General features: G+C 63.5%; 54 protein-coding genes and 1 riboswitch (2 of these 55 running past the window's edge). Of the genes, 38 read left to right on the top strand and 16 right to left on the bottom strand.

From position 1 onward, the window contains the following. Positions 1-551, bottom strand: partial view of a thiamine phosphate synthase gene (locus tag EN851_RS15570; RefSeq protein WP_127872139.1) — the 5' portion only. 97 nt of this gene lie to the left of the window's left edge; only the first 551 of its 648 coding nucleotides appear in the window; its start codon is at positions 549-551; the stop codon falls past the left edge of the window. A 132-nt stretch (positions 552-683) separates the two neighbouring features. After that, positions 684-1589 carry a DMT family transporter gene (locus EN851_RS15565; RefSeq protein ID WP_135917130.1) on the bottom strand — a complete coding sequence of 302 codons (906 nt, stop codon included), beginning with the start codon at positions 1587-1589 and terminating at the stop codon, positions 684-686. A gap of 130 nt (positions 1590-1719) precedes the next feature. Between EN851_RS15565 and EN851_RS15560 the strand changes: the two genes are divergently transcribed. The 3 genes from EN851_RS15560 (at position 1720) to EN851_RS15550 (ending at position 3880) form a co-directional block, all read left to right on the top strand. After that, entirely contained in the window at positions 1720-2172 is a 453-nt protein-coding gene (locus EN851_RS15560) for an Lrp/AsnC family transcriptional regulator (RefSeq protein WP_127872137.1), read from the top strand. Between the two features lie 91 nt (positions 2173-2263). Continuing rightward, on the top strand, positions 2264-2992 hold the full coding sequence (locus EN851_RS15555; protein ID WP_135917131.1) for a class I SAM-dependent methyltransferase: 729 nt from the start codon (positions 2264-2266) through the stop codon (positions 2990-2992). Positions 2993-3109: 117 nt separating this feature from the next. Further along, a complete protein-coding gene (locus EN851_RS15550; protein ID WP_127872136.1) occupies positions 3110-3880 on the top strand; it encodes a sulfite exporter TauE/SafE family protein in 771 nt (256 codons plus the stop codon). A gap of 14 nt (positions 3881-3894) precedes the next feature. On the opposite strand, the gene EN851_RS15545 is transcribed toward EN851_RS15550, so the two are convergent. After that, entirely contained in the window at positions 3895-4446 is a 552-nt protein-coding gene (locus tag EN851_RS15545; protein WP_135929547.1) for a DUF2269 family protein, read from the bottom strand. Between the two features lie 327 nt (positions 4447-4773). Here EN851_RS15545 and EN851_RS15540 point away from each other — a divergent pair, with 327 nt between their 5' ends. From EN851_RS15540 to EN851_RS15505, 8 genes are all read left to right on the top strand, one after another. Continuing rightward, positions 4774-5154, top strand: coding sequence for a hypothetical protein (locus tag EN851_RS15540; protein ID WP_023771684.1), 381 nt, complete (start codon positions 4774-4776; stop codon positions 5152-5154). Positions 5155-5538: 384 nt separating this feature from the next. Then, positions 5539-6072 (top strand): DUF1465 family protein, encoded by a 534-nt coding sequence (locus EN851_RS15535; protein ID WP_127872134.1) that lies wholly within the window; start codon positions 5539-5541, stop codon positions 6070-6072. A 94-nt stretch (positions 6073-6166) separates the two neighbouring features. After that, positions 6167-6676, top strand: a complete 510-nt coding sequence (gene ruvC, locus EN851_RS15530; RefSeq protein ID WP_127872133.1) for a crossover junction endodeoxyribonuclease RuvC — start codon at positions 6167-6169, stop codon at positions 6674-6676. A 56-nt stretch (positions 6677-6732) separates the two neighbouring features. Beyond that, positions 6733-7002 (top strand): AbrB/MazE/SpoVT family DNA-binding domain-containing protein, encoded by a 270-nt coding sequence (locus EN851_RS15525; RefSeq protein ID WP_127280066.1) that lies wholly within the window; start codon positions 6733-6735, stop codon positions 7000-7002. Beyond that, the gene (locus tag EN851_RS15520; protein WP_127280067.1) at positions 6980-7399 is read left to right on the top strand and encodes a type II toxin-antitoxin system VapC family toxin; all 420 of its coding nucleotides are present in this window, start codon (positions 6980-6982) and stop codon (positions 7397-7399) included. The genes EN851_RS15525 and EN851_RS15520 overlap by 23 nt, the downstream gene beginning before the upstream one ends. A 27-nt stretch (positions 7400-7426) precedes the next feature. Further along, positions 7427-8047, top strand: a complete 621-nt coding sequence (gene ruvA / locus EN851_RS15515) for a Holliday junction branch migration protein RuvA (RefSeq protein ID WP_127280068.1) — start codon at positions 7427-7429, stop codon at positions 8045-8047. Between the two features lie 43 nt (positions 8048-8090). Then, positions 8091-9128, top strand: a complete 1038-nt coding sequence (gene ruvB / locus EN851_RS15510; RefSeq protein WP_135882188.1) for a Holliday junction branch migration DNA helicase RuvB — start codon at positions 8091-8093, stop codon at positions 9126-9128. 200 nt (positions 9129-9328) lie between these two features. Next, a complete protein-coding gene (locus EN851_RS15505; RefSeq protein ID WP_127872131.1) occupies positions 9329-10225 on the top strand; it encodes a metallophosphoesterase in 897 nt (298 codons plus the stop codon). 8 nt (positions 10226-10233) lie between these two features. Here the strand turns inward: EN851_RS15505 and EN851_RS15500 are convergent, their stop codons facing one another. Further along, positions 10234-11484 carry a cellulase family glycosylhydrolase gene (locus EN851_RS15500; RefSeq protein ID WP_127872172.1) on the bottom strand — a complete coding sequence of 417 codons (1251 nt, stop codon included), beginning with the start codon at positions 11482-11484 and terminating at the stop codon, positions 10234-10236. A 53-nt stretch (positions 11485-11537) separates the two neighbouring features. Here EN851_RS15500 and ybgC point away from each other — a divergent pair, with 53 nt between their 5' ends. The 10 genes from ybgC to ftsH all read left to right on the top strand — a co-directional run bounded on the left by ybgC (position 11538) and on the right by ftsH (position 21864). Further along, complete coding sequence (gene ybgC, locus EN851_RS15495; protein ID WP_127280352.1) at positions 11538-12008, top strand: tol-pal system-associated acyl-CoA thioesterase; 471 nt, start codon at positions 11538-11540, stop codon at positions 12006-12008. A 259-nt stretch (positions 12009-12267) separates the two neighbouring features. Then, entirely contained in the window at positions 12268-12978 is a 711-nt protein-coding gene (tolQ, locus tag EN851_RS15490; RefSeq protein ID WP_015315267.1) for a protein TolQ, read from the top strand. Positions 12979-12989: 11 nt separating this feature from the next. Beyond that, positions 12990-13442: a protein TolR gene (gene tolR / locus EN851_RS15485; RefSeq protein ID WP_027141797.1), complete on the top strand. Its 453-nt coding sequence runs from the start codon at positions 12990-12992 to the stop codon at positions 13440-13442. A 7-nt stretch (positions 13443-13449) separates the two neighbouring features. After that, positions 13450-14607, top strand: a complete 1158-nt coding sequence (locus EN851_RS15480; protein ID WP_135929546.1) for a TonB family protein — start codon at positions 13450-13452, stop codon at positions 14605-14607. Between the two features lie 40 nt (positions 14608-14647). Then, entirely contained in the window at positions 14648-15958 is a 1311-nt protein-coding gene (tolB, locus tag EN851_RS15475; protein ID WP_127872129.1) for a Tol-Pal system beta propeller repeat protein TolB, read from the top strand. A 32-nt stretch (positions 15959-15990) separates the two neighbouring features. Further along, the gene (locus EN851_RS15470) at positions 15991-16368 is read left to right on the top strand and encodes a four helix bundle protein (RefSeq protein ID WP_127872128.1); all 378 of its coding nucleotides are present in this window, start codon (positions 15991-15993) and stop codon (positions 16366-16368) included. A 242-nt stretch (positions 16369-16610) separates the two neighbouring features. After that, positions 16611-17117 (top strand): peptidoglycan-associated lipoprotein Pal, encoded by a 507-nt coding sequence (gene pal / locus EN851_RS15465; protein ID WP_127279987.1) that lies wholly within the window; start codon positions 16611-16613, stop codon positions 17115-17117. A gap of 179 nt (positions 17118-17296) precedes the next feature. Beyond that, the gene (ybgF, locus tag EN851_RS15460; RefSeq protein WP_127872127.1) at positions 17297-18391 is read left to right on the top strand and encodes a tol-pal system protein YbgF; all 1095 of its coding nucleotides are present in this window, start codon (positions 17297-17299) and stop codon (positions 18389-18391) included. Positions 18392-18445: 54 nt separating this feature from the next. Beyond that, positions 18446-19813, top strand: a complete 1368-nt coding sequence (gene tilS / locus EN851_RS15455; protein ID WP_135929545.1) for a tRNA lysidine(34) synthetase TilS — start codon at positions 18446-18448, stop codon at positions 19811-19813. Between the two features lie 122 nt (positions 19814-19935). Then, positions 19936-21864, top strand: a complete 1929-nt coding sequence (ftsH, locus tag EN851_RS15450) for an ATP-dependent zinc metalloprotease FtsH (protein ID WP_127279662.1) — start codon at positions 19936-19938, stop codon at positions 21862-21864. 302 nt (positions 21865-22166) lie between these two features. On the opposite strand, the gene EN851_RS15445 is transcribed toward ftsH, so the two are convergent. After that, complete coding sequence (locus EN851_RS15445) at positions 22167-22625, bottom strand: hypothetical protein (protein WP_135929544.1); 459 nt, start codon at positions 22623-22625, stop codon at positions 22167-22169. A gap of 237 nt (positions 22626-22862) precedes the next feature. Continuing rightward, on the bottom strand, positions 22863-23702 hold the full coding sequence (locus EN851_RS15440) for a hypothetical protein (protein WP_135919929.1): 840 nt from the start codon (positions 23700-23702) through the stop codon (positions 22863-22865). 369 nt (positions 23703-24071) lie between these two features. Here EN851_RS15440 and glmM point away from each other — a divergent pair, with 369 nt between their 5' ends. The 8 genes from glmM (at position 24072) to EN851_RS15400 (ending at position 34723) form a co-directional block, all read left to right on the top strand. Beyond that, positions 24072-25424, top strand: coding sequence for a phosphoglucosamine mutase (gene glmM, locus EN851_RS15435; protein ID WP_127279665.1), 1353 nt, complete (start codon positions 24072-24074; stop codon positions 25422-25424). Positions 25425-25667: 243 nt separating this feature from the next. Continuing rightward, positions 25668-26519 carry an outer membrane protein gene (locus EN851_RS15430; protein WP_135929543.1) on the top strand — a complete coding sequence of 284 codons (852 nt, stop codon included), beginning with the start codon at positions 25668-25670 and terminating at the stop codon, positions 26517-26519. A 207-nt stretch (positions 26520-26726) separates the two neighbouring features. Next, positions 26727-27509 carry an outer membrane protein gene (locus tag EN851_RS15425; protein WP_135929542.1) on the top strand — a complete coding sequence of 261 codons (783 nt, stop codon included), beginning with the start codon at positions 26727-26729 and terminating at the stop codon, positions 27507-27509. A 259-nt stretch (positions 27510-27768) separates the two neighbouring features. Continuing rightward, positions 27769-28944 carry a phosphoserine transaminase gene (locus EN851_RS15420; RefSeq protein ID WP_127279678.1) on the top strand — a complete coding sequence of 392 codons (1176 nt, stop codon included), beginning with the start codon at positions 27769-27771 and terminating at the stop codon, positions 28942-28944. Between the two features lie 64 nt (positions 28945-29008). Further along, positions 29009-30610: a phosphoglycerate dehydrogenase gene (gene serA / locus EN851_RS15415; RefSeq protein ID WP_127279677.1), complete on the top strand. Its 1602-nt coding sequence runs from the start codon at positions 29009-29011 to the stop codon at positions 30608-30610. A gap of 527 nt (positions 30611-31137) precedes the next feature. Then, positions 31138-31746, top strand: a complete 609-nt coding sequence (locus EN851_RS15410; RefSeq protein WP_245464451.1) for a gluconate 2-dehydrogenase subunit 3 family protein — start codon at positions 31138-31140, stop codon at positions 31744-31746. Between the two features lie 2 nt (positions 31747-31748). Beyond that, complete coding sequence (locus EN851_RS15405) at positions 31749-33515, top strand: GMC family oxidoreductase (protein WP_135929541.1); 1767 nt, start codon at positions 31749-31751, stop codon at positions 33513-33515. After that, a complete protein-coding gene (locus tag EN851_RS15400; protein WP_135929540.1) occupies positions 33512-34723 on the top strand; it encodes a cytochrome c in 1212 nt (403 codons plus the stop codon). Before EN851_RS15405 ends, EN851_RS15400 begins: the two co-directional genes overlap by 4 nt. 62 nt (positions 34724-34785) lie before the next feature. Here EN851_RS15400 and EN851_RS15395 read toward each other — a convergent pair whose 3' ends face one another. Then, a complete protein-coding gene (locus tag EN851_RS15395) occupies positions 34786-35685 on the bottom strand; it encodes a DMT family transporter (RefSeq protein WP_135929539.1) in 900 nt (299 codons plus the stop codon). Positions 35686-35896: 211 nt separating this feature from the next. On the opposite strand from EN851_RS15395, the gene EN851_RS15390 reads away from it, so the two are divergent. Together EN851_RS15390 and EN851_RS15385 are read left to right on the top strand one after the other, a co-directional pair. Continuing rightward, positions 35897-37195, top strand: coding sequence for an adenylosuccinate synthase (locus EN851_RS15390; RefSeq protein ID WP_127279499.1), 1299 nt, complete (start codon positions 35897-35899; stop codon positions 37193-37195). Positions 37196-37270: 75 nt separating this feature from the next. Beyond that, entirely contained in the window at positions 37271-38992 is a 1722-nt protein-coding gene (locus EN851_RS15385) for a hypothetical protein (RefSeq protein WP_135929538.1), read from the top strand. 26 nt (positions 38993-39018) lie between these two features. Here EN851_RS15385 and EN851_RS15380 read toward each other — a convergent pair whose 3' ends face one another. The 4 genes from EN851_RS15380 to EN851_RS15365 all read right to left on the bottom strand — a co-directional run bounded on the left by EN851_RS15380 (position 39019) and on the right by EN851_RS15365 (position 42110). Continuing rightward, positions 39019-39318, bottom strand: a complete 300-nt coding sequence (locus tag EN851_RS15380; RefSeq protein ID WP_135929537.1) for a CcdB family protein — start codon at positions 39316-39318, stop codon at positions 39019-39021. After that, the gene (locus EN851_RS15375) at positions 39318-39560 is read right to left on the bottom strand and encodes a type II toxin-antitoxin system CcdA family antitoxin (RefSeq protein ID WP_127279502.1); all 243 of its coding nucleotides are present in this window, start codon (positions 39558-39560) and stop codon (positions 39318-39320) included. The genes EN851_RS15380 and EN851_RS15375 overlap by 1 nt, the downstream gene beginning before the upstream one ends. Positions 39561-39646: 86 nt before the next feature. Then, positions 39647-41464, bottom strand: a complete 1818-nt coding sequence (locus EN851_RS15370; protein ID WP_127872117.1) for an ABC-F family ATP-binding cassette domain-containing protein — start codon at positions 41462-41464, stop codon at positions 39647-39649. A gap of 1 nt (position 41465) precedes the next feature. Next, complete coding sequence (locus EN851_RS15365) at positions 41466-42110, bottom strand: thiamine diphosphokinase (RefSeq protein ID WP_135929536.1); 645 nt, start codon at positions 42108-42110, stop codon at positions 41466-41468. 86 nt (positions 42111-42196) lie between these two features. Continuing rightward, positions 42197-42311, top strand: a riboswitch (TPP riboswitch). Between the two features lie 43 nt (positions 42312-42354). On the opposite strand from EN851_RS15365, the gene thiB reads away from it, so the two are divergent. The 4 genes from thiB (at position 42355) to EN851_RS15340 (ending at position 47667) form a co-directional block, all read left to right on the top strand. Further along, the gene (gene thiB / locus EN851_RS15360; RefSeq protein ID WP_135929535.1) at positions 42355-43353 is read left to right on the top strand and encodes a thiamine ABC transporter substrate binding subunit; all 999 of its coding nucleotides are present in this window, start codon (positions 42355-42357) and stop codon (positions 43351-43353) included. Positions 43354-43577: 224 nt separating this feature from the next. Then, positions 43578-45197 carry a thiamine/thiamine pyrophosphate ABC transporter permease gene (thiP, locus tag EN851_RS15350; protein ID WP_135929534.1) on the top strand — a complete coding sequence of 540 codons (1620 nt, stop codon included), beginning with the start codon at positions 43578-43580 and terminating at the stop codon, positions 45195-45197. Beyond that, entirely contained in the window at positions 45190-45966 is a 777-nt protein-coding gene (thiQ, locus tag EN851_RS15345; protein ID WP_135929533.1) for a thiamine ABC transporter ATP-binding protein, read from the top strand. Before thiP ends, thiQ begins: the two co-directional genes overlap by 8 nt. A 231-nt stretch (positions 45967-46197) precedes the next feature. Continuing rightward, positions 46198-47667 carry a M48 family metalloprotease gene (locus tag EN851_RS15340; protein ID WP_023784820.1) on the top strand — a complete coding sequence of 490 codons (1470 nt, stop codon included), beginning with the start codon at positions 46198-46200 and terminating at the stop codon, positions 47665-47667. Positions 47668-47682: 15 nt separating this feature from the next. Here the strand turns inward: EN851_RS15340 and EN851_RS15335 are convergent, their stop codons facing one another. Then, positions 47683-48546 (bottom strand): RNA polymerase factor sigma-32, encoded by an 864-nt coding sequence (locus EN851_RS15335; RefSeq protein ID WP_135863176.1) that lies wholly within the window; start codon positions 48544-48546, stop codon positions 47683-47685. Between the two features lie 311 nt (positions 48547-48857). Here EN851_RS15335 and EN851_RS15330 point away from each other — a divergent pair, with 311 nt between their 5' ends. The 3 genes from EN851_RS15330 to EN851_RS15320 all read left to right on the top strand — a co-directional run bounded on the left by EN851_RS15330 (position 48858) and on the right by EN851_RS15320 (position 51216). Next, a complete protein-coding gene (locus EN851_RS15330; RefSeq protein WP_135863173.1) occupies positions 48858-49631 on the top strand; it encodes an amino acid ABC transporter substrate-binding protein in 774 nt (257 codons plus the stop codon). 137 nt (positions 49632-49768) lie between these two features. Continuing rightward, a complete protein-coding gene (locus tag EN851_RS15325; protein WP_127279397.1) occupies positions 49769-50449 on the top strand; it encodes an amino acid ABC transporter permease in 681 nt (226 codons plus the stop codon). Further along, the gene (locus EN851_RS15320) at positions 50446-51216 is read left to right on the top strand and encodes an amino acid ABC transporter ATP-binding protein (protein ID WP_135882174.1); all 771 of its coding nucleotides are present in this window, start codon (positions 50446-50448) and stop codon (positions 51214-51216) included. The genes EN851_RS15325 and EN851_RS15320 overlap by 4 nt, the downstream gene beginning before the upstream one ends. A gap of 79 nt (positions 51217-51295) precedes the next feature. Here the strand turns inward: EN851_RS15320 and EN851_RS15315 are convergent, their stop codons facing one another. The 4 genes from EN851_RS15315 to EN851_RS15300 form a co-directional block, all read right to left on the bottom strand. Beyond that, positions 51296-51877, bottom strand: coding sequence for a CarD family transcriptional regulator (locus EN851_RS15315; RefSeq protein WP_006327799.1), 582 nt, complete (start codon positions 51875-51877; stop codon positions 51296-51298). A gap of 370 nt (positions 51878-52247) precedes the next feature. Continuing rightward, positions 52248-52586, bottom strand: a complete 339-nt coding sequence (gene fdxA, locus EN851_RS15310; RefSeq protein ID WP_095089463.1) for a ferredoxin FdxA — start codon at positions 52584-52586, stop codon at positions 52248-52250. Between the two features lie 235 nt (positions 52587-52821). Further along, positions 52822-53208: an RNA-binding S4 domain-containing protein gene (locus EN851_RS15305; RefSeq protein WP_127279399.1), complete on the bottom strand. Its 387-nt coding sequence runs from the start codon at positions 53206-53208 to the stop codon at positions 52822-52824. 13 nt (positions 53209-53221) lie between these two features. Further along, positions 53222-55592, bottom strand: the 3' portion of a protein-coding gene (locus tag EN851_RS15300; protein WP_135929532.1) for a helicase-related protein. It continues 1016 nt past the right edge of the window; the window shows 2371 of its 3387 coding nt (coding positions 1017-3387); the start codon falls outside the window, past its right edge; the stop codon is at positions 53222-53224.

The following is a 55592-nucleotide window of genomic DNA, read 5'->3' as shown; positions in this document are numbered from 1 at the left end:
AGCGCGACGAATTCGGCGCCGGTGGCGGCCACCGTTTCGACGGAGGCAAGATCGGAACCGGCCTCGACGATGCAAGGAATCTGGATCATCTGCGCCCACCATTGCCCCAATGACAGGTTGCGCGGATGCGGCTCAGGCTTGTTGTCGTAGCCGAAGCGGCCGAAGAAAATGTAATCGGGCCTGGCTTCGCCGAGCTCCAGCGCGTCGTCGCGGGTCTTGGCACCGCCGGTGCCGACCATCATTTTCGCCTGGAAATGCTCGATCGTCTCGGCGAGTTCGGCCTTGGAGACCTCGACATGGATGCCGTCGGCCTGGACCCGGCCGGCGATGCGGGTGTCGCCAGCAATGATGACCGCCACGCCCGCGGCCTGCGCGGCCGGCACGACCTGTTCGGCAAAGGCCTGGAAGGAGGCCTCGTCCATGCCGTTCTCGGGCAGGATCAGCGAGGCGATGTCGCCGCCGTCGAACGCTGCCGCGATGCGGGCGGCCGGCACGCCGGGTGGCGCGATCAGTACGATGCGGCAGCGGTTGGGAGGCGTGGCGTCATTCATGGTTCTTCGATCCCGGGTTTCGCCTATGCCGGGCGAAGATGGTTGGATTGCGGCATAGAGCAAACTGCCCGCTTTGAACAGGCGGACAGCCAGGATCGGATTTTTTGACCGCCGGGTAGCCGGCGTGCCGCCTTACTTGGTCGGCTGCGGGCTCGCGGCGGACGGTCTCGATTTCCACAATGTCCAGCCGAGGTTCATGCCGGCGGCTGCGATCAGGATGGCGGCGGCGCCGACGACCTGGCTAAGATGCAGCCGATGGCCGAAAGCGATGACATCGACCAGGATGGCAACGACCGGATAGATGAAGGACAGCGACCCCTGCAGATGCGTCGGCAGCTTCTGGATGGCGCCGTACATCAGGATGTACATCACGCCGGTGTGGACGATGCCGAGCGTTGCCAGCATGGCCCAGCTCCATGGGTCGGCGGGAAGATGCGAGAGATTGGCGAAGGGCGCCAGCATGACGACGCCGACGCAGACCTGGATGAGCGCGATCAGATGCGGCGGCGTGCCCTTGAGTTTCTTGGTGACGATGGCCGCGACAGCCCAGAAAAAGGCGGCGGCCAGGGCCATCAGGATGCCGGCGAAATAGTTCGTGCCGACATCGCCGGCGTCTGGGGCGGCTCCGACGATCAGCACCATGCCGGCGAAGGCGATTGCCAGCCAGGTCAGCTTGGTCAATGTCAGCCGCTCGGCGAACAACAGCGCGCCGAAGCCGACCAGCATGAAGGGTTGCGTGTTGTAGACCGCGGTGGCGATCGAGATGGAGGCGCGTGAGAATGCGCTAAACAGGAGCAGCCAGTTGATGACGATCGCCGCGCCCCCAAGTGCTGCGAGGCCGACGATGCGCAACGACAGCCTGTTGCGCAACAATCCAAGCGAAGCGCAGATGATGAGCAGCGTCAGCGCGCCGAACGCGCAGCGCCAGAACACTACATCCATGATCGGCTGGCCGGACATGATGACGAACCATCCGATCGTTCCCAGGATCGCCATTGCGGCCGACATTTCGACCGTGCCACGTACCGTATCGTTCATGATAAGCCTCTGAACCCGTTGAGCCAGCATAATCTCATGTGATGTCGAGGCTTTCCATCTCCTCAGGAAGGCTATATGAGGAGGTGGCCTAATTATATTAGGCAGCCGCTCGAATCTGCGAGAAAAAGAAATGCTGGACGATCTCGACCGAAATCTCCTCGAAATCCTGGTCAGGGATGCGCGGACCTCGCTGAAGGATCTGGCGGCCCAGGTCGGGCTGTCGTCGCCGAGCGTTTCGGAGCGCTTGCGGCGGCTCGAGGAGCGCGGCGTCATCCGGGCGTTCACCGTCGAGATCGATCCGCTGGCGCTCGGCTATACGCTGCAGGCGATCGTGCGGATCAAACCTTTGCCGGGCAAGCTGCACATCGTCCAGAAACTGATCGAGGAGATTGAAGAGTTTGGCGAATGCGACAAGGTGACGGGAGATGACTGTTTCGTCGCCCGGCTGTTCGTGCGCTCGATCGGCGACCTCGACGGCATTCTCGACCGGATCGCCGACAAGGCCGAGACCAGCACCGCCATCATCAAGGCACAGCCGATCCGGCGGCGGCCGCCGCCACTGGGGTTGCCGTCGGGCTCATAGGCTTGACACCCCGAGGCCATGGTGGAAAGGCGCGGCCAGTCCACCAAATGTCAGCCTTCCGCCAGATGGCTGTCTGAAGAGCGAGAAAAACATGGCGCAGAACATTTACGATCAACCGGAATTCTTCGCGGGTTACAGCCAGCTTGGCCGCTCGGTCGAAGGCCTGGACGGTGCCGCCGAGTGGCCGGCGCTGCGCGCGATGCTGCCTGATGTCACAGGCCTGAGGATCGTCGACCTCGGCTGCGGCTTTGGCTGGTTTTGCCGCTGGGCGCACGGGCAAGGGGCGCGCGATGTCCTTGGGCTGGACCTGTCGGAGAAGATGCTTGCCCGGGCCAGAGCTGCCGGCCCGGACACGGGCATCACCTATGAAAGAGCCGACCTCGACCAGCTCAGCCTGCCGCGGGCCAGCTTCGACCTCGCCTACAGTTCGCTCGCCTTGCACTATGTCGCGGATGTCGAGCGCCTGTTCGGAACCGTGCATCAGGCCCTGTCGCCAGGCGGCCATTTTGTCTTCTCGACGGAGCATCCGATCTACATGGCGCCGACCAATCCCGGCTGGTCGATCGATGGCGAGGGGAAAAAGACCTGGCCTGTCGACCGGTATCTGGTGGAAGGGCCGCGCAAGACCGACTGGTTGGCCAAGGGCGTGGTAAAACATCACCGCACCATCGGCACCACGCTCAACACGCTGATCGGGACGGGTTTCACGATCGAGCATGTCGAGGAATTCCGTCCGACGGACGCGCAGATCGCGGCCATGCCGGGTCTTGCGGAAGAGCTCGAGCGGCCGATGTTCCTGCTGGTTTCGGCGCGCCGATAGCTATTCGAAGCCCGTCGGCCAGGCGCGTCGCGGCCAGCCCATATTTGCGGTCGCCGGGCACGCGATTCTGGGCTATTCAGGCGTTGATCCGCTTTCCCTCCAGACCAGTCCCTCCCCATGTCAGGCCTGCTTCTCGATCCGTGGTTCTACGCGGCCGCCGTCCCGGCGGTCATTCTGGTCGGCCTGTCGAAGGGCGGCTTTGGCGGCGCCGTCGGCTTCGTCGGCGTGCCGCTGATGGCGCTGACCATGCCGCCGGTGCAGGCGGCCGCCATCCTGCTGCCGATCCTGTGCCTGATGGACATCGTCTCGGTGTGGACGTGGTGGGGCGTATACGATCGCAAGATGCTGGTCGACATGATGCCGGGCGCCGTCATCGGCATCGGGCTTGGCTGGCTGACGGCGGCACTCGTCACCGAGGAAGCGGTGCGGCTGATCGTCGGCGCCGTCGCCATCATCTTCGTGCTGCGCTGGCTTTACCTGCAGTTTCGTCACGGCTCCGACCATGCCGCCGCGCCCAATCGCGTGGCGGCGGCCATATGGGGCACGGTCGCCGGGTTCACCAGCTTCGTCGCCCATGTCGGCGGCCCGCCCTTCCAGGTCTATGCCTTGCCGATCCGGCTCGACCCCAAGGTGCTGTCGGGCACGGCGGCGATCTTCTTTGCCGCCACCAACGCGCTGAAGCTCATTCCCTATTTCGCGCTCGGCCAGTTCGATACCGCCAACCTGACGGCATCGGCGGTGCTGATGCCGCTGGCGCCGCTGTCGACCATCGCCGGCGCATGGCTGGTGCGGCGCATGCGGCCGGAGATTTTTTATCCCTTCACCTATGCGACCGTGGCGGTCGTGGCCGTGAAGCTTCTGTGGGACGGGATCGCCGGCATCATGTAGCACTCCAGCCCGCGTCAGGCGGCGCTGGGCACCATGCGTCTTGGCCGGCTGAGCGCCATGGCGGCACCGGCGGCAAGAACCACCACCATGCCCGCGAGAATGACGACGTCGTGCAGGGTCGGCTTCAGCACCATGTCGGTGATGATGACGAGCATGACCGCATAGTCGAAGCGCGCCGCCCGCAGGATGCGCTGGCCATAGGCCAGGGCCGCGGGCGTCACGCCGTCCCTGGCGATCATCGCGCCCATGCGGTCGGCAGTCGGCTTGAAAACGAACATTCCGATGCAGAAGGTCGTGGCGTAGCCGGCAAGGCCGATCAGGACCCAGAGCTCGGAGAAGCCGACCCAGAACGAGCACATGATCAATCCGAAGGCCAATGTCAGCATCGACATCGGCGCGAAGAAGCGGTTGCCCAGCTCGCCGGTGGCGCGCATCGCCTGCAGCGTTCCCTGGATGTTGCCGGCTCGATCCGCCAGCGTCGCCAGCACCATCAGCGTGAAGCCGCCGCCGACCCAAAGCGTTGCCGAAAGGATGTGCAGCAATTTGACGATGGAATACCAATCCATGGCTTTCTCCCCGATGCCCAATGGTTGCTGGCGAGGGCGGGCCATTGCCCGTCCGCTTCGCCGCCGCCGCGTTTAGCGCCGCGGTTGTTTCGGGACGATGTCGTGGAAAAACCGGCTGTGTTTCAGGCCGCCGGCTAACGAAAGGCGTCGCTAATATGATGAAGGCGCCGCCCGGCTTTCTGCTATTGTCGGCATTGTCGGGGGGCGTGACATCGTCCGGAAACAATGCCGATGCTAGTGCCGACGGCGGAGGTCCGGCGGCGGCAGCGCTTGCCTGACGATCAACTCATTCCCAACTTGGGAAAAGGCAATTCGGGGGACTAATATATGCAAGGGGTAGCACGGAATTTCTTCACGCTGGCGATCATCTACGCGCTGTGCGGCATGGCACTCGGCATTCACATGGCGATCAGCGAAGACCATGGTCAGATGCCGACCCACGCCCACACGATGGTGGCTGGCTGGCTTATGTCGGCGGTCTTCGCGTTCTTTTACCACCTGTTTCCGGCTGCCGGGCAAAAGACGCTGGCCCTCGTCCATTTCTGGCTGACGGCGATCAGCGGCATCGGGCTCATGATCGGCCTTTATATACTGCTTGCCGGAAATCCGGGGATCGAGCCGTTGCTGGGGATATCTTCGATCGGCTTCTACGCAGGCATGCTGCTGTTCGCCTTCATCGCCTTGCCGGTGGTGTGGAAAAAGGCCTGAGTGAGGTCGAAACCTTGCCTGCGCGGCTGTGCTGTTACGGCACAGGAGTAGTGTGTAGGGTCAAAAAATATCAGGGATGTTAAGGGTCCATTAAGCTTTACAGGCGTTTACTATGTGCATCCAGTGATCTGGATTCTTACCGAGTGGTTGGAGCCACTTTGTTTGACGCCTCCCTGTTAAACTCCTGAGAGCCGCCTTATCCGCGGCTCTTTTTTTGTCCGCATTCCGGTGGCTTCCCGCGACGCCGGTCGCTGTTAACCTTCTGTTAAACATGTGCTTGCCTTCACCCCGGACGAAGCGCATTTTCAAGCTTCAGTTTTATAGGGTCACGGGTGTATCGGCAGAGAGCCGAATCGGCCGGTTGCAAGTGCAGGGGCGTTATCAATGAACGAGCCGTCGAAAGGCGTTGTGAAAACCGTCAAGCTGGCGGAACGCCGGGTGTTTTCGCACTCCTTCAAACCGCTTTACCAGGAAGGCATGGGCCTGGTCGAACAGGCGGCGGAGTATCTCGACGGCAAGGGCCGGGCCGAGGCCAAGAAACTGTCGCGGCTGGCAGCCACGCTCTACGCGGCCGAGTCGATGCGGCTGACCACCAGGCTGATGCAGGTTGCCTCGTGGCTGCTTTTGCAGCGCGCGGCGAATTCCGGCGAGATGACCCGCGACCAGGTCGCTTCGGAAAAGTCCAAGGTGCGCCTCGACACCGCTTCCGCCCATGACGAGGCGGCCGGCTGGGCCGAACTGCCGAGCGATTTCCTCGACCTCGTCAACCGGTCGCTGCGCCTTCAGGCATTGGTGCGCCGCATGGACGAAGAGATCTACGGCGCCGGCGCGATGGTCGACACGCAGCCCGTGGCTCGCCGGCCCAATCCGGTCTCCGACCAGATCAGCCTGCTCAACACCGCCTTCGCCCGCAACTGAGAAACTTCGAAGCCTTCCCCAGTTGGCGGGGTGGGCGTTTCCGGTTTGTTCACTTTTCGCTGGCATCGCTGTCCGCCGGAGGTACACTCACGGCATGGGGGACGCGATTCGCATCATCGGTATCGATCCGGGGCTCAGGCGCACCGGCTGGGGCATCATCGAGAGCCTCGGCAATTCGTTGCGCTTCGTCGCTTCGGGCACCGTACGCTCCGAGGACAAGGCGGCGCTGGCGACGCGGCTCTGCCAACTGCATGACGGGCTCGCCGAAATCCTGCATCAGGCCATGCCGCATGAGGCCGCGGTCGAACAGACCTTCGTCAACAAGGACGCCGTTGCGACGCTGAAGCTCGGGCAGGCACGCGGCATCGCCATGCTGGTGCCGGCGCGCGCCGGCCTCGTTGTCGCCGAATATGCGCCAAACGCGGTGAAGAAGGCGGTGATCGGCGTCGGCCACGGCGACAAGAAGCAGATCCACATGATGGTGAAGGTGTTATTGCCGAAGGCGGTCTTCGACACCGAACACGCCGCTGACGCGCTGGCCATTGCGATTTGCCACGCGCATCACCGGCAAAGTGCCGCCTATAGGCTGGCGCTCGCCGGTTAGTGATGTTCTTGACTTGTTCACGGCTATGGGGTAGGTAATACCTTTGAGGTATTACCATGCGCGTCACCGTCAAGGGGCAGGTCACGATCCCCAAACCTATAAGGGACCATCTGGGCATAGGCCCAGGCTCCGAGGTGGAGTTCGTGGCCACCAATGGGGACGTTCGGCTGGTTGCCGTCGACGGGGACCTCTCCGAGGAGGAGAAATTGCGCAGGTTCAGCGATGTTCTCGACCAAATGGAGGGGACATTGGATCTGGGAGGCATGACCAGCGACCAGTACATGGAGTGGTTGAGAGGCCCACGTGAAGATCTCGACGTTGATTGACACGAATGTCCTGATCGATGTTTGGGGGCCAACTGGGCCTCTGAAAAAATGGTCAGCGTCTAAAATCACCTTGTGCCGAGGCGACGGCGCATTGGTCGTCAATGCCATCGTCTGGTCCGAGTTGGCGCCGCTGATCGCGACGGAGACGGCGCTTCGAAAAGCAGTCGACATGCTCGAGATGGATCGCGAACTTGTACCTTGGGACGCGGCATTCCTTGCGGGCGTCACGCATTCCCGCTATCGCCGGGCCGGCGGTGTTCGGGAGCGCACTCTGCCTGATTTCTTTATTGGCGCTCATGCGACCGTTGCCGGACATCGTCTTTTGACCCGAGACGCAGCACGGTATCGCAGTTACTTCCCCGATCTCGACATCATCTCTCCGGAAACGCACCCATGAGGGCCTATCTTCCATGAAAGATCTGGCATGATCGGCAAGCTCAAGGGCACTCTCGATGAGATCGACGAAGACCATTGTCTCGTCGATATCCATGGCGTCGGCTATGTCGCTTACTGCTCGACCCGCACGCTTGCCGCGCTGCCTTCGCCCGGCGAAGCGGTGGTGCTGTTCATCGAGACCTATGTGCGCGAGGACATGATCCGGCTCTATGGTTTCCAGTCGCAGCTCGAGCGCGAATGGTTTCGGCTGCTGATGAACAATGTGCCGGGTGTCGGCGCCAAGGTGGCGCTGGCCATACTGTCGACGCTGGCGCCGGCCGACCTCGCCAATGCGATCGCGCTGCGCGACATCGCCATGGTTTCCCGCGCGCCCGGCGTCGGCAAGAAGGTGGCCGAGCGCATCGTCACCGAATTGAAGGCCAAGGCACCGGCCTATGCCGGCGCTGCCTCCGGTACGATCGGGCTGAAGCAGGAACTCGGCGAAGGCGTGGCGCCTGCGCCGATCACCGACGCCGTCTCGGCGCTGGTCAATCTCGGCTATTCCCGCGACACCGCCGCCAATGCGGTATCGGCGGCGCTGAAGACGGCAGGAGAGGGAGCCGATGCCTCCAAGCTGATCCGTTTCGGGCTGAAGGAACTGGCGCGGTGAGCCTTCGCTTGTCCGGGGCGCTACCCTGTGCGAGGAAGGCCCCATGAGCCTTTCCCCCCGTCTCATTGCTCCGGAAAAACGCGGCGAGGATGCCGAGCAGACCTTGCGGCCGCAGACGCTCGACGATTTCGTCGGCCAGGCGGCGGTTCGGGCAAACCTCAAAGTCTTCATCGAGGCCGCCAAGGGCCGCAAGGAGGCGCTCGACCACGTGCTGTTCGTCGGACCGCCGGGGCTGGGCAAGACGACGCTGGCGCAGATCATGGCGCGCGAACTCGGCGTCAATTTCCGCTCGACCTCCGGGCCGGTCATCGCCAAGGCCGGCGATCTCGCGGCACTGCTGACCAATCTCGAAGAAGGCGATGTGCTGTTCATCGACGAGATCCACAGGCTCAACCCGGCGGTGGAGGAAATCCTCTATCCGGCGATGGAGGATTTCCAGCTCGACCTGATCATCGGCGAGGGACCGGCGGCGCGTTCGGTCAAGATCGACCTTGCCCGTTTCACGCTGGTGGCAGCCACCACGCGGCTCGGCCTGCTCACCAATCCGCTGCGCGACCGGTTCGGCATCCCGGTGCGGCTCAATTTCTACACGGTCGAGGAGTTGGAGCAGATCGTGCGGCGCGGCGCCCGCATCCTGCAGATGCCGCTCGGCGACGACGGTGCACTCGAGATCGCCCGGCGCGCGCGCGGCACGCCGCGCATTGCCGGGCGGCTGTTGCGGCGCGTGCGCGATTTCGCCTCGGTCGCCGGCGACGGCCATGTCGACCGCCTGATCGCCGACGAGGCCTTGACCCGGCTCGAAGTCGATGCGCTCGGCCTCGACGCGCTCGACCGCCGCTATCTCAGCATGATCGCCCGCAATTTCGGCGGCGGGCCGGTGGGAATCGAGACGATCGCGGCGGGCTTGTCCGAGCCGCGCGACGCCATCGAGGACATTATCGAGCCCTATCTGATCCAGCAGGGCTTCATCCAGCGCACGCCGCGTGGCCGCGTGCTGACCGCCAATGCCTGGCGCCATCTCGGCCTTGATGCGCCGAAGGACCTGGCGCAGCAGCAGATCAGCCTGTTCCAGGAAGAATAGCGGGGCAATCGATCAGTCACGGGTTCCCGGACCAGCGATCAAGCATCAGTGAACGGGCCTGCGCAAATTCTCCTCATCTTTGCCGGCTTACCGGCGTATTCCTGGATTGTATCGGGTTCGCTGCCTCCATGCATGTCGTCCGCCCAAATCAGGATCGACACGCACCAGCGCATGCCGAAATGAGGTGCCGGAGCCACTCAATGATAACCAGACGCGGGTTCATGCGCTTTATCGGCGGGTCGCTGCTGTCGGTCGCCTCGTTCAGCGCCTACGCCGTCGGCATCGAGCCGATGCTGCTGACGCATGTGAAGCGCTATGCGCTGACGCCACCGCATTGGCCTGATGGATTGAAGCTGCGCGTCGTCGCCCTTGCCGACATCCACGCCTGCCGGCCTTGGATGACGCCGGAGCGGATTGCCTCGCTTGCCGAAGAGGCGAATGCGTTGCAGCCGGACCTGATCGTTCTGCTCGGTGACTACATCGCCGGCATGCGCCTGGCGTCACGTAGGGTCACGCCGCCGGAATGGGCTGGCGCCCTGTCGGGCCTCAAGGCACCGCTCGGCGTGCTGTCGATCCTCGGCAATCACGACTGGTGGGCCGATGGCTTCGCGCAGCGTGCCGGAGTTGGTCCGACGATCGCGCGCAAGGCATTGGAGAAGGTCGGCATCCCGGTTCTGGAGAACGACGCCGTGCGTCTGGAAAAGGACGGACATGGCGTATGGATCGCCGGCCTCGCCGATCAGTTGGCGCTATTGCGGAAAAAGAACACCGAGCGTCCCAGGGGATTGGACGATCTCGACGGCACGCTGGCCAAAATCAGCGACGCCGCGCCTGTCATCCTGCTGGCGCACGAACCGGACATTTTTCCAAAAGTGCCGTCGCGTGTGTCGCTGACGCTAGCGGGACACACCCATGGCGGCCAGGTGCGGCTGTTCGGCTATTCGCCTATCGTGCCGTCGCAGTTCGGCAATCGCTACGCCTATGGCCATGTCATCGAGAACGACCGCAACCTGATCGTCTCGGGCGGGCTCGGCTTCAGCAATTTGCCCATCCGTTTCGGCATGCGTCCGGAAATCCTGCAGATCGACCTCGGCTGACCGGGACTTCAGGGGAGGCTTCGGATTGCGTCCATCACGTCTGGCTCGGCCTTGTCGCCATTGAACGCATCGACGACGCCGAAAGCGCCGCCATAGCTCCACAGCGACCATGAGAAGCCGTGCGCTTCGGCTCGCGCGATCATATCCTTGACATAGGCGGCCCGATACTCCGCCGGCATCACATAGGCATTGCCATATTCCTGGCGGATCATGCCGAACTCGCCCAGGGTGATGTCTTGCGGCTTGATGCCGTTGGCCTTCGCCCACGTCTCGACGGTCTTGAACGGCGCATCCATCAGGCCAAGCAGCTTGTCGGGGCTGTCCATGCTGGCGACCTGCTCGTCGAGATAGGCAAGCAGGCCGCTCTGCCGTGTCCACGGCGCCTCGGCCTTAATCCGGGCGCGGATGGTGTCGAGCGTGACGTCGAGCTGCGCCTTGGGAACCGCGGTCAACGGATAGGGCAGGCCGGTCACGTAGGGGATAAAGTCGCCGGCCCAGGTCGCGCCCTGATGGGTGAGCAGGAATGGATCGTAGGAGTGGAAGGTCCAGATGATGTTGTCGTCGGGGATGGTCCTCGGGTCGATCCTCCCCAGCGACGAGGCGGCGGAATAGCAGGCTCCGGTCAGGACCAGCGTCAGCTTCGTCGCCGAGGCGCGCGCCGCGGCGAACAGTTCGCGCTGGCGGCCGGGCCACAGGCTGGTGCCGTCGCTGTCGCAATCGACGATCGGCTCGTTCATCGGTTCGAAAGCGACCTTTTCGGGCTCTTCGTCCGCCAGCGTGCGCGCCATGCCGCGAACCATCTCGACGTAGCGGTCGAAGGTCGCGGGATCGTCCATCACCTCACCCATGCCGATCTTGCGGCTGCCGCCGGCCGGGATCAGGTGCATGTCGACGATGACCTTCAGCCCGGCTCGGTTGATCATGCGCGCCGAGTCCAGCACGCTGGCATAGAGTTGGTCACGCAGGTCCGTTGTATTGTCCGAGAGGAAAGGCGACGGATCGACCGGCATGCGCAGGAAATCGAAGCCGGCATCCTTCAACGCCTTGAGGTCGTCTTCCCCAAGGAATTTTCGCCATTCCGGGTAGGGCAGGATGGCCTTGGCATCACCCCACCGATCCTCGCCGGGCCAGGTGACCCACTGGTCGAGATTGAGACCGCGCTTCATCGAGAAGGTGGCCGCTTCAGCCGAAAGTGTAGAAGCCGCCAGCGCTAGCACGACTGCCATCAAGGTCTTGATCATCGTCGTCAACAGTGCCATCGGGTTCATGCGCCAAAAATACCTGCCGCGTCGGCATCCAAAAGGGAAGCGCAATGGGCGATCATGGTGAATCCGCGGCATTGCTGGCTGGGCTTTCCGGCGCGCTGACCGAGTTCGGCCACCGGTTGATGGCGCGGGTCTATTACGCCGACACCGATTTTTCGGGCGTCGTCTACCACGCGCGCTATCTCGAATTCCTCGAGCGCGGCCGCTCCGACTATCTCCGGCTCACCGGCGTGCACCACACCGAACTCGCCGAAGGCAAGCATGGCGAGAAGATCGCATGGGTGGTACGCCGCATGGAGATCGACTTCCGCATTCCCGCTCGCATCGACGACATCCTGACCGTAGACACCCGCACCGATGCCATTTCCGGTGCGCGAATCTTCATGGCACAGCAGCTCAAGCGGGGCGACGAGGTGCTGGTCGAGGCCAAGGTCGAGGCGGCGATCATCGGCGAGAACGGCCGGCCGAGGCGCTTTCCCAGGGAATGGGTGGCGGCGTTCATGCCACGGGTCGGCTGATATTCAGGTGATGCCGGCCTGCGATACCCAGGCGCGGCAATGCGCCGCGCCTTATACACTAACCCATCCTTAACCATAACGGTTCATGAAGAGACTGGTGAAGATTGGCGTTATCCAGCGCCTTCCTTTCACCAATATTTGCCCCGAAAAGGCCGCTAACGGCACGGTTTGGGGTGTCCGGTAGCTTCGTGCGAACCGACCACAAGGGATGCCATGGGCCAGCCGCCAGCTTCGCCCGGAAAATCTTAAGGACGTAACGATGGAAAATATCGCACTCGCCGAACCGGGCGCGCAATTGTCGATTTGGGCCTTGTTCATGCAGGCCAGCTGGGTGGTCAAGCTGGTCATGATCGGGCTGCTCTGCGCTTCGGTGTGGACCTGGGCGATCATCGTCGACAAGCTGGTCGCCTATGGCCGCATGCGGCTGGCGCTGAACCGCTTCGAGCAGGTTTTCTGGTCCGGGCAGTCGCTGGAGGAGCTCTACCGCACGCTCGCCGACCGCAAGACGACAGGCATGGGCGCCATTTTCGTCGCCGCCATGCGCGAATGGAAGAAGAGTTTCGAAAAAGGCGCCAAGTCGCCGCTCGGCCTGCAGACCCGCATCGACAAGGCCATGGACCTGGCGCTGACCCGCGAGATGGAGAAGCTGGAGGGGCGCCTCGGCTTCCTCGCCACCACCGGATCCGCGGCACCTTTCATCGGCCTGTTCGGCACCGTCATCGGCATCATGACCTCGTTCCAGGCCATCGCCGGCTCCAAGAACACCAGCCTCGCGGTGGTCGCGCCCGGCATCGCCGAGGCGCTGCTGGCGACAGCCATCGGCCTGCTCGCCGCGATTCCGGCGGTCATCGCCTATAACAAGCTGTCATCGGATGCGAGCAAGATCGCCGTGCGCATGGAGGGGTTCTCGGATGAGTTCTCCGCCATACTCTCGCGCCAAATCGATGAAAAAGTCGCGCCTAAGGCCTGAGGAGTAACGAGATGGGTATGTCCGTAGGCATGGGAGGGCGCGGCGGGCGCGGCCACCGGCGGCGCGGCCGTCACCATGCGCTGATGTCGGAGATCAACGTCACGCCGATGGTCGACGTGATGCTGGTGCTCTTGATCATCTTCATGGTCGCGGCACCGATGCTGACGGTCGGCGTGCCGATCGACCTGCCGGACACCCAGGCCAAGGCGATGAATGCCGACACCCAGCCGATCACCGTCTCGATCGATGCGACCGGCAAGATTTTCCTGCAGGAAACCGAGATTCCGATCGAGGAGCTGGTGGCCAAACTGCAGGCTATCTCGAAGACCGGTTATGAAGAGCGCATCTTCATCCGTGGCGACAAGTCGACCGACTATGGCACGGCCATGAAGGTCATGGCTCGCATCTCGGCCGCTGGCTACAAGAACATCGGCCTGGTTTCACTGCAGGAACAGGATCAATAGACTCACGATGAGGACCGGCCTCACCACATCGGTGATCTTGCATACGGCGGTGCTGGCCTTCGGCCTGTTCACCCTGTCGGCGCCGGCCGCGCTTCCGTCCGCCGACGTGGAGTCGGTCGCGGTCGACATCGTGCCGATGGAAGCCATCGCGCAGACGCTGCAGGGCGACAAGAAGGCCGTGATGCATGAAAAGCCGGCGCCGCTGCCGACGCAGCGTCCCGATATCGTACCCAACGCGCAGAAGGTCGGCGAAAACAGCGTCGACACCGACAAGCCGATAACGCCGGAAGCCAAACCAAAACCCGTCGACACGACCTCGGCGCCGCCACCCGCGCCGACCCCGAAGGAAATCCCGAAGACCGAGGACGTTCCGAAGCCGCAGGAAAAGCCCAAGCCCACTCCGGCGACGGAAGTGGCGCCAGCGCCGACGCCCAAGGAAGAGGTGAAGCCCGAGCCGGTCAAGCAGACCGAGCCCAAGCCGACGCCGGCCAAGCCGGCGCCGACCCCGCCGCCGCAGGACAAGACAGCCGCTATCGATCCGACGCCCGAGGTCAAGCCCGACGCCGTCGCCGAGGCCATAGCGAAGGACCCGCCAACCGAAGAGACGAAATTGCCGAATTCGGCGCCCGCGCCGGAAGCGCGGCCAAAGCCGCAGCCGGCACAGGCCGAAAGCGCCAAGGCGCCGGAACGCAAGGATGCCGACAAGCCGGTCAAGGAAGCCTCGTCCAAGCCGAAGTCCGACGACAAGCAGTTCAACGCCAATGAGATTTCGGCCTTGCTCGACAAGCAGAAGCCGTCCGGCGGTGGCGCCAAGCGCTCGACCCAGCAGGCGTCGCTCGGTGGTGACAAGGATCAGGGCCAGAAGCTGTCGAAGTCGGAGCAGGGCGCCCTGGAAAGCCAGTTGGGCGGTTGCTGGACATTGCCGGCCGGGCTTGAAGGTTCGGAGAATTTCGTCGTCGTGGTCCGCTTCAACCTGGACAATTCGGGCAAGCTCGACGGCCGCCCGTCCGTCGAAAAGTCGAGCGGCAACCGGCAATTTGACGAAAGCGCGGTGCGCGCGGTTCAGAAATGCGACGTGGCCGGCCTGCAGGTTCCCGCCGGCAAACAGGACATCTGGAACGACATCCGGGTCACCTTCGATCCAAGGGAAATGCTTGGCCTCTAGGCCGGGCGTCCACCCAATCAAAGAAGAGAAGCGAGAAGATATGCGATCTTTCCTCAAGCCGCTCCTGACGATTGCAGCGATGGCGCTGGGCATGACGGCCGTCGTTCCGATGCCTGCGTGGGCGCTGGTCGAACTCAACGTCAACAAGGGCAATGTCGAGCCGCTGCCGATCGCCATCACGGATTTCCAGGGTGGCGATGCGCTTGGCGCTCAGATCTCACAGATCGTCACCGCCGATTTGAAGCGCTCCGGCCTGTTCGCGCCGATCGACAAGAGCGCCTTCATCGAGAAGATCGCCAATCCGGACGCAACCCCCCGCTTCGACGACTGGAAGGTGATCAACGCGCAAGCGCTGGTCACCGGAAGCGTCAGCAAGGAAGCAGACGGCCGCATCCGCGCCCAGTACCGGCTGTGGGATACATTCGCGGGCCAGCAGATGGCCGGCGAGCAGTTCTTCGCCAACGACGCCAATCAGCGCCGCGTCGCTCATATCATCGCCGATGCCATCTATGAGCGGCTGACCGGCGAGAAGGGCTATTTCGACACGCGCGTCGTCTTCATTGACGAGTCCGGCGCCAAGAACGCGCGCAAGAAGCGTCTCGCCATCATGGACCAGGACGGCGCCAACATCCGCTACCTCTCGGATGGGCGGTCGATCGTGCTGACGCCGCGCTTCTCGCCGAACCGGCAGGAAATCACCTACATGTCCTATGAGAGCGGCCAGCCGCGGGTCTATCTCTTGCAGATCGAGACCGGGCAGCGCGAACTGGTCGGCAATTTTCCCGGCATGACGTTCGCGCCGCGCTTCTCGCCCGACGGCCAGAAGGTGATCATGAGCCTGCTGCGCGACGACGGCAATTCCAACATCTTCGCGATGGACCTGCGCAGCCGTTCGACCACGCGTCTGACCAACTCGACCGCCATCGACACCTCGCCCTCCTATTCGCCCGACGGCAGCAAGGTGGTGTTCACTTCCGACCGTGGCGGCCGCGCGCAGATCTACGTCATGGGCGCCGACGGCTCGGGCCAGACCCGCATCTCCTTCGGCGACGGCGTCTATTCGACGCCGGTGTGGTCGCCGCGCGGCGACCTCATCGCCTTCACCAAGCAGAGCGGCGGCGAATTTCAGATCGGCGTCATGAAGACCGACGGCTCTGGCGAGCGCATCCTGTCGTCCGGCTTCCAGCAGGAAGGCCCGACCTGGGCGCCGAACGGCCGCGTGCTGATGTTCTTCCGCGACTCCAATGGCGGCCCGAAGCTGGTTTCCGTCGATCTCACCGGCCGCAACGAGCAGCCGATCCCGACCGCGAATTTTGCTTCTGATCCGGCCTGGTCACCGCTGCTGGAATAATACGGGAATTGGCGAATTGAAGAATTGAAGAGATGGAGAAAGCAGAAGGCTACGTAAAGCGAGCAAAGGATCTGGAGGTCTACAAGCGCGCTTACATGGTCTCTCTTACGGTTCACAAGGCCACGCTCGCTTTCCCCAAAATAGAGCAATACGCGCTGGCCGATCAGCTGCGGCGTTCCAGCAAAGGGATTTGCGCCAATCTGGCCGAGGGGTTTGCCAAACAGACCCACTCCAAAGCCGAATTCGCCCGGTTCGTTTCGATGGCCATGGGATCGTGCAGTGAAGTCGAGACGTGGATTTCATACGCATTCGACCTCGAATACATCTCACAGGCGCAACGGGACGAGTGGCTACAATCGTATGCCCATGTGTACGGAATGCTGGTGAACCTCAGAGAGAAGTTAAGGTGAACATCCTTCTTCAATTCTCCAGTTCTCCAACTCTTCAATTCCCCTTACATTCCCCCTTTTCCACGCCTTCGTCGCGTTTTGGCCGCATTTCCGCCTAGGGTCCGCGCCAACTGTGGCTTACGACAAACGGCTGCGGACGGGCGGCCTAAACCAAATTTTAACCGTGTTTCTTGAATGCCGGTTAACCCAAACGTGGTTACTGGGTGATCAACGAAATCACTCGAATACGAAGGAGAGGCGGCATGGGCCGTATCGCAGCACTTACCAGAAACCCGGTCATGATCGCGCTGGTGGCGATGCTCGCCGTCGCCGGTTGCGCCTCGAAGAAGACGCCGAACAACGCGGCCGATCTTGGTCTCAACGGCGCAGGTGCCGCAACGCCCGGCTCGGCGCAGGACTTCACCGTCAACATCGGCGACCGCATCTTCTTCGATACGGACTCGACCTCGATCCGGGCCGACGCGCAGACGACGCTTTCGCGCCAGGCGCAGTGGCTGAACCAGTACAAGCAGTATGCCATCGTCGTCGAAGGCCATGCCGACGAACGCGGAACGCGCGAATACAATCTGGCGCTCGGTGCCCGTCGTGCCGCCGCCACCCGCGACTTCCTGGTTTCCAAGGGCGTTTCGGCCAGCCGCCTCAAGACGATTTCCTACGGCAAGGAACGTCCGGTCGCCGTGTGCGATGACATCTCCTGCTGGTCGCAGAATCGCCGGGCCGTCACCACGCTCAGCGGCGCCGGTTCCTGATCGGCAAAAATACAACACACCTCTGCGAAAGGCGGCCTCCCGGCCGCCTTTTTCATATCCTGGGGCCCGAAACAAAATTTGGCCGAAGTCTCGCGCCCTGCTATGAGCCGAGGGCGCTTGGCTGGTCTCACATCGATTGGAAGGCGCGAACAAGCTAACGATTGGACGGCGAGAGGCACATGCATTTGAGATCGGTTCTGAGCGGCACGCTTGCGCTGCTGCTCCTATCAGGCGTAACCGCTTTGGCGAGCGGTTCGGGGCAATCAACCGAGAGCGGGTTTTCGTTCCATCTGCCGACACTTGAGTTGCCCAGCCTTTTCGGTGAGAAGAAAAAGCAGGATCAAGTCCAGCTCGCGCAGTCGAGCGGCGTCGGCGTGACCGGGCTCGAGGACCAACTGCGGCAGCTGACCGGCAAGGTCGAGGAACTCAATTTCCAGATCTTGCAGATGCAGGAGCAGATCCGCAAACAGCAGGAAGACAACGAGTTCCGTTTCCAGCAGCTGGAAGGGGGCTCGCAAGGCGGACAACCGCCGGCGCAGAAGAAATCAGATGCCACCACCGGAACCAACACCGACGTGGCCTCGGCCCCGGCAACCCAGGCGCCGGCTGATGCCGGCGCCGCGCCCGGCGGCGATCAATCCACAGGCGGCAAGACGGTCGAGGACGTCATCGTCGAATCGCCCGACGGTGACCCCGGCAAGCTGATCCCCGGCAAGGGAGCGCCCGAAAAGACTTTTGGGTCCATCACCGTCGACAAGAACGGCAATGTGATCGATGCCGGCGGCAGCACGCAGGCAACCGCGCCGGCACAGGACACCGCACCTGCCGCCAGCGCACCTGCCAAGGCTGGCAAGTCCGGCGGCACGCAGGTCGCGGCGCTGCCCGCCACCAACAATCCCGAAGAGCTCTACCGCAACTCCTACCAGTTCATCCTGTCGGGCGACTACGGCACCGCCGAACAGGGTTTCCGCGACCATATCTCCCGCTTCCCCAAAGACGCCAAGACGGCGGACGCGCATTACTGGCTGGGGGAATCGCTGCTTGGCCAGCAGAAATACCGCGATGCGGCGGAAGTCTTCCTCGCTGCCAGCAAGGACTATCCCAAGGCCAAGAAGGCACCCGACATGCTGTTGAAGCTCGGTGTGTCGCTGGTCGGCCTCAAGCAGCATGATGTCGCCTGCGCCACCTTCAGCGAGGTCGGCAAGCGCTATCCCGATATTTCCAGCACACTCAAGGAACGCGTCAAGCAGGAGAAGGCCCTGGCTGCGTGCTGATCTTTCCCGGGGATGTCGCAGTCCCAAACCGGGGACTTTTGGACGAATGCATTGATGCTCGACACCGGGCCTGAGTTTTCGACGAGACTTTTTTCGCATATCGATTTTACCAACGGCGCCGTTGCGGCCGTATCAGGCGGCAGCGACTCGATCGCGCTCCTTCTTCTTCTCAAACAGCATCTCGACAATACCGCGCCGTCCACGAGGCTGCTCGCGATCACGGTCGATCACGGCTTGCGGCAGGGTTCGGCTGGTGAGGCGCAGGCCGTGGCGCAGCTTTGCGCGGAGCGCGGCATCGCCCACCGCATCCTCGCCTGGTCGGGAGAAAAACCATCGACCGGCCTGCCTGCGGCAGCGCGCGAGGCGCGCTACCGGCTGCTCGCCAGCGCCGCCCGGGCGGAGGGCATCGGCCTGATCGTGACCGGACATACATCGGACGACCAGGCCGAGACGGTGCTGATGCGGCGCGATCGCAACGATGCGGGCCGCGATGAAGGACGGGGCCTTGCCGGCATGGCGCCCGCCACCTTGCATGACTGGCGCGACTGGATCGTGCGACCGCTTCTTGGCGTCCGGCGCTCTGTGCTGCGCGATTTCCTGCACCGCCAACAGGTCGGCTGGGCCGAGGACCCGACCAATGCCGATGAAGCCTTCGAGCGGCCGCGCATGCGCGCGGCCCTTGCCGGGGAGGCCGGCGCACAGCGCATGAACGACGCGCTGGCGTTGGCGGCACAGGCGGCCGGCGCCCGCATGCGGCTTGGCGCCAAGGCCGCCTCTCTGGTCGAGCGCTTTGCCAGCCGGCCGGCGACGGGTCTCGTCCGGCTCGACCCGGCCCTGCTCAGCGCCGGCGACGACCAGGCGGCCGTCTACGCGCTGCGCATTCTCCTGGCGACGACAGGCGGGATTGCCTTCCTGCCGGACCAGGCTCGCAGCGAGGCGTTGTTCGCCCGGCTGAAGGCGGGGTTTCTTTGCGCCACATTGTCGCGGACGGTGATCGACTTCCGGCGCGCCGGCATCTTCCTGCGCCGGGAAATGCGGGGCTTGCCGGCGGCAGCGGCAACGGTCGACGCCACCATCTGGGATGGCCGCCGCCAAATCACATTGCACGACGCCAGCGGCGCATTGTTGATCGCCCCATTCGGGGCGTTGGCGGCGAAGCGGCTGGCTGTAGGCCGGGGCGAAACCCCGCCAAGCCTGATGCGCGCGGCATTGGCGGCTGAACCAGGCCTGCTGCAAGCCGTCGAAAAGGCCGGTTCGGCGCCTGATTGGCCGACATCGCAAGGGTTTGCGGCCTCGCCAGTCGTTGCTCCCTTCGCCCGCTTCCTGCCGTCCTTCGATCTGGCCCCGGCGCGCGCCGTCGCCGGGTTGATCGGCGCGGCGCCGTTTCCCGCCTTGCCATTCGCCGGCCACAGTGCCGGTTGATGCTGCGCGAAAGCTTAACCCAGACATGCTGTTCTGCTTGGCAAGGGGGGACGCTCTCCCTATGTTAGGCCCAAGTTTCCTCTCATGATGCTGTCCGCTCGCGGACACCAACGGGACAATTGATGAATCCGAACTATCGCAACCTCGCGCTCTGGGCGATCATAGCGGTCCTGCTCATCGCCCTCTTCAATCTGTTCCAGACGCCGCAGACGCGCGGGGCTTCGAGCGATGTGCCTTATTCGCAGTTCCTGCAGGATGTCGCGGCCGGCCGGGTCAAGACGGTGACCATCGCGGGTGCCCGCATCACCGGCACCTACACCGACAATTCCAGCGGCTTCCAGACCTATTCGCCCGGCGATCCCCAACTGGTCTCGCGGCTGCAGGACAAGAACGTCACCATCAATGCGCGGCCCGAGACCGACGGTTCCAATTCGCTGTTCGGCTACCTGATCTCGTGGCTGCCGATGATCCTCATCCTCGGCGTGTGGATATTCTTCATGCGCCAGATGCAGTCCGGCTCCGGGCGCGCCATGGGCTTCGGCAAGTCGAAGGCCAAGCTCCTGACCGAGGCGCATGGCCGCGTCACCTTCCAGGACGTCGCCGGCGTCGACGAAGCCAAGGAAGATCTTGAAGAGATCGTCGAGTTCCTGCGCGATCCGCAGAAGTTCCAGCGCCTCGGCGGCAAGATTCCGCGCGGCGTGCTGCTGGTCGGTCCTCCCGGCACCGGCAAGACGCTGCTTGCCCGCTCGGTCGCCGGCGAAGCCAACGTGCCGTTCTTCACCATTTCAGGTTCGGATTTCGTCGAGATGTTCGTCGGCGTCGGCGCCAGCCGCGTCCGTGACATGTTCGACCAGGCCAAGAAGAATGCGCCCTGCATCATCTTCATCGACGAAATCGACGCCGTCGGCCGCCATCGCGGTGCCGGTCTCGGCGGCGGCAATGACGAGCGCGAGCAGACGCTGAACCAGTTGCTGGTCGAGATGGACGGCTTCGAATCCAACGAAAGCATCATCCTGATCGCCGCCACCAACCGGCCCGACGTGCTCGATCCGGCGTTGCTGCGTCCCGGCCGTTTCGACCGCCAGGTGGTGGTGCCCAACCCCGACATCGTCGGCCGCGAGAAGATCCTCAAGGTGCATGTGCGCAACGTGCCGCTGGCGCCCAATGTCGACCTCAAGGTCGTCGCTCGTGGTACGCCCGGCTTCTCCGGCGCCGACCTGATGAACCTTGTCAACGAATCCGCGCTGATGGCCGCGCGGCGCAACAAGCGCCTCGTCACCATGGCCGAGTTCGAGGACGCCAAGGACAAGATCATGATGGGCGCCGAGCGCCGCTCGTCGGCCATGACCCAGGCCGAGAAGGAGCTGACCGCCTATCACGAGGCCGGCCACGCCATCCTGGCGCTCAACGTGCCGTCGGCCGATCCGCTGCACAAGGCAACCATCATCCCGCGCGGCCGCGCGCTCGGCATGGTCATGCAGTTGCCGGAAGGCGACCGCTACTCCATGAGCTACAAATACATGGTCTCGCGCCTCGCCATCATGATGGGCGGCCGCGTCGCCGAGGAGTTCAAGTTCGGCAAGGAGAACATCACGTCGGGTGCCTCCTCCGACATCGAGCAGGCGACCAAGCTGGCGCGCGCCATGGTCACGCGCTGGGGCTTCTCCGACAAGCTCGGCCATGTCGCCTATGGCGATAACCAGGAAGAGGTCTTCCTTGGCCATTCGGTGGCGCGCACGCAAAACATCTCGGAAGAGACGGCGCAGATCATCGATGCGGAAGTGCGCCGGCTGATCGACGACGCCTATTCGACGGCGAAGTCGGTGCTGACCAAGAAGAAGAAGGAATGGATCGCGCTGGCGCAAGGCCTGCTCGAATACGAGACACTGTCCGGCGAGGAGATCAAGCAGTTGATCGCAGGGCAGAAGCCCTCGCGCGACCTTGGCGACGACACACCGCCGAGCCGTGGCTCGGCCGTTCCGAAGTCCGGAGGCCGCCGCAAGAAGGGTCCCGAGCCCGAAGGCGGCATGGAGCCGCAACCGCAGGGCTAGAGCGGTTCAGCGTTTGATAATCGCTAACCCGCTCTAACTCTTTGTTTTCACGCAATTCCGGACGGAAAACCGCTACGCACTTTTCCTGGAAATTGCTCCAGAACTCAAGGGGCGCGCCGGACGTACGTTGGAGCGTCACCCCTCGGGCTTGTTCCGATGACCTGCAAACGCAGTTGGCGGTTTCCAACTCATACCCGGCGCCCAGATGTCGCCCGACAGCAGATCCTCGGGACAAGCCCGAGGATCACGGCTCAACGTCTGCGTGAAAAACTGTGAACCGCTTTATCCGCCGTATTCGACTTTTATGATTCAGCTTTCAGCCGCGCATTGCAAAGGCTGTAATAACCGCCGCCCTTCTGGACCCAGCGAAGGCCGTTCAACGTACCCGCCTCCTTGTTGCCGTGGTAACCCTGCAGGCAGGTCTTCATCCGCGCCTTCGCGGGCTTTTCGGTCTTGAACTCGGCGGCGAGGCTGGTCGGGAATGTCACGCCCACCGGCGCTACAGTTGGGGCGACCGCCGCGCTGGTTTCCTTTTTCGGCTGCGGCGTGGTTTCGACCGTATCCGCGCTGACACTCTCGGCGGCGGACGTCGCGCATTTCTCTTTGCGGAAAGCGGCCCAGTCCATGCCGTTCAGAGCGCCGCCTTCCTTGGCTGTCCGATAATTCTCGCCGCATTCCTTCATCGTCAGTGCGCTTGCAGGGGCGACGCTCCAAGCAACAAATGCGGTCGCAGCCAATACCGCCAATTTCAAACTGTGCATAAGACCCTCCTGGTTGATAATAAGCTTGACGTCCTTTTGTATACGTTTTGTTCTTTGTATGTTCAACCGGAATCTTTGCGGATTATCGATGAGCCTGGCGGGGGCAGTGTAGGCGAATTGATGATGCCGGCAGCCCCCGTGACATGCGTGCAAAGCCGCAGGCGTCTTCGCGCGCAACAAAAAGGCCCGCGCATCTTGCGATGCGCGGGCCTTTGTTTGGAGACTATGGCTACGCGATCAGCCCTTCAGCTTGGCATTGCAGAGGCTGTAGAAGCCGCCGCCCTTCTGGATCCACTTCAGGCCGCCGAGCGCGTTGGCGTCCTTGAGGACATAGTACTGGTCGAGGCAGGTATGCATGCGACCCTTTCCGGGAGTTTCGCTGGCATACTTCGCCGAGATCGCGGACGGGAAGGTGACGCCCTTGGGCGCAACCGTCGTCGGCTTTGCCGGCTCCTTGGTGTAACTGGCCTCGCTCGGGGCGGGCACGGTGTCGTCGTCGGACGCGCTGGCGCCGCATTCAGCCTTGCGGAAGTCGTTCCACTTCATGCCCTTCAGGGTGTTCGCCGTCTTGGCGGCCTGGTACTTGGTGCTGCATTCTGCCATGCTCAGACCCTTGCCAGAAGCAGCGGCCGGAGCTGCCGCCGCCTTGGTGGTCGCCGGTTTGGTGTCGGCGGCAGCGGATGCACCAGCGGCACATTCAGCCTTGCGGAAGTCGTTCCACTTCATGCCGTTCAGCGTGCCGGCGGCCTTGGCCGCCTGGTACTTGGTGCTGCATTCCTTGGCGGTCAGGCCCTTGGCCGGGCTGTCGGCAGCCGCGGCCGCAGCCTTGGTGGTCTTGGCCGGCTTGGTTTCAGTCGCCTTGGTGGTGGCAGCCTTGGTTTCGGTGGTGGCCGCGGCGTCGGTACCGCATTGCGCCTTGCGGAACTGGTTCCAGGTCGCCCCCGCAAGCGTCCCCGCGTCCTTGGCGGCGTTATACTTCGTGCTGCACTCGGCCATCGTCAGCGCGTTGGCTGGCGCGGCCAGCAGCAACGTCGCGACCGCGAGGCCGGTGAGAGTGGCAATTCGGTGGATGAGCATAGCGTTTCTCCGTGGCTGAAGCCCATTATACGTCCCAGCGAATCAATAACGCTCAACGGTCGGTTGCGCCAGATGCCAGGTGGCTTATATATCGCCGGAAATCGCCTTCTAACGACAAGGTGATGAAATCATTTGACCTTACGGCCGCCGAGCTAAGAATTCTCGGGGTGCATCCGCGCTCGATGGCTCGCAAAACTGGTATATTGTGGCGCAACGGTGGCTCGGTAACAGGACGCCACCAGGTTGTGTGCAGTGCACAACAATGATTTTCTAAGGATTGGTAACATATAATCACACAATGTGATCGGGGCACGACGGCCAATTGTGGCATGAGGTGCCGGCTAAGGACAATCAGGGATACTGGCTAGCATGGCAGGGAATTACTTCGGCACGGACGGCATTCGCGGGCGCGCCAACAAGTTTCCGATGACCGCGGAAATCGCCATGCGGGTCGGCATGGCCGCCGGCCTTTCGTTCCAGCGCGGCAGCCATCGCCATCGTGTCGTGCTCGGCAAGGACACCAGGCTTTCCGGCTACATGATCGAGAACGCGATGGTGGCCGGCCTTTGCGCCGCCGGCATGGACGTGTTCCTGCTCGGCCCGATCCCGACGCCGGCGGTGGCCATGCTGGTGCGTTCGCTGCGCGCCGATATCGGCGTCATGATCTCGGCTTCGCACAATCCCTATTACGACAACGGCATCAAGCTGTTCGGCCCGGACGGCTACAAGCTCTCCGACGAGATCGAAGAACGCATTGAGAGCATGCTCGACAAGGACATCGAACTGGCGCTCGCCGATTCCGACGGGCTTGGCCGCGCCAAGCGCGTCGATGGCGTGCACGACCGCTACATCGAATTCGCCAAGCGCACCTTGCCGCGCTCGATGTCGCTTTCGGGTCTCAGGATCGTCGTCGACTGCGCCAATGGCGCGGCCTACAAGGTGGCGCCAGAGGCGCTGTGGGAGCTTGGCGCCGAGGTCGTGGCCATCAATGTCGAGCCCAACGGCTTCAACATCAACAGGGAATGCGGTTCGACCCATCCGGCCGGGCTGCAGAAGAAGGTGCATGAAGTGCGCGCCGACATCGGCATCGCGCTCGACGGCGATGCCGACCGCGTCGTCATCGTCGACGAGAACGGGGCCATCGTCGACGGCGACCAGATCATGGCGCTGATTGCCGAATCCTGGCACCAGAGCGGGCGGCTGGCCGGCGGTGGCGTCGTTTCGACCGTCATGTCCAATCTCGGCCTTGAACGCTTTCTCGGCGACATGAAGCTGCAATTGCACCGCACCAAGGTCGGCGACCGCTATGTCGTGGAGCATATGCGCGCGCATGGGCTCAATGTCGGCGGCGAGCAGTCGGGTCACATCGTGCTGTCCGACTTTTCGACCACCGGCGACGGTCTGGTCTCGGCGCTGCAGGTGCTGGCCTGCATCAAGCGGCAGGGCCGCCCGGTCAGCGAACTGTCGAAGAAGTTCGAGCCGGTGCCGCAACTGTTGAAGAACGTTCGCATCGCCGGCGGCAAGCCGCTGGAGGAGGCCCTGGTCAAGGCCGCGATCGAAGACGCCCGTCACCGTCTCGGCAAGGCCGGGCGGCTGGTCATCCGCCCATCCGGCACCGAGCCGCTGATCCGTGTCATGGCCGAGGGCGACGATCCGCAACTGGTCGAGGCCGTCGTCAACGACATCGTCGGGGTCATCTCGGAAACCCGCAGCGCCGCCTGACATTCGCCCGCCGGAAGGCGCCGCCGCCTTGCTTGCATCGAAGCCCGCCGCCGGCGGGCTTTTTGTTGGTCGGAGAACCGGTTCATTCTGTCGAAATCATCGCCAGATCTCCTGGATTTTAGAGATTCGTGGTTAATCGACAAGGTTAAACGCCTTTTAACTTTTGCAATTCATTATCCACGCCTGAAAGCCAATTTCATTCGGACACGATCGCCGTTCCGAGGGTTTCTAGGGGTGACAAGCATGTTCAATACAGCAAGAAAGGCCCTGTTCGCGCTGCTGTTCGCGGGCTTGGCCTGGCCGGTACTCGCAGCTGATCTGCCCGAACCGCAGGTCGAGGAAGCGCCACCGCCGGTCTATGAGCAGCCTGTCGATGTCGGCGGATGGTATATCCGCGGCGACCTCGACTATCACAAGTCGAAGGTGGGTGACATCGACTACGTCACCTATGGGGCCGCGCCCTGCCCGTGCGGACCTCCCGTCGGGGTCGCCGGCAGCAAGAGCTTCGACTACGGCAAGCTCAAGGGCGGCTTCTCGCTCGGCGGCGGCGTCGGCTACAAGATCAATGAACACTTCCGCACCGACCTGACCGCCGATTATTGGTTCAAGTCGAACTTCAACGGCGCCACCTCGGATCTCACCACGACCTCCACCGAAGTGTCGAAGATGAGCGCCTTGCTGCTGCTGGCCAATGCGTATGTCGATATTGGCACCTGGCATGGCATCACGCCCTATGTCGGCGCCGGCATCGGCGGTGCGCGCGTCAAGTGGGATACTGTCTACGATCCGAACACGACCGAGTCCAACCCCGGAACATCCAGCTGGCGCTTCGCCTACGCGGTCATGGCCGGCGCCTCCTACTGTCTGACCGACAAAGTCATCCTCGATGCTGGATACCGTTTCTCCCATATTCAGGGCGGTCGCATGTTCGAGTATGGTCCAAGCGGCGCCACGCCGGGCGCCGGGCCGGGCTTCGATCACGGCTTCAACACCAACGAAGTGCGCGGTGGCTTGCGCTATCAGTTTGGCGGTAACAACGGGTGCAGCGTACCGGTTGCCTATCAGCCCGAACCCGAGCCGATCTACACCAAGTAATCGTCTAGAAGTTCCAAGAATTCGTCGACCGCCCGGCATCAGCCGGGCGGTTTTCGTTTGAGATGATCCGGGGTGAGTCCGTTCGAAATCAATTAGCTAACGCTCTGTTAGCCTTAACCGGCACTTAACCACTATGGTTAACAATGCTCCTTGAAACGATGGCTGCCTGCGTGATCGCAGGTGTCGCCAAATCGGGAGTCGGGGACCATGACACTCATATCGCGTATTGCGTTGGCGCTTGCCGAATTTGGCCTCTTGCCACTGACATCGGCGCTCGCCGCCGATTACGATCCTCCGGTCTATGTCGACCAGGCGCCGGACTATGTGCCGGTCGAGGTCGGCTCCGGATGGTATCTGCGCGGCGACGTCTCCTATCTGGTGCAAAAGAGCTTCAAAAACGGGGATTTCACCTTCCCGTCGGCGATCAACAACGAAAACTTTAGCGAGAGCAACAAAGCGGCCTTCGCGAGCATCGGTTTCGGCTATCATTTCACCGACTATCTGCGCGCCGATCTCAACCTCGGCTATTTGCCCGGTAACGACGTCAGCTTCAGCTATGACGATTCAGCGGTCGTCACGCTGCCGACATTGTCGACCCAGGGATCGGGATCGCTGAAGAACTATGCCTTCTCGGGGATACTCAATGGCTATGTCGATCTCGGCACATATGTCGGAATCACGCCCTATCTCGGCGCCGGCATCGGTGTTGTCCGCAGCAGGCACACGCTTTCGGCGACTTACACGGATAACAATGTCCCCGCCAACAGTTTCAACCTGCAGGACAACAAGACACAGTATTCCTTCGCCTATACGTTGAATGCCGGCCTTGCCTATCAGGTTTCCAAGAACGTTTCCGTCGATCTCGGTTATCAGTATTTCTCGGCCCCCGACGCCGAATATGTGACGGCCGAAAGCCTGACCTCCTTCCCGGTCCACAAGGGAATCAGCAATCACCAGGTCAAGCTGGGGCTGCGCTACGATCTCTGGTAGGTCCCGCACAGATCAGCATTTCGGCGGCGGATCCCTGCGGTCCGCCGTCTGCATTTGAAATCACGCGATCCTGATCACGGACATTCTTGTTTGATGCATGTCGTCGACCCAAAACCGCCGGGCACTTTTGGGCGACATGCATTTGGTATCCCGGCAGCGACAAAAACTTTCCTCTTGACGCCCGAGGCCTGAACGCATATCGCCGTCCGTGGGCCACCCCTCCCCAACGAGGGGCCACTATCTGGAAGGATAGACCACGATGACGACGCATACGAAGCCCGGATTCCGTCCGGTAAATCCCAATTTTTCCTCAGGTCCCTGCGCAAAACGTCCCGGCTGGTCGGTCGAGGCGCTGAAATCCGCTGCGCTCGGCCGCTCCCACCGCGCCAAGATCGGCAAGACCAAGCTCGAACAGGCGATCGAGCTGACGCGCGAAATCCTGCAAGTTCCGGCGGACTATCGCATCGGCATCGTGCCGGCATCGGACACTGGTGCCGTCGAGATGGCGCTGTGGTCGCTGCTCGGCGAACGCGGCGTCGACATGGTCGCCTGGGAAAGCTTTGGCTCCGGCTGGGTGACCGACGTGGTCAAGCAGTTGAAGCTCGCCGATGTGCGCAAGATCGAGGCCGGCTACGGCGAATTGCCGGATCTGGCCAAGATCGATTTCGACCGCGACGTTGTCTTCACCTGGAACGGCACCACGTCGGGCGTGCGCGTGCCGAACGGTGATTTCATCCCAGCCGATCGCAAGGGCCTGACCATCTGCGACGCGACGTCGGCCGCCTTCGCGCAAAGGCTGGACTTCGAGAAGCTCGATGTCGTGACCTTCTCCTGGCAGAAGGTGCTGGGCGGCGAGGGCGCGCATGGCATGCTGATCCTGTCGCCACGTGCCGTCGCGCGGCTGGAGAGCTACAAGCCTTCATGGCCGTTGCCGAAAATCTTCCGCCTGACCTCGGGCGGCAAGCTGATCGAAGGCATCTTCAAGGGCGAAACCATCAACACGCCATCGATGCTTTGCGTCGAGGACTATCTCGATGCGTTGAACTGGGCGAAGTCGATCGGTGGCCTCGATGCGCTGATTGCCAGGGCGGATGCCAATGCCGCCGTGCTCGACCGGTTCGTGGAAAGCTCATCCTGGCTCGGTCATCTCGCCGTCGCGCCGGCGACACGCTCGAACACGTCGGTCTGTCTGTCCTTCAGCGATCCGGATATCGCGGCGCTCGACGCTGACGGGCAGGCGGCGTTCGCCAAGGGGCTTGTCTCGACGCTCGACAAGGAAGGCGTCGCCTACGACATCGGTTCCTACCGCGATGCCCCGCCGGGATTGCGCATCTGGTGCGGCGCAACCGTCGAGACCTCCGATCTCGAAGCGCTGCTGCCCTGGCTCGACTGGGCCTTTGCCAGCCAGAAGGCGTCGCTGAAAGCGGCTGCCTGAGGTACTCCGCGGCGGCCCGAGGGCCGCCCGTTCCCGGATCAATCCCATTTTCAAGGAGGCCGCCATGGCGCCCCGCGTTCTCGTTTCCGACAAACTCTCTCCCACCGCCGTGCAGATCTTCAAGGATCGCGGCGTCGAGGTCGACTATCTGCCCGACCTCGGCAAGGACAAGGAAAAGCTGCTTGAAGTGATCGGCCAGTACGACGGCCTCGCCATCCGCTCGGCGACCAAGGTCACCGAGAAGCTGATCAACGCCGCCACCAATCTCAAGGTCATCGGCCGCGCCGGCATCGGCGTCGACAATGTCGATATCCCGGCGGCAAGCCGCAAAGGTATCATCGTGATGAATACGCCCTTCGGCAATTCGATCACGACGGCCGAACACGCCGTGGCGATGATCTTCGCGCTCGCCCGCCAGATACCGGAAGCCAACGCTTCGACCCATGCCGGTAGATGGGAGAAGAACCGCTTCATGGGCGTCGAGATCACCGGCAAGACGCTCGGCGTCATCGGCTGCGGCAACATCGGTTCGATCGTCGCCACACGCGGCGTCGGGCTGAAGATGCATGTCGTCGCCTTCGACCCGTTCCTGTCGGACAAGCGGGCCGAGGAACTCGGCGTCGACAAGGTGGAACTGGACGAACTCTTCGCCCGTGCGGACTTCATCACGCTGCACACGCCGCTGACCGACAAGACTCGCAACATCATCGATGCGGCCGCCATCGCCAAGATGAAGAACGGCGTGCGCATCATAAACTGCGCCCGTGGCGGGCTGGTGGTCGAAGCCGACCTCGTCGCGGCGCTGAAGAGCGGCAAAGTGGCGGGCGCCGGTATCGACGTGTTCGAGGTCGAACCGGCGGAGCAGAATACGCTGTTCGGCATGGAGAACGTGGTGGCGACGCCGCATCTCGGCGCCTCGACGGCGGAAGCGCAGGAGAATGTCGCGCTGCAGGTCGCCGAGCAGATGGCCGACTACCTGATCAAGGGTGCAGTCTCCAACGCCATAAACATGCCGTCGATCACGGCGGAAGAGGCGCCACGGCTGAAGCCGTTCGTCAAGCTCGCCGAAGTGCTCGGCGCCTTCGTCGGCCAGGTGACCGAGGATCCGATCACCGAGGTCGAGATCCTGTTCGACGGCTCGACCGCGACGATGAACACGCGCGCGCTGATCAGCGCTGCCCTGGCCGGGCTGATCAGGCCGCAGGTCGCCGACGTCAACATGGTCTCGGCGCCGATCATGGTGAAAGAGCGCGGCATCATCGTCGCCGAGGTCAAGCGCGACAAATCGGGCGTCTTCGACGGCTATATCAAGCTGACGGTCAAGACCGAGCACAGGACCCGCTCGATCGCCGGCACCTGCTTCTCCGACGGCAAGCCGCGCTTCATCCAGATCAAGGGCATCAACCTCGACGCCGAGGTCGGCCAGCACATGCTCTACACGACCAATGCCGACGCGCCCGGCATCATCGGCCTGCTCGGTACTGTCTGTGGCGAGAATGGCGTCAACATCGCCAACTTCCAGCTTGGCCGCAATCGGCCGGGTGGCGACGCCATCGCCCTGCTCTATCTCGACGCGCCGTTCCCGGAAAAGGTGCTGGAGCAGGTGCGGGGCCACAAGTCGATCGACTCGGCAAAGCGCCTCCAGTTCGACGTGGGCGGGTTCTAGTCGATCCCTCCGCACCCTCAGGGTGATAAGCAAAACCATTACGACGCCCCGTTTGCCGGCATGCATGCGGGGCGTTGCCGTGACCGCTGGAGTGGCCTGGCGGATTGGGCCGTTGCCGGCGGTAGCACGCTTTGGAAACCCGCCTGATGATACGCCCGTTGCTTCAAGCTGCTACAAGGATATCCTCTTTAGCCATCAGTACATTAGCGCATGACGATAAGAAGATGACTGGCCTAATCTAACGATTTTGTGATCTGCTTGACGATACCGGTTTCTTTCCGCAGGCTGACACCAAGTGATTGGCATGACTTAAACTTAACTGATTTTGTCATGATTTTGCGCGCCCCTTTCGGCGCGCCTCTATTGTTGTCGGGGTGCCTTCGATGGATCGTCACAATACTGTCCGACTGAGCCGCCGTCTTTTTCTGTCTTCGGTTGCGATGTTTACGGTAACGGCAACATCGGCAAGCTTTGCCCGATCCTTGTCGGGCTCGCTGCCTTGGGCGCCGCTGTCGTCCGATCCGCCGATGCAGGTCGTGTCCGGCGGCTGGCAGTTCTTCACGCCGCAGGAAGCCGCGCTCGTCGAGGCCATCGTCGACCGCCTTGTCCCCGCCGACGATCTCTCGATGGGCGGCAAGGAGGCCGGCTGCGCTGTCTATATAGACCGTCAGTTGACGGGCGCGTTCGGAACGTCGAGCCGGCTCTACACAAAAGGACCGTTCCTGCCGGGGTTGCCCACGCAAGGTTACCAGGGCGAAGCCAATCCCGCCCAGCGTTACCGCATCGGCCTTGCCGCCATCGACGCTTTCCTGAAACAGCGCGACGGCAAGACATTCGCCGAGCTCCAGCCGGCGGACCAGGATGCATTCCTGACCGCCATGGAAGCTGGAAAGGTTGACTTGCCAAACGGCGTCAAGGGTCCTGGTTTCTTCGGGCTTCTGCTGCAGAACACGATGGAAGGGTTCTTTGCCGATCCGGTCTATGGCGGCAACAAGGACATGGTCTCGTGGCGCATGCTTGGTTTCCCCGGCGCGCGCTATGACTACCGGGACCACGTCAGCAAGCACAATCAGCCCTATCCGCGGCCGCCCGTCTCCATCGAGGGCAGCCCGGAATGGCTCGTGAAAAGGAGCTGACCATGACGACGATACTGCCTCGCAAGGATGTCGTGATCGTCGGCCTCGGCTGGACAGGGTCCATCCTTGCGCATGAACTCACCGATCAGGGCCTGGACGTTCTGGCCATCGAGCGTGGTCCCTGGCGCGATACGGCAACCGATTTCAACATCGGCTACGCACAGGACGAGTTGCGCTACAGCGTGCGGCGCGACCTGTTCCTGCAGCCTGCCGTGGAAACGCTGACCATGCGCAACGACCCGTCGCAGACGGCGCTGCCGATGCGCGATTTCGGCTCGTTCCTGCCAGGCAACGGTGTCGGTGGCGCCGGGGTGCACTGGAACGGCCACACCTGGCGGTTCTGGGATTCGGATTTTCAGATCAAGACCAACCTGACCAAGAGGTATGGCGCGGCACGGATCGCCGATCTCCAGGTCGAGGACTGGGGCGTGACCGGCGCCGAGATGGAGCCTTATTACGACCAGTTCGAATATTTGGCGGGCATCTCGGGCAAGGCCGGCAACATCAAGGGGCAGCTACAGGAAGGCGGCAATCCGTTCGAGGATCCGAGGTCGCGGGACTATCCGAACCCGCCGATGGAGATGACCTACGCGCCGACCCTGTTCGCCAATGCCGGCCGGTCCATGGGATTGCACCCGTTCCCGACACCGTCCGCCAACATGTCACGGACCTATGTCAATCCGCTCGGCATCACCATGGGGCAGTGCACCTATTGCGGATTCTGCGAGCGGTTCGGCTGCGCCAACTATTCCAAATCCAGCGCCCAGACCACCATCCTTCCCATCCTGATGAAGAAGGCCAATTTCGAGGTCCGGACCGACAGCGAGGTGCTGCATGTCGATCTTGCCGCCGGCGGCAAGTCGGCGCGCGGCGTAACCTATGTCGATACGTCGGGACAGGAATTCTTCCAGCCGGCCGATCTCGTGCTTCTGTGCGCCTACGGCCTGCACAATGCCCGGCTGATGATGCTGTCGGGCATCGGCAGGATCTATGATCCCGCTACCGGCGAGGGCACGGTCGGCCGCAACTACTGCTACCAGACCAACGCCGGCGTGCAGGTGTTCTTCGATGACAAGAACTTCAATCCGTTCATTGCCGCGGGCGCGCTCGGTCAGACGATCGACGACTATAACGGCGACGCCTTCGACCACGGCGGGCTCGATTTCGTCGGCGGCGCGGGCATAAACTGCATCCCCACCAATGGACGTCCCATTGGGACCCGGCCGACGCTGCCGGGCACGCCGAAGTGGGGCAGCGCCTGGAAGAAGGCGACCGTCGCGGGCTACAAAAGCACGCTCGGCTTCTCCTCGCAGGGCAGCAGCTACGCGACACGCACCAACTACCTCGACCTCGACCCGACCTACAAGGATCGCTTCGGCCGGCCGCTTATGCGCATGACCTTCGATTTTCCCGACAACGATATCAGGATGTCGAATTACCTCTGCGACCGGATGGAGGAAATTGCCAAGACGCTTGGCGGCAAGCAATACAATGTCGGCCGTCGCAAAAAGGGCTGGGACAGCGTCCCTTATCAAAGCACCCACAATACTGGCGGCGCCATCATGGGAACCGACCCGAAGAGGAGCGCGGTCAACACCTTCCTGCAAAGCTGGGATGTGCCCAACGTCTTCGTCATCGGCGCGTCGGCCTTTCCGCAGAATGCCGGCAAGAATCCGACCGGAACGGTCGGCGCGCTCGCCTACCGCGCCGCTGACGGCATCCGCAATCATTATCTTCGCAATCCCGGCGCCCCGTTGGTGCAGGCATGAGGACGCTCGCTGCCGGCGCCGGCGCGGCCCTGCTGGCGATCACGCCTGCACTTGCCGCCGATCAGGCCGACCAGATCATCCGCGGCCAATACCAGGCGGTGCTCGGCGATTGCGCGGGCTGTCATACGAGGCCGGGGGGCAAGCCGCTGGCCGGCGGCCTGCCGCTCGAAACGCCCTTCGGCGCACTGGTGCCGCCCAACATCACGCCCGACCACGAGACGGGCATCGGCAATTGGTCGGAGATCGATTTCCGCAACATGATGAAGACGGGCGTCGGCCACGATGGCGTGCGGCTCTATCCCGCCATGCCGTATCCCGCCTATACCAGAATGACCGAGCAGGACATCTCCGACCTGTGGGCCTACATGACCACGGTCGAGCCGGTCGCGAACAAGGTCGAGGCCAACCAGTTGCCGTTCCCGTTGAACATCCGGCTGGCGATGTGGGGCTGGAATCTCCTGAACTTCAGCGAGGCGAGCTTCCAGGCCGATCCCTCCAAGTCGGCGGAGTGGAATCGCGGCGCCTATATCGTCCAGGGGGCCGGGCACTGCGGGACCTGCCATACGCCCAAATCCTTCCTGGGCGCCGATCAGGACTCCAGCTTCCTGCAAGGGGCGTCGCTGCAGGGCTGGTTCGCCCCCGACATCACCAACAATGCTCAATCCGGCCTTGGCAAATGGTCGCAAGAGGATGTGGTCGCTTACCTCAAGACCGGCGTCAACGCGCATTCGATCGCGTCCGGTCCGATGGCCGAGGCGATCGAGAACTCGACCTCCAAAATGACGGATCCCGACCTAAAGGCCGTGGCCGTCTATCTCAAGAACCTGGGGTCGGACACCGGCAGTGCGCAGGCGCCCAAGCCCGACGAAGCGCGGATGGTGGCGGGCGAGGCGATCTACCGTGACAATTGTTCGGCCTGCCATGGCGGCGACGGCGCCGGGGCCGGCGCGTTGTTCCCCACCCTCATCGGCAATTCCATCGTCGCGCAGGGCAATCCCGAGACGCTTGCGCGCGTCGTTCTTGCCGGAAGCCAGGCGGTGCACACGACTGGTGCTCCGACCACGCCTTCGATGCCCTCGCTGGCATGGCGGCTGAAGGACCAGGAAATCGCCGACGTGCTGACCTATGTGCGCGGCAGCTGGGGCAATTCTGCGCCGGCGGTCTCGTCCGACGATATCGCGGCGGTGCGCAAGGAATTGGTGCCGTAGCCTGCATTCCGGGCTGGATTTCGATATCGTTGCGGAAGCCGAACGATTGACTGACGGCGGCTCTATCGGCGGTTCAGCATCGTCTTTTGTCCGCTGTATTCGGCGAGCCAGATGCCGCCCAGAACGAGGACCAGCGCCAGCGCCTGATAGAGCTGGAAAGTCTCGCCGACGATCAGCACCGAAAGCAGCGTGCCGAAGATCGGCACCAGATTGATGAACAGGCCGGCGCGGTTGGCGCCGATCAGCTCGTTGCCCCTGATATAGGTAATCTGCGAGATCACCGAAGCGCCAATCGCCGTATAGACGATGACCGTCCAGCCGCGCGCATCGGGCACGATCACCTTGCCGGCGGCGGCCTCCCACAGGAAAAAGGGCAACGAGGTGATGAGTGCCGCGAACGACATGGCCAGCATCAGGCTTTGCCAGCGCATCGCCGGCTTCAGCCGCAACCCGACCGAATAGCCGCTGTAGAGAACGACCGCGACCAGCATGATGGCGTCGCCGAAATTGAGTTCCAGCGTCAGCAGCCGGCGTGGATCGCCATGGCAGGCCGTCAGGATGACGCCGAAGATGGTCAGCACCACGCCGGCGATCTGCGCCCAGTTCACGCGCAGGCGGAAGAAAACGAAATTGGCTGTCATGATCAGGATCGGCATCGCCGCCTGCTCGATAGAGACATTGATTGCCGTGGTGTAATTGAGCGCGGTGTAGAAAATGGTGTTGAACAGGGTGAAGCCGCTGGCGCCCAGCGCCGCCAGCACGAACCAGTGCCTGCGCACGACAGGCCAATCCTCCTGGATCGTGCGCCAGCCGATCGGCAGCAGGATTGCCACGGCCAGCATCCAGCGCAGGAAGACCAGCGTCATCGGCGAGACGTGGTCGACCGCCAGCTTGCCGGCCACCGAATTGCCGCCCCACAGCAAGGTGGTGAGCAGCAGGAACATGTAGGCGCTTCGATGCATCGCGGGCTTCCGGCCGCGGGATGGGCCGCGGTGTTTGCCGGCCTATTGCCCCCGTCAGCCCAAGTAAATGATGTCAAAGCCGAAAATTGTTGTGCCTCAGGGCGTTTTCGGCGGCAAAGAAAGGTCGCACTCGCGAGGTCTTGACGCTATAGAGGCCTGTCGTTTCGAACCATATTCAAGCCGCGCTGCGGCGTCTCAAGGGAAAAGAAACATGGCCAATGTGGTGGTCGTCGGCTCGCAGTGGGGTGACGAAGGCAAGGGCAAGATCGTCGACTGGCTGTCGGAGCGCGCCGATGTCGTCGTGCGTTTCCAGGGCGGCCACAATGCCGGCCACACGCTGGTCGTCGACGGCAAGGTTTACAAGCTGTCGCTGCTGCCTTCCGGCGTCGTGCGTGAAGGCAAGCTGTCCATCATCGGCAATGGCGTGGTCTTCGATCCGCATGCTTTCGTCGCCGAAGTGGAGAAACTGAAGGGCCAAGGCGTGGACGTGACGCCGGATCGCCTGAAAATAGCCGAAAACACGGCGCTTATCCTGTCCGTACACCGGGAGCTGGACGGATTCCGCGAGGATGCCGCTTCGAATTCCGGAACGAAGATTGGCACGACCCGACGTGGGATCGGCCCCGCCTACGAGGACAAGGTGGGCCGCCGCGCGGTTCGGGTGATGGATCTGGCGGATTTGGAAACTTTGCCCCTGAAGGTCGACAGGCTGCTGACGCACCACAATGCGCTGCGTCGGGGGCTCGGCCATGGCGAAGTCACGCATGACGCGATCATGCAGGAACTGACCTCGGTCGCGAACGACATCCTCCCCTACATGGACCGCGTCTGGAAGGTGCTCGACGACAAGCGCCGCGCCGGCGAGCGCATCCTGTTCGAGGGCGCGCAAGGCACGCTGCTCGACATCGACCACGGCACCTATCCGTTCGTCACCTCGTCCAACACGGTCGCCGGACAGGCGGCCGCCGGCTCCGGCGTCGGTCCGGGCGCCATCGGCTACGTGCTCGGCATCACCAAGGCCTACACCACGCGGGTCGGCGAAGGTCCGTTCCCGACCGAGCAGAAGAACGAGATCGGCGAGTTCCTCGGCACGCGCGGCCATGAATTCGGTGTCGTCACCGGGCGCAAGCGCCGCTGCGGCTGGTTCGACGCGGTGCTGGTGCGCCAGGCGGTTGCCGTCAACGGCATCAAGGGCATTGCGCTGACCAAGCTCGACGTGCTCGACGGGCTGGACGAGATCAAGGTCTGTACCGGCTACAGGCTCGACGGCGAGACGATCGACTATCTGCCGGCAAGCCAGGGCGCGCAGGCCCGCGTGGAACCCATCTACGAAACGCTGGAAGGCTGGAAAGGCACCACCGCCGGCGCGCGCAGCTGGAACGATCTACCGGCCCAGGCGGTCAAATATGTCCGGTACATAGAGGAGTTGATCGGCGCGCCGGTCGCACTCCTCTCCACCAGCCCGGAACGGGACGACACGATACTTGTGACCGATCCGTTTCAAGACTAGTTTCTGAAGCCTTTCCGGGCATCGCGGCTGATTTGCGGGGGCCGGCGCGGAGGCAAACTACAGGTCGACTGAAGCATGGCAGATTTCGTTGCTGTTCTGAAAAACGCGTTCGAGAAGCACGGCGACGAGACGCCCGAGAAGCGTGCGCGCATCTATAACAGCGTTCGCGCCATGCTGGCGAAGAAGCTTGCGGAATATTCGCCGCCGCTGGCTCCCGAGGCCATAGACAAGCAGAAACGCTCGCTGGACGACGCCATTGCCGGCGTCGAGCGGGACTACGTCAAGAGTGTGCCGGAGACGGACCCGCTCGCGGAACTGGAGCACATCTTTTCCTCCATCGACCGCAACAAGAACCAGTCGAGCCACGTCAAGCAGCCGGCCAAGGCCGAATCGATTCCCGCTCCGTCCCCGTATCGGCAGGCGCCTGTCGCGGCCAGCCCGGAGCCGTACAAGCCGGCGCAGCCCGTGGCGAACCCCGAACCCAACCGGCCTGCTCCAGCGGTCAAGGCCGAGCCAGCCTGGCAAAGGTCGACGCCGGTCCAGCCCGCTCCGGACTTTTCGGAGAAGACCTTGCCGGGAATGGACGCGGATCGGGACGACGACCAGGACGATGTCTTTGCCAATGACGAAGCGCCGGCGGGCGCCGACACTTTCGAGCGTTTGCGCCCAGCTGAACGCAGGCGCGGCTATGGCGGACTGATCGCCGCCGTCGTCGCGTTGCTGGTCGTTGCCGGCGGCGGTTACGGCATCTGGCTGAACAAGGATGCCTTCGGCAAGATGCTGGGCCTGGGCGGCAGCAAGGTTGTTGCCAAGACCGAACCGGTGAAAACGGCGCCGGCCAAGCCGGCGACCGATGCCGCGGCCACGCCACCGGCGCCCGCGACCGGCGCCGAAGGCACGAAATTCACGCAGCGGCTGACGCCTGAAGGCGGCGAAACCGATCCCGGCCCGGGCGGTGGACAAAGCGGCATAGGCGAGGGTGAATCCGTCGCCGCGCTGACGACGCCGCCAACGGCAACGAATGCGCCGGCCACGGCCGCGCCGGCGGTTCCCGCGCCGGCTGCCAATCCGCCCGCTGCCGCCACGCCCGCGGCAGGCGCGCCTGCTGCGACCACGCCTGCGGCAGGCGCGCCTGCTGCGACCACGCCTGCGGCGGGCACCCCGCCCACGACACCACCCGCCAACGGAACCGCGCCCGCGGCGCCGGCCGATGCCGCCGCGGCTGCGGCGCAAAGCTCGGTTCCGGTCGGCCAGAAGGCGATCTTCTACGAGGAGCGCACCAGCACCGCGCAGGGTTCGGCCGAGCCCGGCAGCATCGTCTGGTCGCTGGTGCAGGAATCGCCCGGCGGCGACCTGCCGCCAGAGCCTGCGATCCGTGCCGAGGCGACCATTCCCGGCAAGGACATCCAGTTGCGCATGACCATCCGCCGCAACACCGACCAGACCCTGCCGGCGAGCCATATCATCGAGATGATCTTCCTGACGCCCGACGGCTTCGAGGGCGGCGGCGTCGACAACATATTGCGCGTCGCCATGAAGAGCTCGGAACAGGATGCCGGCAGCCCGCTGATCGGCATCCCGGCCAAGATCGCCGACGGCTTCTTCCTGGTCGCGCTCAACGACACCAAGGCCGATGAAGACGCCAACATGACCTTGCTGCGCGGCCAGGACTGGATCGACGTACCGGTCGTCTACAAGACCGGACGGCGGGCATTGCTGACCATGGAAAAGGGCATTCCCGGCGAGAAGGTGTTCGACGAGGCGATCAAGGCCTGGCAAGCGAAAACGGCGGGCTGAGCAGACGGCGTAACGGCGGCCTTCGATCAGAAACCCTGGAACAGCATGTCGAGCGCGGCGACGATCTCGTCGTGATGTTTCGTCAAGTTCAGCCGACTTTCACCCAATTCGCTTGCCGGAACGGTAGCAATCAGGTGTGTCGCCATAACCAGCTTCCGGCCGTTGATGTCGAAGATCGGATGAAGCTTTCGCATCGGCGGCGGCACCGTTGCGAACGGCAGAAGGGGGACGACTATCCGCGTCCTGAAATTGTCGAGCAGATCGGATTGAACGTCGAGCAAATAGTTGCCTTCGACGCGACCGGCGAAGACATCATAGCGGGGCATCAGAACTGCCGGTACTCTTCCAATGGGACGCCATGTTTCTCGATGTAGTCGTTCCACGACTCCATCGTGGCGCGGTTCTCTAGCTTCCATAGCCGCGTTTTTTCGGCCGCCACCGCTTCCGCGATGCCGGCCTCCGCGGCGCGCGAGACATTCACATCAAGCCCTTTGGCTTCCCGCATGAGATTTGAGTCGATCGACAGATTTGCTGGCTGACGGACCGCATTCAAGGCAATCTTACGCATGGTGGGCCTCCGCGACATGCGCATAATATATGCGCATTCCGATATGGAAGGCAATAAAATCAAGCTGCCCCGATCGCGGGCGGAACCTACCCTTCCATCTCTTCCCGCAGCATCTCCAGTTCCAGCCATTCCTCTTCCAATGCGGCCAAGGTGGCGCGCTCCTTGTCGAGGGCGGCGATGGTCTTCTGGAACGAGGCCGGGTCGCGCTCGTAATAGGCCGGGTCGGAGATGTTGTTTTCCAGCCGCGAGATCGACGCTGTCACGGCCTCGATCTTCTTGGGCAAGGAGTCCAGCGCGAACTTCTGCTTGAACGACAGTTTTTTGGCCGGCCCTTTTGCTACGGCAGGTTCTGCCTTGGTGGTCGGCGCGTCGCCGGCGTCGGCCTTGGCGCGCGCCTTGCGGTCGTCGAGCCGGGTGCCGCCGCGCTGCGCCAGCATGTCGGAATAGCCGCCGGCATATTCAATCCAGCGGCCACCACCGTCCGGCGCGATGACGCTGGTGACGGTGCGGTCGAGGAAATCGCGATCGTGGCTGACCAGGATGACGGTGCCGGCGAACCCGGCGACCAGTTCCTGCAGCAGTTCCAGCGTCTCCATGTCGAGATCGTTGGTCGGCTCATCAAGTACCAGCAGGTTCGCCGGGCGCGCCAGCACGCGCGCCAGGATCAGCCGCGCTCGCTCGCCGCCGGACAGCTCGCGCACCGGCGTGCGCGCCTGCTCCGGCTTGAACAGAAAATCCTTCATGTAGGAGACGACATGGCGCTGCTCGCCATTGATGACGAGGTTCTCGCCGCGCCCGTCGGTGAGATATTGCGCCAGCGTCTCCTGCGGGTCGACCGCCTCGCGCTTCTGGTCGAGCGTGGCGATCTCCAGATTCGTGCCGAGCCGTATCGAACCAGCGTCCGGCGCCAATTCGCCGGTCAGCATCTTCAGAAGCGTCGTCTTGCCGGCGCCGTTCGGTCCGACGAGGCCGACGCGGTCACCGCGCTGGATGCGGGTCGAGAACCCCTTGACGACGGTGAGGTCGCCAAAGCTCTTCTCTATGTTTTTCGCCTCGATCACCAGCTTGCCGGATTCGGCCGCGTCGCTGGCCACCATTGTCGCGGTGCCCTCGGCGCCGCGATGGCCGCGAAAGCGCTGGCGCATGGTCTGCAGTTCGCCGAGACGTCGCATGTTGCGCTTGCGCCGTGCCGTCACGCCGTAGCGCAGCCAGTGCTCCTCGCGCACGATCTGGCGGCCGAGCTTGTGCTGCTCGCGCTCTTCCTCCTCCAGCACGAGGTCGCGCCATTCCTCGAAATGGCCAAAGCCCTTGTCCAACCGGCGGGTCTGGCCACGGTCGAGCCAGACGGTGGCACGCGACACACGCTCGAGGAAGCGGCGGTCGTGCGAGATCACGATGAGCGCCGAGGAAGTCCGGACGAGTTCCTCTTCCAGCCATTCGATCACCGACAGATCAAGATGATTAGTCGGCTCATCAAGGAGCAGGATGTCGGGCTCCGGCGCCATGACGCGGGCAAGGGCGGCGCGCCTGGCCTCGCCGCCGGACAGGTCTGCCGGCCGCTCCTCGCCCGACAGGCCGAGATGCTCCATCAGATAGCTGGCGCGGTAGGGATCGTCGGCCGGGCCGAGCCCGGCCTCGACATAGGCCCGCACATTGGCAAAGCCGTCCATGTCGGGCATTTGCGGCAGATAGCGGACAGTCGCCGAAGGCTGGCGGAACACCTCGCCGTCCTGCGGTTCGATCAGGCCGGCGGCGATCTTGAGCAGCGTCGACTTGCCGGACCCGTTGCGGCCGACCAGCGCGATCTTGTCGCCGGCCGACGCGGTCAGGGCGGCGCCATCGAGCAGCGGCGTGCCGCCAAAAGTCAGTCTTATCCCGTCGAGATTGAGAAGGGGCGGGGCCATGTCAGCTTTCGGGCAATGGATAGGGATGGGCGAGCAGCAGCGCGCGGCCGTGGCCGAGCGCGATGTCGAGGCGGCCCTTGACCTCGTTGGAAATGGTCAGCGACGATCCGAAAGCCACCTCGACCTTGTCGAGCGGCCATTTGGCGCCGGTGACGGTCAGGCCGGAGAGTTCGGAAAAGCCGAGAATAGAAAATAGCGTGCCGTCGGTATAATCGAAGCTGGCCCTGCTGTTGAGCAAGGGGACACCCTCCTGGGCGCCGCTGGTCAAAAGCACATCCGTTCCGGCCTCGGCCAGCCGCAGGCCAAGCGCCAGATGCAGAAAGGCGTGATCGGCGCGCTTGCCGCCGAAGGCGCCCGCCAGCACAAGGCGGGTCGCTCCACGCTCCAGTGCGGCCGCGATTGCCAGTTCGCCGTCGGTCTTGTCCTTTTCCGTCGGGAAGGTTTGCTGGGGCACGGCGGCGAGATGGGCGGGCAGATCGGCCGGAACCGAATCGAAATCACCGACCCACAATTCCGGCACGAGGCCCAGCATCCGCGCATGACCGATGCCGGCGTCGGCGGCGATCACGCGCGAGCCTTCGACCTGGCGGTCGAGCCGGGGCGTGCGGAGGAGATCGCCGCCAAGCAGGATGGTGAATGTGCTCATATCCCGTCGCCTTACCAGCCCGTCACGGGAAACGGAAGGCGGCAAACTCCCACTTGCGTGTCCCACCCGCCGGGCCTATGTGTCGAAACGCTCTAACGGGGTGCCGGACGCGAATATCGCGGGCCGGCTGAGAGGCAGTCTCGCCAACCCGCTGAACCTGATCCGGTTTGTACCGGCGGAGGGATTAGACGTTTCGGACAGTCCGACGCCTCAATTCCTTTCAACGCAAACGAAGGAGGCGCCGATGCGCACGTTTTTATATTCTCTCATCGCAGCCACGGCGGTGACGCTGTCCGGGCCGGCCTTGGCCAAGGACAAGCTCACGGTCTACACCTATGAGAGCTTCACCGCCGACTGGGGTCCAGGCCCCGTGGTGAAGAAGGAATTCGAGGCCGAATGCGGCTGCGATGTCGAGTTCGTCTCGGTCGCCGACGGCGTGGCGCTGCTCAACCGCGTCAAGCTGGAAGGCGCTTCGACCAAGGCCGACATCGTGCTCGGCCTCGACACCAATCTCACCGCCGATGCCAAGGCCTCCGGCCTGTTCGCGCCGCATGGCGCGGTGAGCGATGTCAACGTGCCGGGCGGCTGGAGCGACGATACTTTTGTTCCCTTCGACTACGGCTATTTCGCCGTCGTCTACGATACGCAAAAGCTGAAGTCGCCGCCGAAAAGCTTGAAGGAGCTGGTCGAGGGCAGCGCCGACGACAAGATCGTCATCCAGGACCCGCGCACCTCGACGCCCGGTCTCGGCCTGCTGCTCTGGGTGAAGTCGGTCTATGGCGATAAGGCGCCGGAGGCCTGGGCCAAGCTCAAGACCAAGGTGCTGACCGTGACGCCGGGCTGGAGCGAGGCCTATGGCCTGTTCACCAAGGGCGAGGCGCCGATGGTGCTTTCCTACACCACCTCCCCGGCCTACCACATGGTCGCCGAGAACACCGAGCGTTACCAGGCGGCGTCTTTCGAAGAGGGCGAGTATCTGCAGATCGAGGTCGCCGGCATCACCACGACCGGAGCCAAGAACCCGCTGGCGGAAAAATTCATGGCCTTCATGACCGGACCGAAATTCCAGGACGCCATCCCCGAGACCAACTGGATGTTCCCGGCCGGCAAGACCGACAAGCCGCTCAACCCGGCCTTCGACAAACTGGTCAAGCCGACCAAGACCCTGCTGTTCAGTCCGGAGGAGGTCGCGGCCAACCGCAAGGCCTGGGTGGATGAATGGCTGGCGGTGATGAGCAAGTAGTTGGCTGTATGATCCGAAGATGAATGCTTTACGGCGCCCCCCTCTGTCCTGCCGGACATCTCCCCCGCTTGGGGGGAGATTGGCTGTCATCGGCGATTTCGCCAATCGCCAACATTGCAGGAATGAGCTGGGCGCCGGAGCTGCTAATCTCCCCCCTCGTGGGGGAGATGTCCGGCAGGACAGAGGGGGGCGCGAAGGAACGCGACGCACGTTAAAGGCCTTTCGTGCAACCCGCGTCTGATCCCCGCATTACCGCCGGCAGCGTAGCGCTGGCGGCGATCGCGCTCTTGATCGGCGGCGCGTTTGCCGGGCTGCTTGTCGAAGGCGCACACGATCTCTCCGGCGCCTGGGCGGCCTTCGACCCTTATCTGTTGCGCGTCGTGCGCTTCACACTCTGGCAGGCGGCCCTGTCAACGCTGCTCTCCGTCGGGCCGGCCCTGTTCGTGGCGCGGGCGCTGTCGCGGCATCCACGGTTCTTCGGCCGCGCCTTCATTCTGCAGCTCTTCGCCGTGCCGTTGGCGCTGCCGGCGATCGTCGCGGCGCTCGGCATTCTGGCGCTTTATGGCCGTGCCGGCTATTTCGCCGGCCTGTTCAACTGGGTTGGCGGCCAGGGCTGGCCGGGCATCTACGGCCTCTCCGGCATTCTCGTCGCCCATGTCTTCTTCAACCTGCCGCTGGCCACCCGCCTGTTCCTCGAGGCGCTGCAGACCATCCCCTCCGACCAGTGGCGGCTGGCGAGCCAGCTCGGCATGGCGGCGCGGCCGGCGTTCCGGTTGATCGAATGGCCAACACTGCGCGCCGCCATGCCCGGCGTCGCCGGGCTCGTCTTCATGCTCTGCATCACATCCTTCACCATCGTGCTGACGCTTGGCGGCGGGCCGGCCGCGACGACGCTCGAAGTCGGCATCTATCAGGCCTTGCGCTTCGATTTCGATCCCGCGAGGGCTGTCGCGCTGACATTGCTGCAGATCGCCTTGACCTTCATCGTGGTGCTGGCGCTGACGCGGCTCGGCGCCAATGTCGTCGGCGACACCAACCTGCCGGTCGCGCCGCGCCGCTATCTCTCCGTCAACGGCACCGAAGCCACACTGAATGCCTTGCTCATCGGATTGGCGCTGCTGTTCGTAGCGGGACCGATGGCGGCGACCGTGATCGCCGGATTGAGCGCCGATCTCGACCGGCTGGCCGGCGAGACCGCTGTCCGGCAGGCGACACTCACCAGCGCCGTGCTCGGCTTCCTTTCGGCGCTGCTTTCGGTGATGCTCTCGTTGGCATTGACAATGGCGCTGCGGGCGCTGGCATCGAACCGCCGCTCCGGCCCAATGACACTGCTCGAACACGCCACCGATACCGGCGCCGGCTTTGTGCTGGTCGTGCCGCCGATCGTCGTCGGCGCCGGTTGGTTCCTTCTGTTGCGCCACGTCGGCGACGTCTTTGCCATCGCCCCGCTCATGGTCGTCACCGTCAACGCTGTCATGGCGATGCCTTTCGCGCTGCGCGCCATCCGCCCCGCCTATGATGCGGCAAGCGAGCGCCACGAACGGCTCTGCGCACAGCTCGGCATTTCCGGCTGGGCAAGGCTGAAGCTGGTCGACTGGCCGTCGCTGCGGCGGCCGCTCGCCACCGCCTTCGCGTTCGCCATGGCGCTGTCGCTTGGCGATCTCGGCGTCATCGCCCTGTTCGGCAGTGATTTCGTACAGACCTTGCCCTACCTTCTCCTGGCGCGCATGGGCAGCTACCGCACCCAGGACGCCGCCGGCCTGGCGTTGTTGCTGGGCCTTGTCTGCCTGGTACTGGTGCTGGCAGCGGACCGGCTGGGAAAGGGGATGGCCCGCGATGTCTGACGGTGCGGCTGACGCCAATGGGGTTCCGGTGCGGCTGGACAAGGTCTCGTTCAGTTATCGCGAGGCATTGTTCGCTTTCGATGTCGAGTTCACCGCGACGCAAATCACTGCCATCATGGGGCCAAGCGGTTCGGGAAAGTCGACGCTGCTCAATCTGGTGGCCGGATTCGAGATGCCGAGATCCGGCCGCGTGCTGATCGGCGGGGGCGATGTCAGTGGTGAGCCGCCGGCCGTGCGTCCGGTGTCGATGGTGTTTCAGGAGAACAATCTTTTCGCGCATCTTTCCGTCGAGCAGAATGTCGGGCTCGGCCGTTCGCCATCGTTGCGGCTGACCGATACCGACCACGCCGATATCGCGGGCGCCCTTGCGCGCACCGGTCTTGCCGGCAAGGAGAAGCGGCTGCCGCGCGAACTTTCGGGCGGTGAGCGCCAGCGCGTCGCCCTGGCTCGCGTGCTGGTGCGTGACCGCCCGGTGCTGCTGCTCGACGAACCCTTCGCCTCGCTTGGGCCCGCCTTGCGCGACGACATGCTCGACCTGGTTGCTGGCCTTCATGCCGAGCGTGGCATGACGGTGCTGTTCGTCACGCACCAGCCGCAGGATGCCCGCCGCATCGGCCAGAAGGTGGTGTTTCTGGACAATGGCGCCGTCGCCGCCACAGGCACGGCGGACGATTTCTTTGCCGGGGCTGGTCCAGAGGCGTTCCGGCGCTATATCGGTGCGGGTGCCGGGGATGCCTTATCACGAGATATTGCCCGGAAGCGGACATAATTTACGCTCAAACCGGCCCGAGGCGATGTGGCGCTTGCTTGCCATGACTGGAGTAGTGTGGCTAGGTCCGCTCGATACCGTCCGGCACAGGCCGTGATTTGCCTACAGCATCTGCTGCCCGCCCCGAGGGGCGCGTGACGGACGCTGTAGCAGTTTGTTTTGCGCATGGCATGATCATGCGCAAGGACCTGAAAGGAAGCCATTCTGGCGATCGGCGTTGACAGGCTACGAATGAACCCGCTGGCGCGCTTCCTGGCGCTGGCTGGCTTTGCCGTGGCGCTGGCGAGCTGCCAGATGTTCACGCCTCCGGAGGTCCAGGAATCCGGCTTCCAGCCTTCCGACAAGCCGATCACGGTGGACAATGTCGCCGCCAACAACAAGCTAGCCGAACTCGCCAAGGCGCAGCATCCGCGCATCCTGGCGACCTATGGTGGCGAATATTCCGATCCCAAGCTCGAGCGCATGGTCGCCAAGGTGGTCGGCAATTTGACCGTGGTGTCGGCCAACCCGACCCAGACCTATCGCATCACCATCCTCAATTCGCCCAACGTCAACGCCTTCGCGCTGCCGGGCGGCTATCTCTACATAACGCGCGGCCTCTTGGCGCTGGCCAATGATTCGTCCGAGCTCGCCGCCGTCATCGCGCATGAAATGGGACACGTCACCGCCAATCATGGCCTGCAGCGCCAGCAGTTGGAGGCCGAGGAAGGCCTTGCGACCAAGGTCGTCTCGGATGTGCTCGGCGACAGCCCGACCGCCAAGGCAGCACTGATCCGCGGCAAGCTCAGGTTGGCGCAGTTCTCGCGCAACCAGGAACTGGAGGCGGACGCCATCGGCATCAAGTCGATCGGCGAAGCCGGCTACGATCCCTATGCCGCCGGCCGGTTCCTGCAGTCGATGTCGGCCTACACCGATTTCCGCTCGATCAGCGGCGCCACCGACGCCAGCCTCGACTTCCTTGCCACCCATCCCAACACGCCACAGCGCATCGATCTGGCACAGCGCCACGCCCGCCAGTTCGGCGCGCCCGGCTTCGGCACGCGCGACCGCGATTCCTTCCTCGCCGGCATAGACGGCCTGCTTTACGGCGACACGCCGGAAGAAGGCTATGTGCGCGGCGAGACCTTCCTGCATCCGGGCCTCGGCGTGTCGTTCACGGTGCCGGACGGTTTCATCATCGACAATTCGGCGGCAGCGGTGACGGCGACCGGTCCTGGCGACATAGCGATCCGCTTCGATGGCGTTTCGATCGACAAGAACCGCGCCTTGACCGACTATATCAGAAGCGGCTGGGTGGCTGGCCTCGACGACAGCACTGTCAAGCAGGAAACCATCAACGGCAATGAGGCGGCGACCGCGCATGCCGGCGCCGAAGGCTGGCAGTTCGATATCGCGGTGATCCGCGCCGGCGGCCAGGTTTACCGATTGCTGACCGCGGCGCCCTCGGCCAGCACCTCGCTGGAAACGGTGGCGCGCTCGGTCAGCGGCTCCTTCCGCATTCTCAGTCCCGCCGAAAAGGCGGCCCTGAAGCCACTGCATATCCGTGTGCTTACGGTACAGCCGGGACAGACCATGGGCTCGCTTGCCGCGCAGATGGTGGGCGTCGACCGCAAGCTCGACCTGTTCCGCGTGCTCAACGCGTTGTCGCCGGGGGCCGCGGTTTCGGCCGGCGACAAGGTCAAGATCGTCACCGACAAGTAGCGCCCATTGCGCGAATCAGGCGGCGGTCGCCATGAATTCGGGATTCTGCTTCACCAGCGCGACCTTGAGCTTTTCCATCGCGCGGGCCTCGATCTGGCGGACGCGTTCCTTGGAAATGCCGAGCGTCTCGCCGAGTGCCTCGAGCGTGGCGCCCTCGTCGGTCAGCCGGCGTTCCTCGATGATGCGGAGTTCGCGGGCGTTGAGAGCTTGAAGCGCCTCCCTCAGCCAAAGCGAGCGGCGCGCGACGTCGATCTTGTCGCCGACAATCTCGTCGGGCAGGGGATCGTCGGAGACCAGGAAATCCATCCGCTCGGTCGCCCCCGCATCGTCGGCAAGCGGTACGTTGAGCGAGGAGTCCGGGGCGGAGAGGCGTGAATCCATCAGCGCCACATCAGCCTCGGAGACACCAAGCGCAACCGACACCTCGCGGTAGAGGGTTGTGTTGGAGAGCGGTTCGGCGCCGTTCGCGAGGCGCGCACGCAGGCGCCTGAGATTGAAGAACAGGGCCTTTTGCGCCGAACTGGTGCCGCCGCGCACGATCGACCAGTTGCGCAGGATGTAATCCTGCATCGAAGCGCGAATCCACCACGTCGCGTAGGTCGAAAACCGTACCTCGCGCTCAGGCTCGAAGCGGGCCGCGGCCTCGAGCAGGCCGACATGACCTTCCTGGATCAGGTCGCCAAGCGGCAGGCCGTAGTGACGGAATTTCGAGGCCATGGAAATGACCAGCCGCATATGGGCAACGGTGATGCTGTGCAATGCGTTCTGGTCGTTGTCTTCTTTCCAGAGCAATGCAAGCCGATGCTCCTCATCGCGCTCGAGGTAGGGCGCCCTCATTGCCGCGCGGACCATGATCCGACCTGCCGTGTCTTCCATCATAAGGCGCTCCCTGGCTCAGGCGATGCGGATGACAGGCACCGGCTTGAAATGACGGCGTCGTGCCCTAGAACAGCCAAAACTGCCGTGCGCGGGAAAGGTTCCGCTGGCGCGGGCAGGCGAGCGATGAGATCCGGGCAATTTCGGCACGGCTGCCCGGAACTCTGAATGCTGCAGAGAAATTCCTTTTAGAGTATTCGATTTCTGGAATTGGCCCTCTTTGAAATTTCATTCCTTATTTTTTCGACCCGCATCTGTCATTTTCCAGCCCTCACAACATGCCTGACATCAGGCCAAGGACGGATCACAGAAAAATGAAATGGCTCAAGTCACTCATCATCGCCGGAACGCTGCAGGCCCTGGCGGTCGCATCGGGCCATGCCGGCGCCAATCTCGACGAGATCAAGCAGGCCGGCGTCATCAAGGTCGGTACGGAAGGCACTTACGCGCCTTTCACCTACCATGATGCATCCGGAGCGCTGGTCGGCTTCGACGTCGAAATCGCCAAGGCGATCGCCGACAAGCTTGGCGTCAAGGCGCAGTTCCTCGAGGGCAAGTGGGACGGCCTGATCGCCGGCCTCGATGTCAAGCGCTACGACGCCGTCATCAACGAAGTCGGCATCACCGATGCCCGCAAGGCCAAGTACGATTTCTCCGATCCCTACATCGCCTCCAAGGCGGTGCTGATCGTGCGCGGCGACAACACCGACATCAAGACCTTCGCCGATCTCAAGGGCAAGAAGTCGGCGCAGTCGCTGACCTCCAATTTCGGCAAGCTGGCCGAGTCGAATGGCGCCGAACTGGTCGGCACCGACGGCTTCGACCAGTCGATCCAGCTGCTTTTGACCGGCCGCGCCGACGCCACCATCAATGACAGCCTGTCGTTCCTCGACTTCAAGAAGCACAAGCCCGACGCCAATGTGAAGATCGCGGCCCAGGAAGAGAATGCCGATTATTCCGGCGTCATCGTGCGCAAGGGCGATCCGGAGCTGGTCGCGGCCATCAACAAGGCGCTGGCCGACATCAAGGCCGACGGTACCTATCAGAAGATCGCCGACACCTATTTCGGCCAGGACGTGTCGAAGTAATTCATAAAGCGGGGCCGGTCGTCGCCCCGCGGCCCATCCAGCGGCGAGCCGTTTTTGACGGCTCGCCGCTTTTGTCGTGATATGGCTGACGCATTCACGCTTCGATGACCACGCTTGTTCATTCCGGAGGATTTTTCGTGCCGCACTGGCTGCAACTGATGCTGGAGTCGCTGCCCTCGCTGCTGTGGGCAGCGTTGATCTTCACCGTGCCGCTGACGCTGCTGTCGTTCGTGCTCGGCCTGACGGTGGGGTTGGGCGCGGCGCTCGGCCGGCTGTTCGGCCCGAAGCCGCTGGTGGCGCTCGTGCGCTTCTATGTCTGGATCTTCCGCGGCACGCCGCTGCTGGTGCAGCTGTTCCTGATCTTCTACGGCCTGCCTTCGGTCGGCATCCTGCTCGATGCCTTTACCGCGGCGCTGATCGGCTTCACCCTCAACATCGGCGCCTACACGTCGGAAATCATCCGCGCGGCGATAGGCTCGGTGCCGAAAGGCCAGTGGGAGGCCGGCTATTCGATCGGCATGACCTGGAGCCAGGCGATGCGGCGCACCATCCTGCCGCAAGCCGGCCGGGTGGCGGTGCCGCCGCTCTCCAACACTTTCATCTCGCTGGTCAAGGACACGTCGCTGGCCGCCGCCATCACCGTGCCGGAGATGTTCCAGGCAGCGCAGCGTATCGTTGCCACCACCTATGAGCCGCTCATCCTCTATGTCGAGGCTGCGATCCTCTATCTGGCGATGAGTTCGGTGCTGTCGGCCTTGCAGACGCGGCTGGAGGAGCGGCTCAACCGCTATGGCGGCTTCCTGGAGGCACGCTCATGATCGGCCTCACCAACATCGAAAAACGCTTCGGCGAAAATCTCGTGCTGAAAGGGGTGACGGTTGCCATCGCCGAGGGCAGCGTCACAGCCCTTGTCGGTCCTTCGGGTGGGGGAAAAAGCACGCTGCTGCGCTGCATCAACCTCCTGGAGATCCCGACCTCGGGCACGGTGCGGATCGGCGACGAGATGCTCGAGTTCCGCCCGGGCGGAAAGGTGCCGGCGGCGGACATAAGGCGTCTGCGCCTGCAGACCGGCATGGTGTTCCAAAATTTCCAGCTGTTTCCGCATCGCACCGCTATCGAAAATGTCATGGAAGGTTTGGTCACGGTGCTCAAATGGTCGCCCCAGAGGGCACATGAACGGGCGCTCGCGCTGCTGGAGAAGGTCGGCATGGCCCACAAGGCGGATGCCTGGCCGGCGACGCTGTCGGGTGGCCAGCAACAGCGCGTGGCGATCGCCCGGGCGCTGGCGCCGTCGCCCAAGGTGCTGCTGTGCGACGAACCGACTTCGGCACTCGACCCGGAATTGGCGCAGGAGGTGGTCGATGTGCTTAGCCAGCTCGCCAGCGAGGGAACGACCATGGTGATAGCGACGCATGATTTGCGCCTGGCTTCCAAGATCGCCCAGGAAGCGGTGTTCCTCGATGCCGGCGTCATTGTCGAGCAGGGGCCATCCGCCACGCTGTTCGGCAATCCGGAGCGCGAAAGGACAAAGCGGTTCATCGCCACGCTGAAGCAGGAGGCGGCGGAGAAGGAGGCCGGCGCATAGACGCGGCAATCTCCGGCAATCTTAAAGACAAAAAACCCGGCACGAGGCCGGGTTTTTCGTTAACTCGAAAGCGAAAAGCTCAGGCAGCCTCTTCCTGCTCGGCTTCCTCATTGTCGGCCTTGGCGCCACGCTTGGGGCCCTTGTTGAGGTTGACCTCGATCAGGCGCACGGCTTCGGTTTCCGACATGCGATTGACGGCCGCGATCTCGCGGGCCATGCGGTCGAGCGCCGCTTCATAGAGCTGGCGTTCGGAATAGGACTGCTCCGGCTGGTTGTCGGCGCGGTAGAGGTCGCGCACGACTTCCGAGATCGAGATCAAGTCGCCCGAATTGATCTTGGCATCATATTCCTGGGCACGGCGCGACCACATGGTGCGCTTGACGCGGGCGCGACCCTGCACGACCTTGAGCGCGCGCTCGACATAATCCTCTTCCGACAGCTTGCGCATGCCGATGGAGGTCGCCTTGGCGACCGGCACCTTGAGCCGCATCTTGTCCTTCTGGAAGTCGATGACGAACAGTTCCAGCTTGTGGCCAGCCACTTCCTGCTCATCGATCGAGACGATCTGGCCGACGCCATGCGCCGGATAGACGATGTACTCGCCGGTCTTGAAACCGTGACGCGCGGCCGTGGACTTCTTCTGCGGGGTGATCGTTGCCATTACGCCCTGAACTCCTTGTTGTGGGCCGGCGGCGGTGCCGGCTGAACTCACGTGATCGGGGTCACCGATCATTAGCCGCACAACAGATGAACCCACCGGAAAAAGCCGGGACCGGCAAACCGCACGAATTGCGACCGCCTGGCCCAGATCGCTCTGGTCCGGAATGGGATTTTCACCTTTCAGTGATTTGGGGCGTCTGCGCCATAAATCGACGTTGTGTCACCGGCATGTTTCGCTGATGTAACACAAAAAGTCGGAAGAATCAAGGTTTTGCTGCGTAAGCGAAGGCCACAACCAATCGCCGCCTGTCAAGGCGGTTAATCCGACGTGCTTGTTACGCTACGTCATACAAGCCTTTACGGCGGTGTTGTCAATCGCCTTCGCCGGGTTCGGCGGAGAAGTATTTCTCGAACTTGCCGGCCTCACCGTCGAAGCTCTTGGCGTCGGCCGGCGGCTCCTTCTTGGCGGTGATGTTCGGCCATTTCTCGGCATATTCGGTGTTGATCTGCAGCCATTTGTCAAGGCCGGACTCGGTGTCGGGCTTGATCGCGTCGGCCGGGCATTCCGGTTCGCAGACGCCGCAGTCGATGCACTCGTCGGGATGGATGACGAGCATGTTCTCGCCTTCGTAGAAACAGTCGACCGGACAGACCTCGATGCAGTCCATATATTTGCATTTGATGCAGTTGTCGGTCACGACATAGGTCATCGGTCGGCTCCGGGATGTCCCGTTTTTGTTGGCTTTTTTTGTGAGGTAACGCCTTTATCGGCTGCTTGCAAGGGTGGCCGTTCCCAGGGGCGTCAGGGTTTGGGAATGGAATTCCAAGTGGGCGGCGCCGCGAAGGCCCGGCATGCCCCACCGGCCGTCCTGTTTGCCGCTCCCGGTTCTGCTTTTTGTTTGTCGCTGCCCTCGGGCAACGCCCCTCCGCGGTCGGTCGAACGGCTCAATCTTCGTCGAGCAATCGGTCGGTCTGGCGGCGCTCTTTTTTGGTCGGGCGGCCGCTGCCTGCCTCCCGCAACGCCGGGATGGCATCGGGAAGGGCGTCAGCCTTGGGTGCGGGCGGCGGCGACATGTCTTCATAAAGAGTGCGGGCTTCCTCGGCCGGGCCGCGCCGCACTCCGGCGCCGAGCACCTTCCAGACGAAGATACGCCGGTCGAGCGTGATGGTCAGCACGTCGCCCGGCTTGACCAGATCGGATGCCTGCGCTGCTTTGTCGCGATTGATGCGCACGCGGCCGGCGACCACCAATTTAGCCGCCAGCGAGCGCGATTTCACCGCACGCGAAAAGAACAGCCATTTGTCGATGCGCTGGCGGCCTTCAGCAACCATCGAAGCGCCGAGCCTACTTCTTTAGTTGGTCGCGCAAGGCGGCGAGCTTGGCGAAGGGGGAATCCGGATCGAAGCGCACCGGGCGCTCCTCGCGCGGCTTGGGTTGGAAGGCGGGCTTTCCGCCCCCCTTGCCTTCCGGCCTGCCGCCCTTCCAGTCCGGGCGGCCTTCACGGCGCTCGGGACGATCGCCTTGCGGGCGGCCATCGCGGCGCTGCTCGCCGTCACCTTGCGGCTTGGGCTTGAACTTCGAGCGGTCGAAGCGCGGCTTGCCGGCGCCGTCGCGGCGTCCTTCATGGGCGGGACGGTCCGTGGGCGTGCCTGTTGCCGGTGCGCCGCCGGCATCGGCCGACGCGTTGCCTCGGCCACGCGCTTGTCCGTTTTGCGGGCGGTTGTTGCGGCCGTCGCGATGACGCGGACGCTGGTCAAAGCGGCCTTGGCGCCACAACAGGATCGGCTTTGGCGCTTCGGCTTCCGGCACCGTTTCGCCGACGGCTTGCGCCACCGCAACGGGTTCGGCGGCTTCCGTCGGCGCGGGGGCCCCGACGGCCGGCTCCGCCGCCGCGGCGCCCTCTTCTGGGGGCGCGGCGTCAATCTCGGCAGTCTCAGCTTCGGCCCGCGACTCAACCGGCGCCGGCTCGACGGGTTCAACGGCGGCTTCGGCCACAGGCGCCTCTTCGCCCCCTGCAACGTCAGCCGTGGCTTCCGCCTGCTCTTGCACGGCAGCTTCCGTCGGCGCGTCTGCCGCGATTTCGGCCGCAACCTCCATCGCCGCGGCGGCTGCCGCATCCGGCACCGGTTCCGATCCTTCGGCGGCTGGCGCTGCCGCCTCTTCCGCCGCCTTGGCCTGTTCCGCGCGGGCTGCCTCCGCGGCTGCCTGCTTGGTCGCGGCGGCTTCCCGCGCGGCAGTATCCTGCGCTTCCAGCCGCGCCTTGACGTCCGCCGCCGGCTTCGGCTCGGCGCGATAGCCGAGACCCTTGAGAATCTCTTCCATGTCGTCGGCGGTGGCGCCGAGGATCGACATCATCGGCGGCGTCACCATGAAGGACTGGCCGTCATAGGCGCCGTCCGGTCGCAGGCCGAGGCCGGGCTTCCAGTTGGTCGCCGGGCGGATCAGGTCAGCCAGCCGCTCGAGAATGTCGATGCGAACGGCGCGGCGGCCGAGATTGCGGTAGCCGGCAAGCTTGTAGAACGCCTTGTCGAAGGCCGGATCGATCACCACCGAGGTGCGGCCCGATGCCAGCGCATGGACGACGTCGCCGAAGCCGGGCTTGTCCTTGCCGTCGGTCTTCAGCGCCCACAGCAAGGTCACCAGTCCGGCGGGCGCCGGTTTGATCAGCGCCGGCACGAAGACGTGGTAGGCACCGAAGCGCACGCCGAGCCGGCGAAGCGCCGCGCGGCCTTCCTGGTCGAGCGACTTCATCTCCTCGGCGATGTCGCGGCGATTGATGAGGCCGAAATTCTCGACCAGCTGGAAGGCGATGCCGCGGCCGATACCGGAAATCTGATCGGCATTTTTCAAGTCGACCAGCGGCTTCAGCAGGGATTCGATCTGGAAATTGACGAAGCGCTCGGCGCGCGCGGCGACCTTGTCGCGCGCCGGGCCGGTGAGCTGTTCGTCGGCCAGCAGCACCAGGCGCGGCTTCAGCGCGTCCTCGCCCGAAACCAGCGTGCCGATCGGCGCGCCGATCCAGCGCAGCGTGCCGTCCGAACCGAGCGCTAGATCGCCATTGGCGCAGGCGCCGAAGCGCTCCGCGCGTGCATCGAATTCGGCGGCCAGCGCCTTTTGCGCGGCCGTGCGCACGGCCTTGGCGTCTTCGCCGCCGGCGGTCTGGTCGGCGGTGAAGCGGAACCCTTGTAACTCGCCGACGTGATGGCCTTCGACAAGGACGGTTCCGGTAGGACTGATTTCGGCTTCAGGCATGGTATTTTCTCTAAGGCGCCGCATGAGGACGGAAGTCCTGCGGTCTACGAAGCGTTTCGTCAACCGCTCATGCAGCGCATCCGACAATCTGTCTTCGATTTCGCGCGTCTTTTCCTGCCAGTGTGCCTGATCGGCCAGCCAGCCGGGCCGGTTCGACACGAATGTCCAGGTGCGGATCTGGGCGATGCGGTGCGACAGCGTGTCGATATCGCCCTCGGTGGTGTCGGCGCGGCGCACCTGCTCGGCCATATAGTTCTCGTCGACATGACCATGCCGGGCGAGGTCCATGTAGATCGAGGCGATGAGGTCGGCATGCTGGGCGGGCGCGATCTTGCGATAATCCGGCAGCGCGCAGGCTTCCCACAGCAACGCCACGCGCTTGGCATTGGTTGCGAGCGCGCGGATGCCTTCGTCGCGGGAGAGATGTTCGAGCGCCTGGGCATCGACGGCCGGAAGGGCGCGT

Source organism: Mesorhizobium sp. M8A.F.Ca.ET.208.01.1.1 (assembly GCF_004791315.1).
Classification (GTDB): domain Bacteria; phylum Pseudomonadota; class Alphaproteobacteria; order Rhizobiales; family Rhizobiaceae; genus Mesorhizobium.
Note: the sequence above shows the minus strand (reverse complement) of the source record. Positions and strands in the feature narration are given on the sequence as shown.

What these genes read in the sequence shown, in the direction of transcription:
- EN851_RS15565 (WP_135917130.1), bottom strand. Translation starts at nt 1,589, where the DNA reads ATGAACGATACGGTACGTGGCACGGTCGAAATGTCGGCCGCAATGGCG.
- EN851_RS15560 (WP_127872137.1), top strand. Translation starts at nt 1,720, where the DNA reads ATGCTGGACGATCTCGACCGAAATCTCCTCGAAATCCTGGTCAGGGAT.
- EN851_RS15555 (WP_135917131.1), top strand. Translation starts at nt 2,264, where the DNA reads ATGGCGCAGAACATTTACGATCAACCGGAATTCTTCGCGGGTTACAGC.
- EN851_RS15550 (WP_127872136.1), top strand. Translation starts at nt 3,110, where the DNA reads ATGTCAGGCCTGCTTCTCGATCCGTGGTTCTACGCGGCCGCCGTCCCG.
- EN851_RS15545 (WP_135929547.1), bottom strand. Translation starts at nt 4,446, where the DNA reads ATGGATTGGTATTCCATCGTCAAATTGCTGCACATCCTTTCGGCAACG.
- EN851_RS15540 (WP_023771684.1), top strand. Translation starts at nt 4,774, where the DNA reads ATGCAAGGGGTAGCACGGAATTTCTTCACGCTGGCGATCATCTACGCG.
- EN851_RS15535 (WP_127872134.1), top strand. Translation starts at nt 5,539, where the DNA reads ATGAACGAGCCGTCGAAAGGCGTTGTGAAAACCGTCAAGCTGGCGGAA.
- ruvC (WP_127872133.1), top strand. Translation starts at nt 6,167, where the DNA reads ATGGGGGACGCGATTCGCATCATCGGTATCGATCCGGGGCTCAGGCGC.
- EN851_RS15525 (WP_127280066.1), top strand. Translation starts at nt 6,733, where the DNA reads ATGCGCGTCACCGTCAAGGGGCAGGTCACGATCCCCAAACCTATAAGG.
- ruvA (WP_127280068.1), top strand. Translation starts at nt 7,427, where the DNA reads ATGATCGGCAAGCTCAAGGGCACTCTCGATGAGATCGACGAAGACCAT.
- ruvB (WP_135882188.1), top strand. Translation starts at nt 8,091, where the DNA reads ATGAGCCTTTCCCCCCGTCTCATTGCTCCGGAAAAACGCGGCGAGGAT.
- EN851_RS15505 (WP_127872131.1), top strand. Translation starts at nt 9,329, where the DNA reads ATGATAACCAGACGCGGGTTCATGCGCTTTATCGGCGGGTCGCTGCTG.
- EN851_RS15500 (WP_127872172.1), bottom strand. Translation starts at nt 11,484, where the DNA reads ATGGCACTGTTGACGACGATGATCAAGACCTTGATGGCAGTCGTGCTA.
- ybgC (WP_127280352.1), top strand. Translation starts at nt 11,538, where the DNA reads ATGGGCGATCATGGTGAATCCGCGGCATTGCTGGCTGGGCTTTCCGGC.
- tolQ (WP_015315267.1), top strand. Translation starts at nt 12,268, where the DNA reads ATGGAAAATATCGCACTCGCCGAACCGGGCGCGCAATTGTCGATTTGG.
- tolR (WP_027141797.1), top strand. Translation starts at nt 12,990, where the DNA reads ATGGGTATGTCCGTAGGCATGGGAGGGCGCGGCGGGCGCGGCCACCGG.
- EN851_RS15480 (WP_135929546.1), top strand. Translation starts at nt 13,450, where the DNA reads ATGAGGACCGGCCTCACCACATCGGTGATCTTGCATACGGCGGTGCTG.
- tolB (WP_127872129.1), top strand. Translation starts at nt 14,648, where the DNA reads ATGCGATCTTTCCTCAAGCCGCTCCTGACGATTGCAGCGATGGCGCTG.
- EN851_RS15470 (WP_127872128.1), top strand. Translation starts at nt 15,991, where the DNA reads ATGGAGAAAGCAGAAGGCTACGTAAAGCGAGCAAAGGATCTGGAGGTC.
- pal (WP_127279987.1), top strand. Translation starts at nt 16,611, where the DNA reads ATGGGCCGTATCGCAGCACTTACCAGAAACCCGGTCATGATCGCGCTG.
- ybgF (WP_127872127.1), top strand. Translation starts at nt 17,297, where the DNA reads ATGCATTTGAGATCGGTTCTGAGCGGCACGCTTGCGCTGCTGCTCCTA.
- tilS (WP_135929545.1), top strand. Translation starts at nt 18,446, where the DNA reads ATGCTCGACACCGGGCCTGAGTTTTCGACGAGACTTTTTTCGCATATC.
- ftsH (WP_127279662.1), top strand. Translation starts at nt 19,936, where the DNA reads ATGAATCCGAACTATCGCAACCTCGCGCTCTGGGCGATCATAGCGGTC.
- EN851_RS15445 (WP_135929544.1), bottom strand. Translation starts at nt 22,625, where the DNA reads ATGCACAGTTTGAAATTGGCGGTATTGGCTGCGACCGCATTTGTTGCT.
- EN851_RS15440 (WP_135919929.1), bottom strand. Translation starts at nt 23,702, where the DNA reads ATGCTCATCCACCGAATTGCCACTCTCACCGGCCTCGCGGTCGCGACG.
- glmM (WP_127279665.1), top strand. Translation starts at nt 24,072, where the DNA reads ATGGCAGGGAATTACTTCGGCACGGACGGCATTCGCGGGCGCGCCAAC.
- EN851_RS15430 (WP_135929543.1), top strand. Translation starts at nt 25,668, where the DNA reads ATGTTCAATACAGCAAGAAAGGCCCTGTTCGCGCTGCTGTTCGCGGGC.
- EN851_RS15425 (WP_135929542.1), top strand. Translation starts at nt 26,727, where the DNA reads ATGACACTCATATCGCGTATTGCGTTGGCGCTTGCCGAATTTGGCCTC.
- EN851_RS15420 (WP_127279678.1), top strand. Translation starts at nt 27,769, where the DNA reads ATGACGACGCATACGAAGCCCGGATTCCGTCCGGTAAATCCCAATTTT.
- serA (WP_127279677.1), top strand. Translation starts at nt 29,009, where the DNA reads ATGGCGCCCCGCGTTCTCGTTTCCGACAAACTCTCTCCCACCGCCGTG.
- EN851_RS15410 (WP_245464451.1), top strand. Translation starts at nt 31,138, where the DNA reads ATGCAGGTCGTGTCCGGCGGCTGGCAGTTCTTCACGCCGCAGGAAGCC.
- EN851_RS15405 (WP_135929541.1), top strand. Translation starts at nt 31,749, where the DNA reads ATGACGACGATACTGCCTCGCAAGGATGTCGTGATCGTCGGCCTCGGC.
- EN851_RS15400 (WP_135929540.1), top strand. Translation starts at nt 33,512, where the DNA reads ATGAGGACGCTCGCTGCCGGCGCCGGCGCGGCCCTGCTGGCGATCACG.
- EN851_RS15395 (WP_135929539.1), bottom strand. Translation starts at nt 35,685, where the DNA reads ATGCATCGAAGCGCCTACATGTTCCTGCTGCTCACCACCTTGCTGTGG.
- EN851_RS15390 (WP_127279499.1), top strand. Translation starts at nt 35,897, where the DNA reads ATGGCCAATGTGGTGGTCGTCGGCTCGCAGTGGGGTGACGAAGGCAAG.
- EN851_RS15385 (WP_135929538.1), top strand. Translation starts at nt 37,271, where the DNA reads ATGGCAGATTTCGTTGCTGTTCTGAAAAACGCGTTCGAGAAGCACGGC.
- EN851_RS15380 (WP_135929537.1), bottom strand. Translation starts at nt 39,318, where the DNA reads ATGCCCCGCTATGATGTCTTCGCCGGTCGCGTCGAAGGCAACTATTTG.
- EN851_RS15375 (WP_127279502.1), bottom strand. Translation starts at nt 39,560, where the DNA reads ATGCGTAAGATTGCCTTGAATGCGGTCCGTCAGCCAGCAAATCTGTCG.
- EN851_RS15370 (WP_127872117.1), bottom strand. Translation starts at nt 41,464, where the DNA reads ATGGCCCCGCCCCTTCTCAATCTCGACGGGATAAGACTGACTTTTGGC.
- EN851_RS15365 (WP_135929536.1), bottom strand. Translation starts at nt 42,110, where the DNA reads ATGAGCACATTCACCATCCTGCTTGGCGGCGATCTCCTCCGCACGCCC.
- thiB (WP_135929535.1), top strand. Translation starts at nt 42,355, where the DNA reads ATGCGCACGTTTTTATATTCTCTCATCGCAGCCACGGCGGTGACGCTG.
- thiQ (WP_135929533.1), top strand. Translation starts at nt 45,190, where the DNA reads ATGTCTGACGGTGCGGCTGACGCCAATGGGGTTCCGGTGCGGCTGGAC.
- EN851_RS15340 (WP_023784820.1), top strand. Translation starts at nt 46,198, where the DNA reads ATGAACCCGCTGGCGCGCTTCCTGGCGCTGGCTGGCTTTGCCGTGGCG.
- EN851_RS15335 (WP_135863176.1), bottom strand. Translation starts at nt 48,546, where the DNA reads ATGATGGAAGACACGGCAGGTCGGATCATGGTCCGCGCGGCAATGAGG.
- EN851_RS15330 (WP_135863173.1), top strand. Translation starts at nt 48,858, where the DNA reads ATGAAATGGCTCAAGTCACTCATCATCGCCGGAACGCTGCAGGCCCTG.
- EN851_RS15320 (WP_135882174.1), top strand. Translation starts at nt 50,446, where the DNA reads ATGATCGGCCTCACCAACATCGAAAAACGCTTCGGCGAAAATCTCGTG.
- EN851_RS15315 (WP_006327799.1), bottom strand. Translation starts at nt 51,877, where the DNA reads ATGGCAACGATCACCCCGCAGAAGAAGTCCACGGCCGCGCGTCACGGT.
- fdxA (WP_095089463.1), bottom strand. Translation starts at nt 52,586, where the DNA reads ATGACCTATGTCGTGACCGACAACTGCATCAAATGCAAATATATGGAC.
- EN851_RS15305 (WP_127279399.1), bottom strand. Translation starts at nt 53,208, where the DNA reads ATGGTTGCTGAAGGCCGCCAGCGCATCGACAAATGGCTGTTCTTTTCG.